This is a genomic window from Microbispora sp. NPDC049633 (genome assembly GCF_040675265.1).
GTDB lineage: Bacteria > Actinomycetota > Actinomycetes > Streptosporangiales > Streptosporangiaceae > Microbispora > Microbispora maris.
The window spans coordinates 1-42,809 of record NZ_JBFAOO010000054.1 but is presented as its reverse complement, the minus strand read 5'-3'; the positions used below and the strand labels follow the sequence as shown (position 1 = coordinate 42,809).

The 42,809-nt window shown below is 71.9% G+C and carries 35 protein-coding genes, 1 tRNA gene and 3 pseudogenes; 13 read left to right on the top strand and 26 right to left on the bottom strand.

The window, feature by feature from the left end:
* A pseudogene (locus tag AB0J39_RS16805) lies at nt 1-888 on the top strand (pectate lyase); the annotation flags it as partial.
* 79 nt (nt 889-967) lie between these two features.
* Here the strand turns inward: AB0J39_RS16805 and AB0J39_RS16800 are convergent.
* From AB0J39_RS16800 to adh, 3 genes are all read right to left on the bottom strand, one after another.
* On the bottom strand, nt 968-1,198 hold the full coding sequence (locus AB0J39_RS16800; protein WP_363465207.1) for a hypothetical protein: 231 nt from the start codon (nt 1,196-1,198) through the stop codon (nt 968-970).
* Between the two features lie 139 nt (nt 1,199-1,337).
* Nucleotides 1,338-1,718: a DUF779 domain-containing protein gene (locus AB0J39_RS16795; protein ID WP_363465206.1), complete on the bottom strand. Its 381-nt coding sequence runs from the start codon at nt 1,716-1,718 to the stop codon at nt 1,338-1,340.
* On the bottom strand, nt 1,718-3,241 hold the full coding sequence (gene adh, locus AB0J39_RS16790; protein WP_363465205.1) for an aldehyde dehydrogenase: 1,524 nt from the start codon (nt 3,239-3,241) through the stop codon (nt 1,718-1,720). The genes AB0J39_RS16795 and adh overlap by 1 nt, the downstream gene beginning before the upstream one ends.
* Before the next feature lie 154 nt (nt 3,242-3,395).
* Here adh and AB0J39_RS16785 point away from each other — a divergent pair, with 154 nt between their 5' ends.
* Both AB0J39_RS16785 and AB0J39_RS16780 read left to right on the top strand, forming a co-directional pair.
* Nucleotides 3,396-4,661 carry a serine hydrolase domain-containing protein gene (locus AB0J39_RS16785; protein WP_363465202.1) on the top strand — a complete coding sequence of 422 codons (1,266 nt, stop codon included), beginning with the start codon at nt 3,396-3,398 and terminating at the stop codon, nt 4,659-4,661.
* Between the two features lie 2 nt (nt 4,662-4,663).
* Nucleotides 4,664-5,821, top strand: coding sequence for a geranylgeranyl reductase family protein (locus AB0J39_RS16780; protein ID WP_363465199.1), 1,158 nt, complete (start codon nt 4,664-4,666; stop codon nt 5,819-5,821).
* Nucleotides 5,822-5,858: 37 nt separating this feature from the next.
* Here AB0J39_RS16780 and AB0J39_RS16775 read toward each other — a convergent pair whose 3' ends face one another.
* The 5 genes from AB0J39_RS16775 to AB0J39_RS16755 form a co-directional block, all read right to left on the bottom strand.
* Entirely contained in the window at nt 5,859-7,121 is a 1,263-nt protein-coding gene (locus tag AB0J39_RS16775) for a GAF domain-containing protein (protein WP_363465196.1), read from the bottom strand.
* A gap of 67 nt (nt 7,122-7,188) precedes the next feature.
* Nucleotides 7,189-8,013 (bottom strand): SDR family oxidoreductase, encoded by an 825-nt coding sequence (locus AB0J39_RS16770; protein ID WP_363465193.1) that lies wholly within the window; start codon nt 8,011-8,013, stop codon nt 7,189-7,191.
* Between the two features lie 28 nt (nt 8,014-8,041).
* Nucleotides 8,042-9,325: a nucleotide disphospho-sugar-binding domain-containing protein gene (locus AB0J39_RS16765; RefSeq protein ID WP_363465192.1), complete on the bottom strand. Its 1,284-nt coding sequence runs from the start codon at nt 9,323-9,325 to the stop codon at nt 8,042-8,044.
* A gap of 5 nt (nt 9,326-9,330) precedes the next feature.
* Nucleotides 9,331-11,391 (bottom strand): HAD-IIIC family phosphatase, encoded by a 2,061-nt coding sequence (locus tag AB0J39_RS16760; protein WP_363465189.1) that lies wholly within the window; start codon nt 11,389-11,391, stop codon nt 9,331-9,333.
* 25 nt (nt 11,392-11,416) lie between these two features.
* The gene (locus AB0J39_RS16755; RefSeq protein ID WP_363465186.1) at nt 11,417-12,343 is read right to left on the bottom strand and encodes a TauD/TfdA family dioxygenase; all 927 of its coding nucleotides are present in this window, start codon (nt 12,341-12,343) and stop codon (nt 11,417-11,419) included.
* Between the two features lie 506 nt (nt 12,344-12,849).
* On the opposite strand from AB0J39_RS16755, the gene AB0J39_RS16750 reads away from it, so the two are divergent.
* Together AB0J39_RS16750 and AB0J39_RS16745 are read left to right on the top strand one after the other, a co-directional pair.
* A complete protein-coding gene (locus tag AB0J39_RS16750) occupies nt 12,850-18,351 on the top strand; it encodes an amino acid adenylation domain-containing protein (RefSeq protein WP_363465183.1) in 5,502 nt (1,833 codons plus the stop codon).
* 41 nt (nt 18,352-18,392) lie between these two features.
* Nucleotides 18,393-18,704 carry a hypothetical protein gene (locus AB0J39_RS16745; RefSeq protein ID WP_363465181.1) on the top strand — a complete coding sequence of 104 codons (312 nt, stop codon included), beginning with the start codon at nt 18,393-18,395 and terminating at the stop codon, nt 18,702-18,704.
* Nucleotides 18,705-18,720: 16 nt separating this feature from the next.
* Here AB0J39_RS16745 and AB0J39_RS16740 read toward each other — a convergent pair whose 3' ends face one another.
* From AB0J39_RS16740 to AB0J39_RS16720, 5 genes are all read right to left on the bottom strand, one after another.
* Nucleotides 18,721-18,996: a Fe-S cluster assembly protein HesB gene (locus AB0J39_RS16740; RefSeq protein ID WP_363465179.1), complete on the bottom strand. Its 276-nt coding sequence runs from the start codon at nt 18,994-18,996 to the stop codon at nt 18,721-18,723.
* A gap of 32 nt (nt 18,997-19,028) precedes the next feature.
* Nucleotides 19,029-19,394, bottom strand: a complete 366-nt coding sequence (locus tag AB0J39_RS16735) for a hypothetical protein (RefSeq protein WP_363465176.1) — start codon at nt 19,392-19,394, stop codon at nt 19,029-19,031.
* A gap of 40 nt (nt 19,395-19,434) precedes the next feature.
* Nucleotides 19,435-20,175, bottom strand: a complete 741-nt coding sequence (locus tag AB0J39_RS16730; RefSeq protein WP_363465173.1) for a methyltransferase domain-containing protein — start codon at nt 20,173-20,175, stop codon at nt 19,435-19,437.
* A gap of 32 nt (nt 20,176-20,207) precedes the next feature.
* The gene (locus tag AB0J39_RS16725) at nt 20,208-21,164 is read right to left on the bottom strand and encodes a DUF2332 domain-containing protein (protein WP_363465171.1); all 957 of its coding nucleotides are present in this window, start codon (nt 21,162-21,164) and stop codon (nt 20,208-20,210) included.
* 221 nt (nt 21,165-21,385) lie between these two features.
* Complete coding sequence (locus tag AB0J39_RS16720) at nt 21,386-21,847, bottom strand: hypothetical protein (RefSeq protein WP_363465168.1); 462 nt, start codon at nt 21,845-21,847, stop codon at nt 21,386-21,388.
* On the opposite strand from AB0J39_RS16720, the gene AB0J39_RS16715 reads away from it, so the two are divergent.
* Nucleotides 21,759-22,193 carry a hypothetical protein gene (locus AB0J39_RS16715; RefSeq protein WP_363465210.1) on the top strand — a complete coding sequence of 145 codons (435 nt, stop codon included), beginning with the start codon at nt 21,759-21,761 and terminating at the stop codon, nt 22,191-22,193. The two genes, AB0J39_RS16720 and AB0J39_RS16715, sit on opposite strands and share 89 nt — an antisense overlap.
* A 40-nt stretch (nt 22,194-22,233) precedes the next feature.
* Here the strand turns inward: AB0J39_RS16715 and AB0J39_RS16710 are convergent, their stop codons facing one another.
* The 9 genes from AB0J39_RS16710 to AB0J39_RS16670 form a co-directional block, all read right to left on the bottom strand.
* Nucleotides 22,234-22,761, bottom strand: coding sequence for a GNAT family N-acetyltransferase (locus tag AB0J39_RS16710; protein ID WP_363465165.1), 528 nt, complete (start codon nt 22,759-22,761; stop codon nt 22,234-22,236).
* A 386-nt stretch (nt 22,762-23,147) separates the two neighbouring features.
* On the bottom strand, nt 23,148-24,242 hold the full coding sequence (locus AB0J39_RS16705) for a LacI family DNA-binding transcriptional regulator (RefSeq protein WP_363465163.1): 1,095 nt from the start codon (nt 24,240-24,242) through the stop codon (nt 23,148-23,150).
* A gap of 94 nt (nt 24,243-24,336) precedes the next feature.
* Nucleotides 24,337-26,037 (bottom strand): hydantoinase B/oxoprolinase family protein, encoded by a 1,701-nt coding sequence (locus AB0J39_RS16700; RefSeq protein WP_363465161.1) that lies wholly within the window; start codon nt 26,035-26,037, stop codon nt 24,337-24,339.
* Nucleotides 26,034-28,088: a hydantoinase/oxoprolinase family protein gene (locus tag AB0J39_RS16695; RefSeq protein ID WP_363465160.1), complete on the bottom strand. Its 2,055-nt coding sequence runs from the start codon at nt 28,086-28,088 to the stop codon at nt 26,034-26,036. Before AB0J39_RS16695 ends, AB0J39_RS16700 begins: the two co-directional genes overlap by 4 nt.
* Nucleotides 28,085-29,068 (bottom strand): substrate-binding domain-containing protein, encoded by a 984-nt coding sequence (locus tag AB0J39_RS16690; RefSeq protein ID WP_363465157.1) that lies wholly within the window; start codon nt 29,066-29,068, stop codon nt 28,085-28,087. Before AB0J39_RS16690 ends, AB0J39_RS16695 begins: the two co-directional genes overlap by 4 nt.
* Nucleotides 29,069-29,123: 55 nt before the next feature.
* Nucleotides 29,124-30,191: an ABC transporter permease gene (locus AB0J39_RS16685; protein ID WP_363465154.1), complete on the bottom strand. Its 1,068-nt coding sequence runs from the start codon at nt 30,189-30,191 to the stop codon at nt 29,124-29,126.
* Nucleotides 30,188-30,985, bottom strand: coding sequence for an ATP-binding cassette domain-containing protein (locus AB0J39_RS16680; protein ID WP_363465151.1), 798 nt, complete (start codon nt 30,983-30,985; stop codon nt 30,188-30,190). The genes AB0J39_RS16685 and AB0J39_RS16680 overlap by 4 nt, the downstream gene beginning before the upstream one ends.
* Nucleotides 30,982-31,806, bottom strand: coding sequence for a PfkB family carbohydrate kinase (locus tag AB0J39_RS16675; protein WP_363465149.1), 825 nt, complete (start codon nt 31,804-31,806; stop codon nt 30,982-30,984). The genes AB0J39_RS16680 and AB0J39_RS16675 overlap by 4 nt, the downstream gene beginning before the upstream one ends.
* Before the next feature lies 1 nt (nt 31,807).
* Nucleotides 31,808-32,836: an SIS domain-containing protein gene (locus AB0J39_RS16670; protein WP_363465146.1), complete on the bottom strand. Its 1,029-nt coding sequence runs from the start codon at nt 32,834-32,836 to the stop codon at nt 31,808-31,810.
* Between the two features lie 249 nt (nt 32,837-33,085).
* Here AB0J39_RS16670 and AB0J39_RS16665 point away from each other — a divergent pair, with 249 nt between their 5' ends.
* The 4 genes and pseudogenes from AB0J39_RS16665 to AB0J39_RS16650 all read left to right on the top strand — a co-directional run bounded on the left by AB0J39_RS16665 (nt 33,086) and on the right by AB0J39_RS16650 (nt 37,035).
* A complete protein-coding gene (locus AB0J39_RS16665) occupies nt 33,086-34,999 on the top strand; it encodes a Xaa-Pro dipeptidyl-peptidase (RefSeq protein WP_363465144.1) in 1,914 nt (637 codons plus the stop codon).
* Between the two features lie 42 nt (nt 35,000-35,041).
* Nucleotides 35,042-35,293, top strand: a pseudogene (locus tag AB0J39_RS16660) (DUF4429 domain-containing protein); the annotation flags it as partial.
* 205 nt (nt 35,294-35,498) lie between these two features.
* Nucleotides 35,499-35,687 (top strand): SHOCT domain-containing protein, encoded by a 189-nt coding sequence (locus tag AB0J39_RS16655; RefSeq protein ID WP_363465141.1) that lies wholly within the window; start codon nt 35,499-35,501, stop codon nt 35,685-35,687.
* A gap of 73 nt (nt 35,688-35,760) precedes the next feature.
* Nucleotides 35,761-37,035 (top strand): endonuclease Q family protein, encoded by a 1,275-nt coding sequence (locus AB0J39_RS16650; RefSeq protein WP_363465139.1) that lies wholly within the window; start codon nt 35,761-35,763, stop codon nt 37,033-37,035.
* Here AB0J39_RS16650 and AB0J39_RS16645 read toward each other — a convergent pair.
* Nucleotides 37,022-37,942 (bottom strand): oxidoreductase, encoded by a 921-nt coding sequence (locus AB0J39_RS16645; RefSeq protein WP_363465137.1) that lies wholly within the window; start codon nt 37,940-37,942, stop codon nt 37,022-37,024. The genes AB0J39_RS16650 and AB0J39_RS16645 overlap by 14 nt on opposite strands.
* A 101-nt stretch (nt 37,943-38,043) precedes the next feature.
* On the opposite strand from AB0J39_RS16645, the gene AB0J39_RS16640 reads away from it, so the two are divergent.
* A complete protein-coding gene (locus tag AB0J39_RS16640) occupies nt 38,044-38,973 on the top strand; it encodes a helix-turn-helix transcriptional regulator (RefSeq protein ID WP_363465135.1) in 930 nt (309 codons plus the stop codon).
* 42 nt (nt 38,974-39,015) lie between these two features.
* Here the strand turns inward: AB0J39_RS16640 and AB0J39_RS16635 are convergent, their stop codons facing one another.
* From AB0J39_RS16635 to AB0J39_RS16625, 3 genes are all read right to left on the bottom strand, one after another.
* Nucleotides 39,016-40,320, bottom strand: a complete 1,305-nt coding sequence (locus AB0J39_RS16635; RefSeq protein WP_363465132.1) for an alpha/beta hydrolase — start codon at nt 40,318-40,320, stop codon at nt 39,016-39,018.
* A 100-nt stretch (nt 40,321-40,420) separates the two neighbouring features.
* A complete protein-coding gene (locus AB0J39_RS16630) occupies nt 40,421-40,807 on the bottom strand; it encodes a hypothetical protein (RefSeq protein ID WP_363465130.1) in 387 nt (128 codons plus the stop codon).
* 202 nt (nt 40,808-41,009) lie between these two features.
* Nucleotides 41,010-41,086: transfer RNA gene (locus AB0J39_RS16625), tRNA-Lys, on the bottom strand.
* Between the two features lie 89 nt (nt 41,087-41,175).
* Between AB0J39_RS16625 and AB0J39_RS16620 the strand changes: the two genes are divergently transcribed.
* Both AB0J39_RS16620 and AB0J39_RS16615 read left to right on the top strand, forming a co-directional pair.
* On the top strand, nt 41,176-42,021 hold the full coding sequence (locus AB0J39_RS16620; RefSeq protein WP_363465127.1) for a MoxR family ATPase: 846 nt from the start codon (nt 41,176-41,178) through the stop codon (nt 42,019-42,021).
* A 10-nt stretch (nt 42,022-42,031) separates the two neighbouring features.
* Nucleotides 42,032-42,809 (top strand): annotated as a pseudogene (locus AB0J39_RS16615) (hypothetical protein); the annotation flags it as partial.

Sequence of the window (42,809 nt, the reverse complement as noted above, 5' to 3'; positions counted from 1 at the left end):
GGCTGGGCGACCCAGGGCGGCGGCACGAGCGGCGGCGCGGGCGGCGCCACGACGACGGTCACCTCCCTGACCGCGCTCACCACCGCCGTGAAGGGCGACGCCGCGAAGATCGTCCAGGTGAACGGCAACTTCACCTGCTCGGAGGACGTGCGGGTGGGCGGCAACACCACCATCGTCGGCGTCGGCGCCAACTCCGGGCTGACCGGCTGCGGCCTGAACATCCGTGACGTCGACAACGTGATCGTGCGCAACATGAAGATCTCGAAGGTCCGGGCCGGCAACGGCAACGGCGACGCGATCCACCTCGACAACGCCAAGCGCGTGTGGCTCGACCACAACGACCTGTCGAGCGACACCAGCCACGGCACGGACTACTACGACGGCCTGCTGGACGTCACGCACGGCTCCGACTACGTCACCGTCTCCTGGAACAAGCTCCACGACCACGTCAAGTGCTCGCTCGTCGGCCACAGCGACAACAACAGCTCCGAGGACACCGGGCACCTGCGCGTGACGTACCACCACAACGCGTTCCAGACCTGCGCACAGCGCAACCCCCGGGTGCGCTTCGGCAACCCGGTCCACGTGTTCAACAACTACTACTACAAGGACTCGTCCTACACCGACTACAGCTACGGCATCGCCTCCACCTGCGGCGCCGGGGTGCTCGTCGAGGGCAACTACTTCGAGAACGTCGCCGAGCCCACCCACACCTCCGAAGGCTCGTCGCCCGGCGGGTCGATCGTCGCCCGCGACAACCACTTCGTGAACTCGGGCACGCCGCAGACCTCCGGCAGCGTCGCCTCCATCCCGTACTCGTACACGGTGGACAACCCCAGCGGGGTCAAGGCGAACGTCCTCGCCAACGCGGGCACCGGCAAGATCTGAGCTCCCGGCGCACAGGTACCGGCACGTCCCTGTGAAGTCCCGGAGGCCGCGGCACCCCCGCCGCGGCCTCCGCCGCGTCTCAACCGCGCACCGCCGGTCGCCGGTGCTTCGAGACTCGATACGCCTCGACGGACTTGCGTGAGGACCTCCAGATCCCATCGGACCCCTGGACGGCTTTGAGACGGCCACGCTGAGCAGCCTGCCGGAGAGCCGCGAGGCCGAAGTCCTCGTCGACGAGCGCCGCCAGTGGGACCAGCCGGGCAGGCCCGGCGATATTCGGGACGATGAAGCGATTGAGGTTGTCCTCCATCGCACGTGCGATCAATTCACCCAGCGCACCATAGTCCCCGTTGTCCGCTCTCCGCGTCATCGAGAGCTGATTGAACTTATCAAGTTGCCACTCAGCGCGAGGGAGGCACTGCGAAGCGTGAGGCGATGCGGATCGATCGTCAGCTGTCGAGGGCGGCGCGTTCGGCGTCGGTGAGCAGGCGGGAGCGGATCAGGAAACGGACACCCTCGGGCGCCTCCAGGGAGAAGCCGCTGCCACGGCCCGGTACGACGTCCACGGTGAGATGGGTGTGCCGCCAGCGCTCGAACTGGCTCGCCGACATCCAGAACGTGACCGGCTCGTCCACGCCCTCCACGGTCAGCGAGGCGAGCAGCACGTCCGAGGAACCGGTGCGGAACTCGCCCTCCAGGTAGCACATCGGGGCGCTGCCGTCGCAGCAGCCGCCGGACTGGTGGAACATCAGCGGGCCGTGGTCCGCCCGCAGCCGCCGGATGAGATCGGCGGCCGCGGGGGTGAGGTCCACGCGGGACACCTCGGGCATCAGAAGAAGCCGAGCTTCGAGGGCGAGTAGCTGACCAGCAGGTTCTTGGTCTGCTGGTAGTGGTCGAGCATCATCTTGTGCGTCTCCCTGCCGATGCCCGACTGCTTGTAGCCGCCGAAGGCGGCGTGGGCGGGATAGGCGTGGTAGCAGTTCGTCCAGACCCGCCCGGCCTGGATGGCGCGGCCGGCCCGGTACGCCTTGTTGACGTCCCGGGTCCACACGCCCGCCCCCAGGCCGTACAACGTGTCGTTGGCGATCTTGATGGCGTCGTCGAAGTCGGTGAACGAGGTCACCGAGACGACCGGCCCGAAGATCTCCTCCTGGAACACCCGCATGTGGTTGGCGCCCTCGAAGATCGTCGGCTCGACGTAGTAGCCGCCCGACAGCTCGCCGCCGAGATCGGCGCGGTGCCCGCCGGTGAGCACCTTGGCGCCCTCCTGCCGTCCGATGTCGAGGTACGACAGGATCTTCTCCAGCTGGTCGTTGGACGCCTGGGCGCCGACCATCGTGGCCAGGTCCAGCGGGTGGCCGCGGACGATCTTCTCGGTCCGTTCGACCGCGGCCTCCAGGAACCGCCGGTAGTGGCCCTGCTGGACGAGCGCCCGGGAGGGACAGGTGCACACCTCTCCCTGGTTGAGGGCGAACATCGTGAAGCCCTCCAGCGCCTTGTCGAAGAACTCGTCGTCGGCGGAGGACACGTCGTCGAAGAAGATGTTGGGGCTCTTGCCGCCGAGCTCCAGCGTGACCGGCTTGATGTTCTCGCTGGCGTACTGCATGATCAGCCGCCCGGTGGTGGTCTCCCCGGTGAAGGCCACCTTCGCGACCCGCGCGCTGGAGGCCAGCGGCTTGCCGGCCTCGACGCCGAACCCGTTGACGATGTTGAGGACGCCCGGCGGGAGGAGATCGGCCACCAGGCTCATCCAGTAATGGATCGACGCCGGGGTCTGCTCGGCCGGCTTCAGGACCACGGCGTTGCCGGCGGCCAGCGCCGGCGCGAGCTTCCAGGTGGCCATCAGGATCGGGAAGTTCCACGGGATGATCTGGGCGACGACGCCGAGCGGCTCCTGGAAGTGGTAGGCGACGGTGTCCGCGTCGATCTCCGACAGGCTGCCCTCCTGGGCCCTGATCGCCCCGGCGAAGTAACGGAAGTGGTCGATCGCCAGCGGGATGTCCGCGGCCAGCGTCTCCCTGATCGGCTTGCCGTTCTCCCAGGTCTCCGCGACGGCGAGCCGCTCCAGGTTCTGCTCCATGCGGTCGGCGATCCGGTTGAGGATGTTCGCCCGCTCGGCCGTGGACGTACGGCCCCAGGCGGGTGCGGCGCCGTGTGCGGCGTCCAGGGCGCGCTCGACGTCCTCGGCGGTGCCCCGCGCGATCTCCGTGAACGTCTGGCCGTTGACCGGGGTGGGGTTCTCGAAGTACCGCCCCCGCTGCGGCGCGACGTACTCGCCGCCGATCCAGTGGTCGTAACGCTGCTCGTACGCCATGAGGGCGTCCGGCTGTCCCGGCGCGGCGTAACGGGTCATGAGAGAGACCTCCCGGACAGGGTGTGGGACCGACGCCCCGGACGTTAGTCGCGGGCACGTTGCCGAGACGTTGCGTCCTTCCGCACACAGCCTCCGGTCCACCTAGTCAGAAATGCTGTTATGGACGGTCAAATCTCCCCTAAGATCACGCGTCATGATTCCGGAAACGTTTTCCGTCTCCCGCAGGGACGCCCTGCGCCTGCTGGCGAGCGGCACCGCGGCGGGGCTCGCCGCCGGGCTGCCCGCGTCTCCGGCGAGCGCGGCGGCCCGCGCGTGGAGCGTCACCGGCCGCAGCACGACGTCGCTGAAGCCCTTCGACGACGCGCTGAAGCGCTTCATGCAGGCACGGACGATTCCGCACGCGTCCCTTGCCGTGGTCCGCAAGGGCAAGCTGATGCTCGCCCGGGGCTACAACTGGACGGCGGACACCTCGTTCGCCGCCGGGCCCACGTCACTGTTCCGCGTCGCGAGCCTGAGCAAGCCGGTCACCGCCGCAGCGGTGCTGAAGCTGGCGCAGGACGGCAAGCTCAGCCTCACGGCCAAGGTCGCGCCGCTGCTCGGGCTGAGCACGACCGCCGACCCGCGCCTCGCCTCCGTCACCGTGACCCACCTGCTGCAGCATCTGGGCGGCTGGGACCTCGACGTGTCGGGCGACCCGATGTTCGGCGACAGGGCTGTCGCGGCCGCGCTCGGCGTCCCGCTGCCCGTCACCCAGGCGCACATCATCGAATACACCACCCGCCGCAAGCTCGACCATGCCCCCGGGACGACGTACGCGTACTCGAACTACGGATACCTCCTCCTGCAGAAGATCATCGAGAAGGCGAGCGGGGTCTCGTACGCGAGCTACGTCCAGGGCAAGATCCTGACGCCGCTCAAGATCAAGCGGATGGTGCTCGGCAGAACGGCGAAGAGTCTCCGCAAAGCGGGCGAGGCGCCGTACTTCTCGCAGTACACCGGCAAGAGTGTGATCGACACCTCGAACTCCGTGATGCCCTTCCCGTACGGCGGGTTCAACCTCGAGAACATGGCCGCGCACGGCGGCTGGCTCGCCACGGCCGTCGACCTGGCCAAGTTCGCCACCCTCTTCGACGCGGCGGGCGTGCTGACCTCGGCGTCGATCTCCAAGGCGTTCGCCAAGCCGTCGATCGGCGTCAACTCCGACGGCTGGTACTACGGCCTCGGCTGGCAGGTGCGCCCGGTCACCGGCGGCCGCAACACCTGGCACACGGGATCGCTGGCCGGCACCTCCACGCTCATGGTCCGGCGCTACGACGGGCTGAGCTGGGTGGCGCTGTTCGACCAGCGTGACGACGCCTCGGGGCTGAACTACGGAGACATCGACGCCCAACTGCACACCGCCGCGAACTCCGTGAAGTCGTGGCCCACCACCAACCTCTTCGCCACGTACGGTCTGTGAGTGTGGACGACGTCTGGGACCTCGTGGTGGTCGGCGCCGGGCCGGCGGGCTCGGCCGCCGCGCTGCGGGCCAGGCAGCTCGACCCCGGCTGCCGGGTGCTGCTGCTCGACCGGGCGGCCTTCCCGCGTGACAAGGCCTGCGGTGACGGCATCGCGGCGCACGCACGGCAGGAGCTCGCGCTGCTCGGGCTGCCCGATGTGCTCGACGACCACCGGCCGACGCCGCGCCTGTCGGTGACGTCGCCCGGTGGAGCCCGGGTCTCGGCCGTCGTCGCACGGCCCAACCACGTGGTGCCCCGCCGGGTCTTCGACGCCCGGCTGGTCGAGGCGGCGCGGGCGCGCGGCGTGGAGGTGCGCCGCCACCGGGTCCGTACGCTGACCGCCCTCGGCGAGCACGTCGTGCTCGACGGCCACCTGGTCGCCCGGGCGGTCGTCGCCGCCGACGGCGCCAACTCGGCCGTACGGCGGCTGATCGGCGTCCCGCCGAGCCCGGACCGGCACACCGCCATCGCGGTGCGCGGCTACGCCGACGTGCCGCCGGACGACGACGTCCAGGTCATCGTCATGCAGAGCGAGGCGTGGCCGGCCTACGCCTGGTCGTTCCCGGTGGGCGACGGCACGGCCAACGTCGGCTACGGCCTGCTGCTGCCGGCCCTGAGACGGACCGGGCTGCCGGGCCGCGAGGTGCTGCACGGACGGCTGGCGCGGCTGCTCCCCGCGCTGATGGAGCACCCGCCCGGACAGGTGCGCGACCTGCGCGCCCACCACCTGCCGCTGTCGAGCGGGCGGCCGGCGCCCGGGGCGGGCCGGGTGCTGCTGGCGGGCGACGCGGCGAACCTCGTCAACCCGCTGACCGGCGAGGGCATCTACTACGCGCTGCTGTCGGGGCGGCTCGCCGCCGAGGCCGCGATCGGTTCGCCGGGCGACCCGCTGCGCGCCTACCGGCGCGGTCTGCGCCGGACCCTCGGGCGGCACCTGCGCACCACCGACGTGCTCGCCCTCGCCGCCCGCTCCCCCGGCTTCATCGACGCGGCGATCGCCGTCGCCGCCCGCCGCACCGAGGTGTTCGACCTGCTCGTGGACGTCGGGCTCGGCGCGGGCACCGTGCCGCCCCGCCTCGCGGCGGCGGTCGCCCTCCGCTGGCTGCGCGACCTCACCTGAGCAGTCCTCACCTGAGCAGTCCTCACCTGAGCAGTCCTCACCCGAACGGCAGGCCGTACTCCGCGTCGAGGTCCCGCACCCGCCGGGCGGCCCGGGCCCGGGCCGGGGACCCGGCGGGCAGCGCGGCCAGCAGCGCCTGCCAGGCGACGAGGTCGTCCCTCCCCCACGGCGCGCGCGTCCACCGTTCGAGCAGCGCGGGGTCGCGGCGGGCCACCAGCAGCTCGCGTACGCCGTCGTCCAGCAGGCGGCGCTGCCACACCACGCCGGGCGCCTCCGAGCCGGGCAGGAGCGGCCCCCGGTAGGCGCGCAGCGCGGCGTCCGCGTCGGCGGCGGCCAAGTGCTCGGCGAGCGCCTGGAAGTCGGCCCGCACGGGCACCCGCAACCGGTACGGACGGGAGTCGAGCAGCGGCCCGAGCCGGTGGCGCAGCCGGGACAGCTCCGCGCGCAGCGTGACGGGGTTCAGCATGCGGTCGCCGTACAGCTCCGCGCTGAGCTGGTCGCTGCTCAGCCCCTCCGGATGGCAGGCCAGCAGGACGACGATCTCACTGTGCCGGGGTCCGAGCCTGATGCGGCGCGCCCCCTCGGCGAGGACGGCGTCGTCCCGGCCCAGCGCGGTGAGCGTCACCGCGGGTGCGACATCCGGCGCGGGAAGAGCGGCCAGATGAGCTTGCGCGGCACTGGCCGCCGCCTGCACGAGGGCCAGGCTGTACGGGCTGGCCAGGTTGTCGCCGCCGCTGACGTCGACCGCGCCGAGCAGGCGACCGGTGTGCGGGTCGTGGATCGGCGCGGCGGCGCAGGTCCACGGCTGCACCGGTACGGCGAAGTGCTCGGCCGCGAAGATCTGCACCGGATGGCCGACCGTGAGCGCGACGCCGGGGGCGTTGGTGCCGGCGTGGGCCTCGTCCCACCGGGCCCCGGCGACGAAATTCATCCGCTCTGCTCTCGCCCGCGCCCCGCGATGGCCCTCGACCCACAGCAGCCGCCCGGCCGCGTCGCACACCGCGAGCAGGTGCCGCCCGTCGTCGGCGATGCCGCCCAGCAGGTCGCGGAACAGCGGCAGCACCCGGGCCAGCGGGTGCGCGTCGCGGTACTCCTCCAGCTCGTCGTCGGTGAGCTCCAGCGGCGCCAGCGCGTCCGGGTCCACCGCCCGCGCCGAGCGCCGCCACGAGTCCGCCACCACCGCGCGTACGGGACCGTCGACCGCGCCGGCCGACAGGAAGCGTTCGTGAGCCCGGCGCAGCTCACCGGTGCGCTCGGCCGCGTCGGCCCCGGACTCAAGCGCGAGCCATGGATTGGTCACGGCGCCCTCACCTTCCGCGTCTTCAGGCGCCATCGTCACCCAGGCCCGGCCGCCGGGCAACACCCGGTCAGCCGGAGGACCAGATGTCCTTGTCGATGTCCCCGGCCGCCTGCGGGCCCATCAGGCCGAGCCCGCCGTCCACGAACAGCGACGCGCCGGTGACGTACGACGAGGCCGGCCCGGCCAGGAAGGCGATGACGGCTGCGACCTCGCGGGCGTCCCCGGGACGGCCCAGGGGGTAGCCGGGCCGGGTGCCGGGCTTCGGCGGCTCGTCCTCCTGGCCGGTCATCGGGGTCGCGATCTCTCCCGGCGCGATCGTGTTGACCGTGATGCCGTGCCTGGCCAGCTCCAGGGCGAGCGTGCGGCTGAGCATGCGCAGGCCGCCCTTCGCCGCGCAGTACGGCCCGGCCCCGAGGCGGGGATAGTCCTCGTGGACACTGGTCACGTTGATGATCCGCCCGCCCGCGCCGCGTTCGATCATCCGGCGCGCGGCGCGCTGCGAGCACAGGAACGGCCCGTCGAGGTCGACCGCGAGGACCGACCGCCACCGGTCGTAACCGATCTCCAGGAGCGGCTCGGCCGTGCCGGTGCCGGCGTTGTTCACCAGCACGCCGAGGCCGCCCAGCTCGTCGGCGAGCTCGTCGACGACGGCCGCCGCGGTCACCGGGTCGGTCAGGTCGTGCCACCGCACGGCCGCGCGGCGGCCCTGCTCCACGACCTGGCCGGCCGTCTCCCGCGCGCCCTTCTCGTCCCGGTGATAGGTGACCCCGACGTCGAAGCCCTGCGCGGCGAGCGTCACCGCCGTCGCCCGCCCGATGCCCGAGTCGGCTCCGGTGACGATCGCCACCTTGTCGTAGTCGAAGCGCGAGATCGGCGCCGTCGTGTCCGCCATGCGCCCGGCGTACCCGGAAGATCCCCCTCTACACGCTCCGCCGGGCGCGGGCCAGGACGGCCAGACGTTCCCGTTGCCGGGGCGTGAGCCGCGCCAGCCGCTCACGCGGATCCGGCCGCTTCATGATCGCGTCGGTGCCGATCAGCGCCTCCGCGTGATCGGCCGCGAGCCGCACGGCGTCCTGCGACGCGGCGTCCGCCGCGAGCGGCGCGATCCGCTCCCGGTATCCGTCGTCGGCAGCGGAGTCCAGCGCCCGCGCCAGCAGCCGGGCCGTCCGCTCCTCGTCCCAGCGGGACACGGGAAGCCACCGCGCGACGCCCGCGCGGTCGAGCCGCTCGGCGTTGTCCGGCCGGTCCACGCCGTGCGCCAGCAGCACCTGCGGGGTCGACGCCGACAGCGCCCGGGCGAGCGTGCCGATCCCCCCGTGATGGACGACCGCGGCGACCCGCGGCATGAACGAGGCGAACGGCGCCGAGGGCACCCACTCGATCCCGTCGGGCAGCGACTCCGGCTGGAACGCCGGGTGCCGGTTCACCAGCAGGGCCCGCCTCCCGATCCGCCGGCACGCCCGCGCCGCGACGTCGTAGAACCGGTCGTGCAGCACCTGCCCGGTGCCGCCGGTGATCAGCACGGGCGGCTCGGTCCAGTCCGGGACCGGCCCCTCCGCCGTGTCGCCGAGCACGAACCCGCAGCGGACGACGCCCTCCGGCGCCGGCTGGCCCGCGGCGTCGAACCATTCCGGCCACAGCGCCAGCTGGGTCCGGGCGCTCGTCAGATAGGCGGCCCAGTCGCGGACGGGACGCAGGCCGAACGACTGGAAGACCTCGTCGTACCCCTGCCCGAGCACGCGCCGGAAGAGGTTCCCGAGCACCGGCAACGAGACGTACTGATGGGGCGTGACGGACACCAGCGCCACCGGGACCCCGCGGAGCTCGGCGGCCATCAGCCCGGCGATGCCCGAGGTGTGCCGGGCGACCACCACGGTGTCGCCCGGCCGGTAGTGCGCCTCGATCATGCGGACCTCGTCGGCGAGCAGCTCGAACAGGCCGTTGCGCCGGTAGAGCGCGAGCACGCCTTCGGGGTCCTTCAGGGGATCGAGCATGTACCGCCGGGCGTCGTCCAGGTGCCGGTCGTAGCCCTCCGCCGTGTCGATGGGCAGGTGCCGCAGGCCCGCGGCGGCGATCCGGTCGGCGAACCAGGAGTGCGTCATGACGATGACGTCGTGGCCGCGCTCGGCCAGCTCGCGCCCGATCCGTACGAACGGGAGCACGTCGCCGTTGGTGCCGTGGGTGCTCAGCAGCATCGTCGCCATGCGGATCAGCCGTTCCCGGAGTCGAGCAGGGCGTCGATCTCCTCGTCCGACAGGCCCGCGAGCTCGTCGAGCAGTCCGGCCAGCTCCTCGTCGTCGGTGTCGGCGAGCTGCCGCTCCTCGATCACCTTGGCGACCTCGGCGACGGTGAACGAGGTGGTGTAGAGCGTGTCGAAGGGAAGCTCGACGCCGAACTCGGCGCGGACTCGCGCCATGAACTGCACCAGCCGCAGCGAGTGGCCGCCCAGCTCGAAGAAGCCGTCGTCCACCGAGGCCGGCGCCGTGTCGAGCAGCTCGGCCCACAAGCGCATGACGGTCGCCTCGACGGGGCTCGCCCCGGCCACCTCCGTGACGGGGCGGGCGGCCCGCATGGCGTCGAGGATCGCGTCGGCGCCGGTCAGCCGGGTCGCGATCCGTTCGACGGCCGCCCAGCCGGCGGGAGCGGCCGGTTCGACGGTCCGGACGGGCCCCGCTGCCCTCTCCTCAGCAGGGCCCGGCGTGTGGACGACGGCCGCCGCGTCGCCCGCGTCGAGGACGTACCAGGCCGTTCCCTCGCCGTCCGGCTCCACCGTCGCCGGCAGGGCGGCGAGGAAGTCCCCGGCCGGCCGGTTGCGCTCGGTGGCCCGGAAGGCCAGGGCCACCCGGGCCAGCCCGCGCTCCCGCGCGAGCGCCCCCAGGTGCGCGAGCATGCGGTGCTCCACCCCGCGCCCGAGCGCGCGGCAGCTCAGCAGGAACGCGCCGGCGCGCAGCGTGTCCCCCTCCGTCCGCACGTCGGTGAGGCCGACGACGCCGTAGTCGCCGAAGCGGTCCCGCACGTCCACGACGAACCTCTCCTCGCCGTCCAGGCGGCGCGTCCCGGAGAGGTTGAACTGGTTGGTCCGCTCGGCGAGCTGCGCGGCCCGGGCCTCGTGCTCGGGACCGGCCGGGGTGATGGTCACCCGCAGGTCGAGCGTGGCGAAGAAGTCGGCGAGGGACATCTCGCCCCTGGCCTGGTCGCGCCGCCGTTCCTCCTGGTAGCGCCGGGTGCGCTCGCGGTCGGCCGCGGTCACCGACGTCACGTCGAGCGGCCAGCAGTGCCGCAGGAAGGCCGCGGCCCCGGCGGCGTCGGCCGGAAGCCGGAGCGTCAGCACCTCGGGGCAGCCGACCCGGACCTCGGCGCACTCGACCGGGCTGTCGTCGAGGAAGACGAAGGAGTCGAGCCCGAGGTCGAGCTCGGCGGCGAGCGAGCGCAGCGCGTCCGACTTGGCCTCCCAGCCGACGCGCATCGCGGTGATGTCGTCCAGCCCGACCGGCAGCTCCGGATGCCGGGCGAACACCTCGCGGACGTCCTTCTCCTCGTTCTTGCTGCACAGGCACAGCAGCCTGCCCGCCGCGACCTGGCGGGCCAGCTCCCGCCAGATCTCCAGCCGCTGCGGGCCGATGACCACGCCGTCGGGGCCGTCCTCGCCGACCACGCCGTCCCAGAGCGTGCCGTCGCAGTCCGCGACGACGACCTTGGGACGCGGGGTGGTCAGGGCGTGCAGGCGGCGGGCGACCGCGGCGGCCAGCGCGGCGAAGTAGCGGTCGGTGTAGGGGACGTTGCCGGTCCGGTCGGCGAACGCGTCGTGGACGTCCTCCGGCTCCGGCTCGTACGGCTCGGCGGAGGTGAGCACGGACACGACCCGGTCGCCCTCGAACTCCCGGACCAGCCCGGCCGCGAAGCGCGCGTGGGCCTCGGGCGAGCCGTGCCCGGGCGAGGGAGGGCAGACGACGAGCACGTGGGGCGCGCCGGACGCGCGCGCCGAGGCCCGCAGCGCGGCGGCGAGGTCGGTGGCCACGGCGTCCAGTTCGCCGGTCCCGTCCTGCCCGGCCACCAGATCCTCCGCTCGGACCAGCACGACGGCGGCGCCGGCCCGGCCGAGCACGCTGCCCGGGTCGAGGAGCGAGGGGAAGACCTGGTCGTACGGAGCGAAGGCGACGTCCCCCTCGGCGTCCCCCCCGCCGTCGAGTTCGGCGAGCCAGAACCGCAGGGCGTCCCCGAGCGGCTCGGCGGTGAAGGTCGCGGCGACCCCCAGCCCGATCTTGTCCACAGCGGTTTCCCTTTCGAGAGCGTGATCAGTCGGACATGGCGACGAGGATGCGGCGGGAGCCGGCGAAGGGCCTGCGACCGTGCCCGACCAGCACGTTGTCGATCAGCAGCAGGTCGCCCTCCCGCCAGTCGACGTCCACCGCGTTGTCCAGGCCGCGGTCGCGGGCCTGGATGACGTACTCGCCGGGGATCGGGGCGCCATCGGGGAACGTCACCGACTGCGGCAGCTCCTCCGGCGGCATGAGCTCGGCGAGCATGGCGGCGGTCTCGTCGCCCAGTGAGGCGGGATGCCACTGGTCGGCCTGGTTGAACCACACCTCGGCACCGGTCACGGGGTGCCGGGTGGTGGCGGGCCTGACCTGCGAGACCCGCACGCCGCCGTCGGGACGCCACTGCCAGTCCGCCCCGATGCGGTCGAGGAACTCGGCCACCTCGTCGCGGTCCTCGGTCTCGAACGTCTCCTGCCAGCTCTTGCCGAGCCCACGGCCGGCGTGCAGGTTCTGGGTGTAGCGCACCCCCTTGGCGAACGCCTCCCTGACCTCGTCGTCGAGCGACTCCAGCCAGCGCACGCCGTCCACGACGGGAGTCGCCCCGCCGCTCTCGGCCGCCTTCTCGCAGTAGAACAGCAGCCGGGAGGGCCAGGTGGCGGAGTACGACAGCTCGTTGTGCATGGAGATCGTGTACTCGGGCGGGTACTCGGTCGAGGTGTAGACGTTGCCGCCCACCTTGGTGCGGGGCGAGTTGCCGTGGACGTACGCCAGCCGGTTGGGCAGCAACATGTCCATGACGGCGTCGAGGGTCTCGGGTGTGACGCCGAACCCCCGGAAGACGAGCGCCTTCTCGCGGACCAGCAGGTCGCCCACGTTCGTTTCGCGCAGCCGTTCCACCAGCCCCTCGGGCGTGGCGGCGTAGCCGTCGGGGGTTATTTCCAGGGGCTTCCAGAAGTCGTCCATGCGTCCTCCTCCTGCACGGGATCCGGCCACGGCCGAGCACGGGGAAAAGTCGAATTAAGGAGGCAGGCGGGCCCTCGAATAGGCGGCGCCCCTGCGGCAATAGATTCCGGCGGCCAACATAGAACCCGAGTCGGGTTACGCGCAAGAAACATGTTTAATCCCGTCCCCTCGACGCCTGAAGTCAAATTATTCGACACGATCATGTGTCCGCCGGCAATGCCGACGAGCGCTCATGTTTCGCTGCCCGCAATCGATGACGGAAGGTCGATTTCCCCTTACTCTTCGCGCCTGATCGCAGGTCGAAGTGAGGCTTGCGTTACCAGACTCGCATCCCGTATCGTGAAATAATCCTCTTCGTGGGAGCGCTCCCACGCATCTCGGCCCGAACGCGGCGAGATACGCGGCGAGGTCCTGCGAAATCGACGATCAAAGCGTTTTCTGGTTCAACCACTTTTCTGCGTGGTCAGCTGGTCCTGCGCATTTCTGCGCAGAGAGGAGAACGCTCGGTGACGATATCGCCGACGACTGACAACGAGCATCTAATAGCGTCGCTTTCCCCACGCAGGCAGGAGGCGCTGCGCCGGCTGCTCGCCGCCAGAGCCGCCAGGGCCGCCGCCGCGAGCGTGATCGCTCCCCGTGGAGAGGGACCCGCCCCCTGCTCCTACGAGCAGACCCAGATGTGGCTCGGCGCCCGCTTCGCGGAGGGCGCCCCGGCGCCGAACGCCACCATCGGCCTGCGGCTGACCGGCCCGCTCGACGTCCGGGCCCTGACCGTCGCCTTGGACAGCCTGGTCGAACGCCACGAGATCCTGCGTACGGTCTACGAGGGCGACGGACACGAGCCCCGTCAGATCGTCCTCGACCCCGGGCCGGCGCCGCTCGACGTCGTCGACCTGCGCGATCTGCCGGAGGCCGAGCGGGAGGGCCGGGCCCGGGAGATCACGAGCCGGGCCGCCGTCGAGCGCTTCGACCTGGAGACCGGGCCGGTCCACCGTACGACGCTGGTCCGGCTGGGCGACGAGGACCACGTGCTGATGTTCGTCTGCCACCACATCGCGTGCGACGGGTGGTCGGTCGGCATCATCGTGGACGAGCTGACCAGCGTGTACGCGTCGGTCCACGAGGGCCGTCCCGCCGGAGTGGTTCCGCCCCCGCTCCAGTACGCCGACTACGCGGCCTGGTCGCGGCGTGAGCTGAGCGGCGAGCAGCGCGAGCGGCGCCTGGCGTACTGGCGCGACCGGCTGGACGGCGCGAGCGCGCTGGAGCTTCCCATCGCGCGGGACGGCCAGACCGTCGCCGAGGGAAACCGGAGCGACTGTCATCTGTTCACGCTTCCGGACGAGGTCCTGCGGGCGCTGCGCGAGGCCGGCGGCCCCGGAACCACCCCGTTCGTGGCCCTGCTCACGGTCTTCTCGATGCTGCTGGCGCGCTACACCGGACAGGGCGACCTGACGATCGCCACGGTGGACGGCGGCCGGCGCCGGGTGGAGCTGGAGCCCGTGCTGGGCTGCTTCGTCAACGCCCTGCCGCTGCGCGCCGACCTGTCGGGCGATCCGTCGTTCCGCGAGGCCGCCGCCGGAGTGCGGCGCAGGCTCGGCGAGGCGCTCGCCAACCACCTGCCGTTCTCCGAGCTGGCCGGGGCGCTGAGCGACCGGGACGCCCGCAACTTCTCGCTGTCGACCGTCGGCTTCTCGCTGCGCGTGTTCCGCGACCAGCGGGGCCGCTGGCCCGGGCTGGAGGCGTCGGTCTGGGAGCACGAGGTCGACGACTTCACCTACGACCTCGCGCTGCTGGTGCACCTGAACGGCGCGGGCGACCCCGAGCTCTACCTGACCTACCAGAAGGACCGCTTCGACGCGGACTCCATCACCCGGATGGCCGGGCACTACCGGGCGCTGGCCGAGCGGATCGCCGCCGCGCCGGACACCCCGCTGGCCGGGCTCGACCTGGTCACCGACGCCGAGCGCGACCTCGTCCTCGGGACGTGGAACGACTCGGCGCGGCCGTACCCGGACGTGGCCCTGCCCGAGCTGCTGGAGCGCCACGCGGACTCGGACGCGGTGGCGGTCTCCTTCGAGGGCCGCACGACCACCTACGCCGAGCTGCACGCCCGCGCCAACCAGGTGGCCCATCTGCTGCGCGAGCGCGGCGTCGGCCCGGAGGACACGGTGGGCGTGCTGCTCGACCGGAGCCCGGAGCTGATCGCCTGCCTGCTGGGCGTGTGGAAGGCGGGCGCGGCCTATCTGCCGATGGATCCCAAGTTCCCCGCGCAGCGCGTCCGCGACATGCTGTCGATCGCCGCGACCCCGCTGGTCCTGACCTCGGCGGGGCACGCGCACCTGTTCGACGGCGTCGAGGTCGTGGACGTGGAGAGCGGGGTGCTCGACGACCGGCCGCGCGAGCCGGCGGGCGTGCCGTACGACATCGACCGCCTGGCCTATGTGATCTTCACGTCGGGGTCCACGGGCAAGCCGAAGGGCGTGCAGGTCACCCACCGCGGGCTGGTGAACCACGTGTGGTGGGCCGTGGAGGACCTGGCCTCCCAGGGCGACGGCGGCGCCCCGCTTTTCGGCTCGGTGGCGTTCGACCTCGTCGTGCCCAACCTGTGGGCGCCGCTCGTCACCGGTCAGCGGGTCACCGTGCTGCCGCAGGACTTCGACATGGGCGAGCTGGGCGCGCTGCTGGCGGCGGGCGGGCCGTACAGCTTCATCAAGTGCACCCCCGGCCACCTGGAGGTGCTCGGTCACCAGATCGACGCCCGGCAGGCCGCCGCGCTCGCCGGGAAGATCGTCGTGGCGGGCGAGGCGCTGCCCGGTTCCATGGCCAACCGGTGGCTGGAGATGCTCGGTCCCGGCCGGTTGGTGAACGAGTACGGCCCCACCGAGGCGTCGGTCGGCACCTGTATCTATCCCGTGCGGGACGCCCAGCTCGTGGAGGTCGTGCCGATCGGCCGCCCGCTGCCCAACATGCGGATGTACGTGCTGGACGCCGACCGGAGGCTGCAGCCGGTCGGCGTGCCGGGCGAGCTGTACGTCGGCGGCGTCGGCGTGACCCGCGGCTACATGAACCGGCCGGACCTCACCGAGGAGCGGTTCCTCCCCGACCCCTTCGAGCCCGGCGGGCGGATGTACCGCACCGGCGACCGGGTGGCCTGGACCCGCGACGGCGACGTGTCCTTCCTCGGCCGGTTCGACGACCAGGTGAAGATCCGCGGCTACCGCATCGAGCTGGACGAGGTCAGGGCCGCCGTCCTCGACCATCCCGGCGTCCGGGACGCGGTCGTCGCCGTGCACGCGTTCACGCCCGAGGACAAGAGGCTGGTCGCCTACTACGTGCCCGAGGCGCGGGAGCCCGCGGATCTGGCGGACCACTGCGCGGAGCGGCTGCCGGAGTACATGGTCCCGTCGGTGTTCGTGCCGCTGGAGACCATCCCGCTCAACGCCAACGGAAAGGTGGACCGCAAGGCGCTGCCCGATCCGGTCGTCCGGGTCGGCGAGGACCTGGCCGAGCCGGAGACCGAGACCGAGATCGCGGTGGCCGGGGTCTGGCGGGAGGTCCTCGGCATCGACGCGATCTCCATCGACAGCGACTTCAACGCGCTCGGCGGCCACTCGCTGCTGCTCATCCGCATGGTCGCCAAGCTCAGGCAGGTGCTGCCCGCCGGCGGCTACCAGGTGACCGTCCTCGACGCGATCGCCAACCGCACGGTGCGGGAGCTGGCCGCGCTGGTCGACGCCGCCAACGGGGCGCCGGAGGGCGCCGCCGAGGAGGGCCCGCGCGGCCTGCTCGTCGAGCTGACCCGCCCGGTGAAGACGCCCACGCTGTCCCTCGTCTGCATCCCGTACGGCGGGGCCAGCGCGATGGTCTACCAGCCGCTGGCCGACGCGCTGCCGGACGGCCACTCGCTGTTCTCGGTCGCCCTGCCCGGCCACGAGCTGGGCGTCGAGGAGAGCACGATTCCGTTCCACGAGGCCGCCCAGCGAGTTTGCGACGAGGTCATGGAGCGCGTGCGCGGCCCTGTCGCCTTGTACGGCCACTGCGTCGGCAGCGCGCTGACCGCCGAGATCGCGCGGCGGCTGGAGGCGGCCGGGCGGCGCGTCGAGGCCGTCTACACGGGCGGCAGCTTCCCGTTCGCCACCCCCAGCAAGGGCCTCAACGGCCTGCTCGGCCGGATCTTCCGCAGCAAGGCGCTGGACAACGCCAACGCGCACGCCAACTGGCTGCGCGCGATGGGCGCCGACCTGCAGGACCTCGACCCCGAGCAGGTCGACCACATCATCCGCACGATGCGGGTGGACGCGCGCGCCGGTGAGGACTACTTCAGCGAGCTCGTGGAGCAGCAGAGCCCGCAGCTGCGCGCCCCGGTGATCTCGATCGTCGGCGACCGCGACGCGCTGACCGACTTCTACCAGGAGCGCTACCGCGACTGGCACTGCGTCTCCGAGACCACCGCGCTGGTCGTCATGGCCGAGGCCGGCCACTACTTCCTCCGGTACCGCACCGAGGAACTGGCCGCCATCGTCACGACCGCGCACACCACCGTGGACCGTCCCGAGGAATGGCACGTCCCGGCGCCCGGCGACACGGCCACTTGGTGGCGGGAGCGCGTGTCCACCGACCGGAAGGCCGACGTGGACGGGCCGCAGCCCAGTCTCGGCCGGTTCTTCACGGTGGCGACGGGTCAGATCGTCTCGATGATCGGCGCCGTGATGACCGAGTTCGCCGTGCCGATCTGGGCGTACCTGAAGAGCGGTTCGCTGGTGCAGTTCGGCCTGTTCGCCATCATCGCCCTGGTGCCCGGGCTCGTGCTCGCGCCGCTGATCGGCGCGCTCGTCGACCGGTACGACCGTAAACGGGCGATGCTGGCCGCCGACGGCATGTCCCTGGCCGTGCAGGCCGCGCTGCTCGCGCTGATGGCCGGCGATGTGCTGAGCATGCCCCTGCTGTACGGCCTGCTGGTGCTGCTGTCGATATCGGTGACCCTGCAACGGGTGGCCTGGCAGTCGGCGGGGCCGCAGCTCGCGCCCAAGGCCTACCTGCACCACGTCGGCGGCGTCGTCCAGCTCGGCAACGCCGTGGCCCAGCTCATGGTGCCGCTGTTCTCCGTCGCCGTGCTCGCGCTGATCGGCATCGAGGGCATCCTGACCGCCAACGTGATCTGCTACGCGATCGCGTTCGGCGTGACCCTGCTGGTCCGCTTCCCAGCCACAATGGCCTGGCGGCGCCGCGAGACGGTCTCGGCCGAGATCCGCAACGGCTTCCGCTACCTGCTGCGGCGGCGGGGCCTGCGGGCCATGGCCTTCACGATGTTCATCGTGAACTTCTTCCTGTTCACCGGGTTCATCATGATCTCGCCGCTGGTGCTGTCGGTCGGCGAGCTGGCCGACACCGGGCGGGTGGCGCTGCTCGCCGGGATCGGGGCGGTCTGCGGCGGTCTGATCATCACCCTGTGGGGCGGCCCGCGCGAGCGCCGGATGTTCGGCATGCTGGCGGCCGCCGGCGTGCTCGGGATCTTCTGCGCGATCGCCGGTCTGCGCCCGTCGCTCATCCTGATCACGGTCGGCGCCTTCGGCATGTCGCTGATGATGACGATCAGCGACGGCATCTGGCTGACGATCATCCACTCGAAGGTGCCCCAGCGCTACCACGCCCGGGTCATCTCGATCAACCGGATGCTCGCACTGTCGACCCAGCCGGTCGGCCTGGCCGTACAGGCCTGGCTGGTGGGGCTGGTCTTCGAACCGCTGATGCGGCCTGACGGCCCGCTGGCCGACACGGTCGGGAAGGTCATCGGCACGGGAGACGGCCGCGGCATCGGCCTGCTGTACATCGTGTGCGGCCTGGCCATCGCGATCACGATCACGCTGGCCCTGCGGCACCCGGCCCTGGCGAGGTTCGATCAGGAGACCCCGGACGCCGAGCCGGACGACCTGGTCGGCCTGGAGGCGCTGCGCAGCCGGCAGGAGCGGCGGCACGTCCCGCCGCAGCGGGTTCCGTCCGAGCTGTGAGGATGTGAATGGCATGCGGGCCGCCGGGTACGGCGGCCCGTATGGACGAGAAGAAGATGAACCCGAAGCAGCTCGCCGAGGAGCTGGCGACGAACGCGCAGGACGACCCGCGGTTCAAGAACCGGACGCCCGGCATCCGCGCCACGCGGCAGGGATCGGTGGAGCAGGCGGACCTCGACGCGGCCGGCATCGTCGGCGGCAAGGGAATCTCGGGCGGCGGCGCCTCCGGTGGAGGGACGCTCGGGCAGCCGCCGACCGGACGACTCGACGACGACCAGCTCGCCGACACGGTGGCCGGCACCGGCCTGCCGCCCGATGACGAGGAGGACGAGGAGGACGAGGGCGACCAGTGATCGCCCGGGACACGACCTAGGCCAGGCGGAAGGTCGGGCGGCCGCCGGGACCGGTCTCGGCGTCCAGGGTCTTGCCGCCGACGGCCTGCGCGACCTCCGGTTCGAGGAAGACGCGCACGTCCGCTCTCTCGATCACCTCGTCGCCCGAGAAGGGCGTGCTGACCAGCGACAGCTCCAGCGAGGCGGGCTCGCCCGGCTTGGCCGCGATGCGCAGGCCCGCCTCCTCGGGGAGATACTCCCCCACCATCAGATCGCGGATCGCCTGAACGGCGTGATCGGTGACTGTCAGCACGACGCGCCTCCCGTGTGTCTGCTCACGCGTCCTCACTCGCCCGGCTCCCGGAACCGCGGCGCGTCCGGCGGCGGGCCGGTGTTGTCCTGGGTCAGCGCACCCAGCGTGGTGTCGTCGGCGATGGCGTGCTCGGCCTCGGCCGTGTCCTCCAGCGCGGCGATCTGCTCCGGTGGCCGCGCCCTCCGCTCCGCCTCGTCCCGGTCCCGTACGGCTCCTTCGATGGCCTCCAGCATCTCCCCGCGGTCGTAGGAGCCCTCGGGGATCTCGTTCAGAAGGGCCAGGGTCTCGGCCGGCACGTGGATGTCCGCGGCGGCGGCCGAGTAGAGGTCGCGTCGCATGACGTGGGGACGGTCGTGGAAGATCTCGTCCACGACCTGGCGCAGCCGCTCCGTGTCCACAGGGTGTCCTTACCCTCCGGTGCGCGGATCCCACGCCCCCTCACAGGTCGGCGACGAGCAGCCGGTATCCGACGTCGTACTCCTCCAGGCCGAGCAGGTCGCGGTGGCGCTCGTGCCAGCGGCCCGACTCCAGGTCGGCGGCGAGCCGGTCCAGGGCCGGCCGTACGACCGACTGGTCGAGCTGGGCCAGCACCGACATGCCGGACCTGACCACGGGATCGAGGTAGCCCTCGGGCCTGCGCCAGTAGGCGGCGCCGAATCCGTCGGTGCAGTCGTGCGGAATGGGCACGGCCTCGACCCGCGCGCCGCCGAGCAGCCGGACGAGGTCGTCGATCGAGGCGGCGCGGGCGTCGTCCAGCGCCGCGCCCTCGGGCAGATACTCCCTGAGGAACCAGTAGTCACGGGTGAGCTCCTGATCCCAAGTGAGGATCACCACGCGGCGCCGCGCGACCCGGCGCAACTCGGCGATCCCGGCCGCGAGGTCCGTCCAGTGATGCACGGTCAGGAGGGCCATGGCGGCGTCGGCCACGCCGTCGGCGAGAGGGAGGGCCTCGGCCCGGGCGCGCAGCACGGGAGCCGACCCCGGCGGCCGCTGGCCGATCATCACCGTGCTGGGCTCGACCGCGAGCAGGGTCGCCGGGGGTTCGTACGACCCCGTGCCCGCCCCCACGTTGACGACCGTCGCGGCGTCCCCGAGCGCGGCGGCGATCCGGGCAGCCAGTCGCGGGTCGGGCCTGCGCGCGGCGCTGTAGGTCGTGCCGATCTCGTCGTAGACGGTCATGATCCTCAGTATCCGCCACCCCGTGTGGGTTTTCAGGCGAGCCAGTCGAGCCACTCGCCGTGCGGCCCGGCCATCGCGAGCGGCTCCCCGTCGAGCGCGGGCAGGAACGCCAGCCGCCTGTCCGGCAGGCCGGCCGTCAGCTTCGCGGCCAGTTCGGGCAGCCGGGGCGAGCCCTCGTTGGAGATCCACCGCACCGGCAGGGTCCGTACGAGCGCCACGAAGCGGTCCCGCGCCGCGGCGTCCAGGTAGGGCATGACCGCGCTGTGGAAGACGACGACCGTCGCCCCGGCCGGCGCGGCGGCGACGAGGCCGGGCAGGGCCGCCTCGGCGTCCCCGCGCACCAGGCGCGGCGGGTCCCGTCTCGCCATCCGCACCGCCCCGCGCAACCGCGCCAGCCGGTCCTCCTGCTCCGGCCACACCAGGCACTCCAGCCAGCGCACCGCCTCGTCGTCGCGTACGTCGACCGGGTCGAGATCCAGTCCGGCCCGCCACACCACGTCGGGAAGGCGCCGCGGCACCGGCACCTTCCCGTTCGTCCGGCAGGTGAGCAGGACGGGGCTGTCGGCCGGTCCGATCTCGGGCCCGTCGTCGTACCGGTAGCGGTACCGGTCCGGGTACAGGCACAGCCCCGCCGACGCGCCCACCTCCACCAGGGCCAGCGGCCGCGGCAGCGCCGCCAGCACCGGCAGCAGGCTCGCGCACCGGCCCGCCTCGTTGGTCTGCGTGCGCCGGGCGAGCACCGTCTCCCGCACCTCGGCCCAGTGACTCACGGTCCACTCCCGGAACCGGCCGAACTCCTCGTACGGCCCGCCGAGGAAGCGCACGGCGGCCAGCAGCAGGTTCGGCTGTCTCTTCGGCTCCGGCAGGCCGTCGATCAGTTCGACCAGCCCGGGATCGGCGGCGATCCCGTGAGCGAGCGCCTCGTAGACCGGGCTGTGCCCCCTGACCTCCCGCTCCGCGAAGTACCTGTACCACTCCGCCGTCTCCATGCCCGCCTCCCGTGGTGACGTCGACGCTCCATCACATCAGGAGGAAACGAGCGTTGCCCAACATGCCCAGATCACTGCCCATGCGAGGGGGCGCTGTCCGGTGCCCGCGAGGGGGCCTCGGCCGTCTGGCCGTCGGCTGCCGGCACCGTGCCCCGGCCGGCCGCCATCGCGACGATCACCTGACCGGCCGCCGCGACGCACATCAGCGTGATCGATGCCTGTCAGCCGGAACTGATGGTGTGCAGCAGCCCGAAAATCACCGGTCCCGCTGCGGCCAGCAGGTAACCGATCGACTGCGCCATCGCCGACAACGCGCCCGCCACGGTCGCGTCCTCGGCGCGCAGGCTGAGGAAGGCCAATGCGAGCACCAGGCAAGCTCCGCCGCCCAGCCCGAGGACGACGCTCCACAGCAGTGCCCATCCCGGCGCCGTCAGAAGTCCGAGGTAGCCGACGAGCAGGACCACCGAGCCCACTGTCGCCACCGCGCGCTGGTCACGCGCCCACCGCAGCACGGCGGGCACCGCCAGGCTGGTCGACACCGCGACCGCCTGGAACACGAACAGCAGCCATCCCGCCGCTGCGGCGCCTACTCCGCTGTCCCCGACCAGGGAGGCCCTGATCGAGGCCATCGCCGAGCACCGGGCCGCCGACATCGTCGCCGCCGCACGGCAGCTAGCCGACACCGACGATCCGGCTCAGGGCCTGGCCCGTTTCCTGCACCATGTGGGGGAGGTGCTGGCGGACGATCGCGGCATGTCAGAGGTCATCGAGAAGACCATGGGCTCGAACGAGCCGCAGGGGCAGACCCGCGAAGCGCTGCTCGCCGTCGCAGCGGAGTTGCTCGACCGGGCGCAGGAGCACGGCACGGTCGGGCAGGAGGTGACAATCGGGGACGTCAACATGGTCATCTGCGGCCTGGCGGCGGTCATCCGCAACGCCGCGGGCGGTTGGCGGCGGTACGTCGAGGTCGCACTCGACGGTCTCCGTTCCCGCCGGTCGGGTGATCACTCGTCCGGGGCGGGGAAGTAGGCCGGTTCCGTCCGTACCGGCCGGTGGGAGGCCGGTGCCTTCAGGCTCCGGCCTCCCACTGTGTATCGTCCTGCCGTTCCCAGGTCCACAGGCGTTCGCCGTCCTCGATGCGATCGGTGGGCAGCAGGCCGATCCGACCGGCCACCTTCATGGACGCCTGGTGATCGGGGTGGATGTGCGCCTCGATGCGGGTGACTCCCCTGCCGCGGAGCCATCCGGCCAGCGCGGTGGCGGCCTGCGTCGCATACCCCCGGCCCTGCCACGCGGTCCCCACGACCCACGCGATCTCGGCCCGTCGCCCCTCGTCCATCACCGTCGCCTGGACGTAGCCGACCGCCCGGCCGTCGACGTCGCGGCGAATGATCCAGTTGAGCCACTCCTGCCGTCCGTCCGGGGATCGGCGGGCCTCGAGCGCCTCGTACCGGGCGCGTAGCTCGGCCAGGGTGGGCGCCGTTCCGCCGATGAAGGAGTACAGCTCCTCCCCCGCCAGCACTTCCGTCATCTCGTCCGCGTCCCCGGCCGTCAGCGGCCGAAGCGTGACAGGGCCCGCCGCGATGGTGTCATGCATGCCCGAAGTCTTCCCGGCCGCGAGCCCGTACGCCCAGCGGTTTTCCACCCGCGGATAACCGATCGATTCCCGGCGGATCTCGCGTACTTCATGGCGGGCATGAAGCACCGCAAGGGTTCCGAGCGTTCCCGCCGGCAGGCGCTGGCCGAGCTGCACGGCTCGCTGGACCGTCGCTACCGCCCGGAGGACGTCGCCGAGCTGATCCTCCAGGCGCTCGCGGGGCGGCTGACCGGCCGCGAGCGCAACGTCCTCGCCCGCGCCGCGCGGCACTCCTCGGAGCTTTTGCTGCTGACCGGCCCCGACCTGCACGAGTGCACGTTTCCGACCGATTCCGAGGACGAGAACAGCACGATGACGGTCGAGGACCTGAAGGACGTGCGGCTGGATCAGGTCGGGATCGGGGCGACGGACTCGCGTTCGACCAGGGTGACGTCCATGAACAGCGTGCCGGGCGGCGCCGGCTCCGGGTCCCGCAGGCGCCGGATCAGGCGCCGGGCCGCTTCCGCGCCCATCTCGTAGACCGGCTGCGCGATGACGCTCAGGGCCGGGGAGACCAGCACGGTCCAGTCGAGGTCGTCGAAGGCCACCACCGAGAGCCGGTCGGGCACCGCGATGCCGAGGTCGCGGATCGCGCGGTAGGCGCCGACCGTCATCAGGTTGTCCACCGTGAAAACCGCCGTGGGCGGGTTCTTCAGCGCGAGGACGCGCTTGGTCTGCTGATAGGCGGCCTCGGCGGCGTAGGTGCCGGTGCGCCGCACGAGTTCGCGGCGCACCGGCACTCCGGCGTCCCAGTGGGCCCGCAGGTAACCGAGCAGCCGGGCCTCGCTCGGGCTGAGCTGGCCCAGCGACACCTCGGCCTGCGGGGTGAGGAACCTGACCCAGTCCTGCTCCCGCGGCTGGCGCAACTCCGCGATGATCGCGACGCGCCGGTGGCCGAGGTCGAGCAGCCGCCGTACGGCCTGGTAGGCGGCCTTCATGCCGTCCACGACGACGGCGTCGGCCTCCAGGTGGTCGCTGACGCGGTCGAACAGGACCACGGGCGTGCCGCCGGTCTGCGCCTGCGCCAGATGGTCGACCTGGGTCACGTCGGCGGGCGCGCAGATGATCCCGTCCACCTGCTTGTGCAGGAGCAGCTGGACCGCCTCACGCTCGCTGGCGAGGTCCTCGTCGCTGTTGGTTACGAGGGTGCTGAAGCCGTGCTCGTGAGCGACATCGGAGATCCCCCGTAGCGCGCGGGCGAAGAAGGGACTCTCGATGTCGGCGCACACCACTCCGATGGTGTCGGTCCGGCCCGTGCGGACGCTGGCGGCGAGGCGGTTGGCGCGGTAGTTGAGCTGCCGCGCCGCCTCCGCCACCCGCCGCCGTACGTCCTCGCTGACGCTTCCGTAACCCCCCAGCGCGCGCCCAGCGGCTGCCGTGGAGACGCCGGCCAGCGCCGCCACGTCCGGGAGCGTCGCCCGGCGCGGCCTGGATGCGGTCACGGATCCTCCCTTTCCCGGTATCGGTCGCCGCCGGCGGGCTCCCGGCCGTCATCGCGTTCGCGGGTACGCCCGGGAGGCGCCGGCGGCTCGCCCATCAGCGATCCGCCGCAGCGAGATTGTAGTGATCCCGGGCGGCGCGGGCGGTGATCCGCCCGGTGCGCAGGTCGGCCTCCACGGCCTCCCTCGGGCGCAGCGCCGGGTCGCCGTATCCGGCTCCGCCGCCGGCGCGCAGGCTCACCACCTCGCCCGGGGCGGCGACGTGCTGCCCCTTCGCCGGGAGCGGGGTCTCCTCGCCGTCCTGCCGGATGAGGACGATCGAGGCGGACGTGCCGGGCAGGCCGCCGTCGAGCCCCTGGGGAGCGTGACCGGGGTTGCTCTGCTCGGCCTCGGAGAGGAACTGCATGGGTTCGTCGGAGATGTTCCGGTAGTCGGCGCGGATGCCCAGGCCGCCCCGCGTGCGTCCCGCACCGCCGCTGTCGGGCACCAGCTCGTAGCGCTCGACACGCAACCGGTAGCTCGACTCGATGATCTCCGCCGGAATGATCGCGCAGTTGGCCATGTGGACGTCGACCGCGTCGGCGCCGTCGTGCGCCGCGGTGGCGCCCGCGCCGCCGGCGACGTTGGCGAGCAGCACGACACCGTCCCCGGTCTTCGGCGAGGCCGACTCGCAGATCAGCACCGGCCAGCCCACGAACCATTCGGACGACGCGCGGTGCGGCGCCGCCGGGGCGAGCGCCCGGGTCATGACGGACGCCAGCCGCTGGGAGGCCAGGTGCCGGTCGCCGACCGCGGCGGGGAAGATCGGGTTGACCGCCGAGCCCTCGGGGGCGTGGATGGTCACCGGCTCCATCGACCCCTCGTTGAACGGCACGTCGCCGGGCAGCAGGCATTTGATCGCGTAGTGCACGACCGACCGCGTCGTGGACGTGGGGATGTTCATGCCGCCGGGCATCTGCGGGTCACAGCCGGAGAAGTCGACGTGCGCGCCGTCGCCCTCGATGGTGACCGTGACGGCGAGGCGGACCGCCGCGCCGGGGTTGATCCCGTCGTCGTCCAGCCACCCCTCGGCCTGGTACGTCCCGTCGGGCAGCGCCGCCAGCTCGGCCCGGGTGCGCTCGGCCGTGTAGCCGATCAGGTCGTCGATCGCCGTCACCAGCGTGTCGGTGCCGTACCGCTCCGCGAGCCGGGCGAAGCGGCGCGCGCCCGAGCGGGCGGAGGCGACCTGGGCGCGCAGGTCGCCGTGGTTCTGCTTGGGGTGGCGGGTGTTGGCCGTGATGATGTCGCGGACGTTCGGCTCGGGGACGCCGCGCACCTCCAGCTTCACCGCCGGCAACATGACGCCCTCGTAGAACGCGCTGCGACTGGTGGCGGCCGCCGTGCCGGGCACGACCCCGCCCCAGTCGGCGTGGTGCGCGATGGCGCCGGTGAAGCCGATCAGCCGCTCGTCCTCGTCGAAGACCGGGACGAACAGGTTGAGGTCGTTGGTCTGGCAGGCCCCCAGGTAGGGGTGGTTGCTGAGGAGGACGTCACCGGGGTGGATGTCGTCGCCCCACTTGTCGAGGCAGGCCCGCAGCGCGGGGGACATCGAGGCGAGCAGCGTCGGGATGTCCAGCGCGGCGGCGAGCAGCCGGCCGGACCGGTCGAAGACCGCGCAGCTGTAGTCGCGCATGTCCTTGACCACCACGCTGAGCGCGGTGCGGCGCAGCGCGGTGCCCATCTCCTCCGCGATGGTCTCCAGGGCGTGCCGGATCACCTCGGTGGTGATCGGGTCGGTTCGTCGCGTGCCGGGGCTCATGCGGAGGTTCCCTTCACAGTCAGGATCAGGTTGCCGTCGCCGTCCACCCGCACCCGCGCGCCGGGCGGCACGACCGTGGTCGCCTCGCGCTCCTCGACGATCGCCGGACCGGCGAACGCCGCGCCGGGCGCGAGGTCCGCCCGCTCGTACACGTCGGTGTCGACCCAGCCGGTCCCGCGGAAGCAGACCCGCCGTACGGAGGCCGGGGTGGGAGTGGAGGACCCCGCCTCCGCGGTGGGGGCGGCCGTGCGCGGCAGCACGCCGTGCACCTCGACGCCGACGGCGACGAGTTCGACGCGGGCCTCCTTGTCGCTGTGCCCGAACTCGAACTCGTGCTGGGCGTGGAAGCGGTCGAGCGCCTCGGCCAGGCTCTGCTCGTCCACCGGGTCCGGCCGCAGCAGGACCTCCACGTCGTTGTCCTGCCAGGCGTAGCGGAAGCGGGCCAGCCGGTTCTCGACGCGGCCCGTGGTGAGCGACTCGACCCGGGACAGGCGGTCGCGGGCCCGGTCGAGCAGGCCGGTGAACAGCTCCTCGATCCGCCCGGGGGTCAGCGTGTCCACGGGGGCGTCCACGGTCAGCGAGAAGTCGTACTTCAGGTCTGAGGTGGCCAGGCCGAGCGCCGAGAACGTGCCGGGGTGGCGCGGCACCAGGACGGTCCTGATGTCGACCATCTCGGCGACCGACAGGGCGTGCATCGGACCGGCCCCGCCGAAGGGCAGCAGCACGAAGTCGCGCGGATCGTAGCCGCGGTTGACGCTGACCACCCGGACGCCCCGGGCCATGATGGCGTCGGCGACGTCGAGGATGCCCAGCGCGGCCTCCTCCAGGCCGATCCCGAGCGGCTCGGCGACGTGCGTCGCGACCGCCCGCCTGGCGGCCTCCACGTCGAGGGTCATCTCCCCGCCGAGGAAGCGCCCGGGATCGACCCGGCCGAGCACGACCTGGGCGTCGGTCGTCGTGGGCCGGGTGCCGCCGCGCCCGTAGCAGGCGGGGCCGGGGACGGCGCCCGCGCTCTCCGGTCCCACGCGCAGCAGCCCGGCGGCGTCCACCCGGGCCAGCGATCCGCCGCCGGACCCGATGGTGTGGATGTCGAACTGGGCGACCTGCAGGGGCCGCCCCTCGAACTGCGACGACCGGTCCAGGCGCGGCCGGCCCTCGTGAATGAGGCAGATGTCGGTGGACGTGCCGCCCATGTCGAAGGTGATCTGGTTGGCGTACGCCGGGTTCTCCGCCACCCGGGCGGCGGCGAGCACCCCCGCCGCGGGACCGGACAGCACCATCTTGTGCGCGGCGGCCGAGGCCTCCGCCGCCGACATGACGCCGCCCGAGGACTGCATCACGAAGAACGGGCAGGTGACCTTCTCCCGCTCCAGGCCGTCCTCGACCGCCGACAGGTAGCGCGCCACCAGCGGCTGCAGCGCGGCGCTGATCGCGGTGGTCGACGCCCGGGGGTATTCCTTGATCTCCGGCGCGACCTCGGAGGAGACGGCCACGTGCAGGCCGGGCACCGCGGCGGCGAGCCGCTCGGCCAGCCGGCGCTCATGGCTGGGGTTGCGGAAGGAGAACAGCAGCGTGACCGCGCACGCCTCGGCGCCGCTCGCCGCGACCTGGGCCACGACGCGGTCGATCTCCTCGTCGGTGAGCGGCGTGACGACCTCGCCGAGCCGGTCGACCCGCTCGTCGATCTCGAAGACCATCTCGCGCGGGATCACCGGCTCCGGCCTGACGACCCCGAGGTCGAACAGCGCGGGGCGCAGCTGCGTACCGATCTCCAGGACGTCCCGGAAGCCGCGGGTCACGATCAGCGCGGTGGGCGGGAGCTTGAACTCCAGGAGGGCGTTGGTGGCGACGGTGGACCCGTGCGCGAACATGCGCAGGGCACCGGTGTCGACGCCGCGCGTGCCGCGCGCGGCGCGGACGCCGTCGAGCACGCCGCCCGCCTGGTTCTCCGGAGTGCTGGGGACCTTCTCGACGAGGACGCGTCCGTCGTCGCCGATGACCACGACGTCGGTGAAGGTCCCGCCGACGTCGATTCCGAGGCGTTGACTCACTGCTTTCCTGCCTTGTAGAAGTACGCGCTGACGGCCGGGTCGTTCATGTTCTCCTTGGTCGCGACGACCGCGTCGAGGCTGACCGACTGCGGCTTGGTCCCGTCCTTGAGGTAGGCGGCCAGGTCGGAGACCGCCCTGACGCCCATGTCGCCGGGCTTCTGGATGATCAGCGCGGAGACCAGGCCGCGCTTGAGCAGGCTCACCTCGTCGGGCGAGGCGTCGAAGCCGACGATCTTGACCTGGTCGCTCTTGCCCGCGGCCTGTACGGCCTGGGCGGCGCCGAGGGTGGGGTTGGTCCAGTTGGTGAAGATGCCGGCGAGGTCGGGGTACCGCTTGAGCACCGCGCTGACGGTGCCGGCGATGGTGGTGAGGTCGGTGGCGTCGTAGCGCTCGGCGACGTACTCGAGGCCGGTCTGCTTCAACCCCTCCTGCCATCCCTTGAGGCGGGCGTCGGTGCTGGAGGTGCCCGGGGTGTAGCCCTCGAAGGCGACCTTGCCCTTGCCGCCGAGCAGCTTGTCCATCGTCTCCGCGGCCAGACGGCCGGCGGCCTCGCCGTCGGAGGTGACGGTGGCGAGACGCGCCGACTGGTCGGCGACGTCGGCGTCCACCGTGATGATCGGGATGCCCTGCGCCATGACCTGCTTCATCGGCGCGATCATCGCCTTGGCGTCCAGGGCGGACATGATGATCCCGTCCGGCTTGCGGGCGGCCACGGACTGCAGGAGCTGGGTCTGCGAGGCCACGTCGAGGGTGGACGGCGCCTGCCAGCTGAAGTCGAAGCCCTGCTTCTTCGCCTCGGCCTCGGCTCCGGCGACCAGCGTGAGGTAGTAGGGGTCGAACTGGTCGTTCAGCAGCATGACGATCTTCTTGCCCGCGGCGCTCGTGCCGCCGCCGGTGTCGTCGGACGAGGACGTGCCGCAACCGGCGAGCAGGCCGACCGCCAGCGCGCTCGCGGCCAGGACGGAAATGGTTCGCTTCATCGGGTTCCTTCGGGGTGGGGAGCGAGGGCGAGGGCTGTGGAGCGAGGGGGAAAGGTCATGTGCGTTCCTGGGCGCGGATCTTGACCTGGTCCACGTAGACGGCCACGAGCAGGACGACGCCGACGGCGACGTTCTGCCAGAACGGCTGGACGTCCATGATCACGAAGCCGCTCTGCAGGACCGCCGGGATGAGCGCACCCACCACGGTCCCGGAGATGCGGCCCCGTCCCCCGAACAGGCTCGTCCCGCCGATGACGACGGCGGCGATGGCCGACAGCGCGTCCCCGGAGTGGCTGGTGATCGACGCCGTGCCGAAGCGCGCGACGTCGAGGACGGCCACGATCCCGCACAGGGCGCCGGTGCCGACGTAGAGCAGGATCATGTGCCGCTTGACGTTCACGCCTGAGCGCCGGGCCGCCTCCAGGTTGGCGCCCATCGCGTACGTGTGCAGGCCGAAGCGGGTCTTCGACAGCACGACCCAGAAGACCGCGGTGACCACGGCCGCGATCACGATGGACCACGGGATGACCCCGAACAGCTTGCCCAGGCCGAACGACGACTGGAAGGGCAGCGGCACGTTCTGCACGTTCTGGCCGTTGGTCCAGACGCTCGCCAGGCCGAGCACGATGCCGCCGGTCGCGAGCGTGGCGATGAACGGGGGGATGCGCAGCTTGACGGCGAGCACCCCGTTGACGGCCCCCCAGCCGACGCCGACGAGCAGGCCGCAGACGATGGCCACGGTGATCGCGATGCCGAGGTTGGGGTAGTGGAAGTCGGCCGCCTGCGCCGCCGTCCCGGCGAGCGCCCCCATCACCTTGGCCACGACGACGGCGGAGAAGATCGTGATCGAGCCGATGGACAGGTCGAGCCCGCCGGCGATGAGCAGGAACGTGATGCCGCACGAGAGGATGAGCAGCTGCGACGCCGTGAGCAGGATGGACTCGGCGTTGCTGAGCGACAGGAACGTCCCCGCCGGGGTGACGATCGAGAAGACCGCCACGATGGCGATCAGCAGGAGCAGGATGGTCGCGTCGGACAGCCGCTGGGTGCGCGGCAGAGCCCTCCTGCGCGCCCTGGCCGGCGGCGTCGCCGGCGGCTTGGTCGGGGAAGCGAGATCGGTCATCGGGGTTCTGCCGCCCTTTCCTCGGTCGGGCTGAGCGTGTCGGCGCCCGTCATCGCCCTGATCAGGTCGGTCGAGGTGACGTCGGACATGGGCGCGGTCAGGACTCGCCTGCCGAGCCGCAGGACCGTGCAGCGGTCCGCGACGCGGAAGACGTCGGGCAGGTTGTGGGAGATGAGCAGCACCGGTAGGCCCTTCTCGTCCCGGATCCGCCGGATGAGCTCGAGGACCGATTCGGTCTGCGCCACGCCGAGCGCCGCGGTCGGCTCGTCCATCATGATCAGGGCCGAGCCCCACATCGCCGCCCTGGCGACCGCGACGGCCTGCTTCTGCCCGCCCGACATGGAGCCGACCTCGGCGCCCAGATCCTGGATCTTCGAGTTGAGCCGGCGCAGGTGCGTGGCGGCCTCGGCCCGCATGGTCTTGCGGTCGACGAACCCCAGCCGGCCCAGCAGCCCGGGGCGGGCGGGCTCGCGCCCGAGGAAGAGGTTGGCGTCCGGCGGCAGCGTCGGCGCGAGCGCCAGGTCCTGGTAGACCGTCTCGATACCGGCCGCCTGGGCGTCCCTCGGCCCGGTGAACCGGTGCGGCACGCCGTTGATCTCGACGGTGCCCTCGTCGGGCGTCACCGCTCCCGCGAGCACCTTCACCAGCGTCGACTTACCGGCGCCGTTGTCGCCGAGCAGGGCGTGGATCTCCCCGGGTGCGATGTCCAGGTCGACGCCGCGCAGCGCCTCGACGTGGCCGTACCGCTTGCGCACGCCGCGTACCCGCACAGCGAGGTCGGCGCTGTCCTTCATGAGGTCTCCTCCGGTGGATAGAGGGCGTCGATATCGGCGGGGTAGCCGTAACCGCCGTGGTGGCGGCAGACGGAGGCGGCGTAGGCCGCGGCCCGCGCCATGGCGACCTCGGCCGGGGCCACGGGCAGCGCGACCAGCAGCTGCGCCGCGAAGGCGTCGCCGGCGCCGAGCGTGTCCACCGCCTCGGTGGGAACCGCCGGCTGCCACACTGTACGGTCCGCCGAGGCCAGCAACGCACCCTGATCTCCGCAGGTCACGACCACGACGCGGGGTCCGAGAGCGAGGACGGACGCGGCGAACCCGGCGCACTCGCGCCGGTCGAGCCGGGCCCGGGAGAAGAAGGCGATGGCGACCGAGGGCAGCAGGTCCCGCGCGTACTCCATGTCCTTGTAGGAGAAGTCGAAGGAGACCTCGGTGACGCGGGCGATGTCGGGCAGCTGGTCCTCGACCAGGCTGGTGTGTCCCGTGTGGACGAGGTCGAACGACGCCAGGTAGTCCACGTCCGCCGGGCTCAGCCGGAGGTCCTCGGTGGGCGGGACGTAGTCGACGAAGGTCCGGTTCCCGTCGGCGTCGAGCTTGACGTCGGCCCGGGGCGTGGGGTGGCCCCCGTACCGGGACCAGCGGGCCTCGACGCCCTCGGCGGCCAGGCTGTGCCGTACGAGGTCGCCCGCGGGGTCGGACCCGATCGAACCGACGTAGGCGGCCTCCGCGCCGAGGCGCCGGGCGTGGACCGCGACGTTGCAGGCGCTGCCGCCGGGGAAGACGAGGCCGAGGTCGAGATATCTGTCGACGACGTTGTCGCCGACGCCGCACAACCTCATCTCAGTACGCCATCTTGTGCATGTAGCGCCGCTCGTCGAGCGAGTGGCCGGTGACGGACTCGTAGTGGTCGGCGAGCCGGGTGGCGAGGTTGGCCAGCACCGGGGCCGACAGCTCGGGCCGCGCCGCGGCGGGCACGCCGGGCAGTTCGAGGGCGGCCGAGTCGAGCGTGTAGACCCGGGAGGTCACCTTGGGGGCGAAGGCGGCGACCCGGTCGGCCATCGCCTGGGTGCGGTCCTCGCCACGCAGGAGGATGAGCGGCGCGTCGCCGACCACCATCTCGAACGCGCCGTGGAAGAAGTCGCCGGACGCCACGCAGACCGACTTCTTCCACTGCATCTCCATCAGGTAGCAGACCGAGAGCAGGAAGGCGACGCCGTACGCGTTGCCGCCGCCGACCACGAAGGTCAGGTCGGCGTCGGCGGTCTCCCGCGCGATCGTCGCCGACAGTTCCTCGTGCGCCTCGGTGGCGACGGCGAGCGCGTCGGGCAGCGCCTCGTAGCCACGCCGGAGGGTCTCGTGGTCGAGGTCGGCGCCGTCGATCCGCAGCAGCTCATGCACGAGCTGTCCCAGCAGGACGTGCTTGGCCGCCGTGATCGTCTTCTCACTGTGGTAGGTGAACGCGGCGTCCCCCAGCTCGCCGAGCGGGTTGTCGTCGTCGGTCGCCACCGCCACGACGTACGCACCCGCCTCCTTGGCCAGGCGCGCCGCGGCCACCGTCTCGGGGGTCGCACCGGAGTGGGAGGAGGCCACCACCAGTGAGCGCTCCGACAGCCGGGGGGAGGGGGACGCCAGGAACTCGGCGGCGTTGATGTTGTGGCTGACCAGCCCGGTCGCCGAGGCGGACAGGGTGGCGTGCGCCGGCACCGAGGAGGCCCAGGAACCGCCGCAGCCGAGGAAGAACACGTCCGTCACTCCGGCGGAGGCCGCCTGCGCCGCCACCTTCGCGGCGAGGCCGCGCTGGTCGACCGCTCCCCCGATGACCTCCCTGAGCTGGGGATCGATGGGCCGCAGGCCGGTTTTCGAAGTCATTGGCACTCCGCATGTAGAACGTTCTCACTGACCGGCGAGCAAACGCGTAGAACGTTCTCACCGGGATGATGAGAAGGTTCTCAACCTCGCCGGGGAGCAGTCAAGAGGCAACGGGGATTTTGACTCAGCTGACCGACTTCTTGTCACGCGGCAGGACCAAGGTGATGTCGATCACGTTAAGGAATCTTGCCGACATACCGGCCCGCATGGAGATTTACGGGGACTTCCGCACCCCCCAGGAGGCTCTCCGTGCTGTTACGAGCAGCCCTCGCCGCCGTCGCCGTGACCGCGATCGGCGCGGTACCGGTCCATGCGGCCACCGGACCCGCGATCACCGTCGCACAGGGACGGACCCAGCCGGTCTTCTCCTACGCCGACGCGATCCGTGAGCACGTCTACGTCGAGTCGAGCGTCGACAGCGACTCCGACGGCCGCCTCGACCGGGTCAGGGTGGACATCATCAGGCCCAGGGAGTCGGGGCTCGGTCTCACGGTGCCGTCGATCATCGACGAGAGCCCCTACTACGACAACTCCGGGCGCGGCAACGAGTCCGAGCGCAAGGTCTACGACGCGGCCGGCGAGCTCGCCAAGTTCCCGCTGTTCTACGACAACTACTTCGTGCCGCGCGGGTACGCCGTCCTCAACGTCGACATGGCCGGAACCACCAAGTCCGACGGCTGTCCCGACGTGGGCGGCAGAGCCGACGTGCTGGGCGGCAAGGCGGTCGTCGACTGGCTGAACGGCCGCGCCCCCGCCTACCACGACGACGGCACCCCGGCGGTGGCCGACTGGAGCACCGGCAAGGCCGGCATGATCGGCAAGTCGTACGACGGCACGCTGGCCAACGCGGTCGCGGCGACCGGGGTCGAGGGCCTGGAGACGATCGTCCCGATCTCCGCCATCAGCTCCTGGTACAAGTACCAGCGGTCCAACGGCGTCGTCTACAACTACAACTACATGTCGTACCTGTCCCGGGCCGTCGACACCGACCCGGCCGCCAAGTGCGCGGCCGTACGGGCCCGGCTGGACGCCGACGCCGACGACGCGACGGGCGACTACAACGGCTTCTGGGCCGAGCGCGACTACGTCGCCGGATCGCTCGGCGACGCCTCGAAGGTGCGCGCGAGCGTCTTCGTCGTGCACACGGTCAACGACCTGAACGTCAAGCCCGACAACTTCTCGGTGTGGTGGCAGGCGCTGGCCGACCGGAACGTGCCGCGCAAGATCTGGGTCGGCCAGTATCAGCACGTGGACCCCTTCGACTTCGAGGGGCGCCGCGGCCTGTGGGTCGACACGCTGCACCGCTGGTTCGACCGCTGGCTGCTCGGCGTGGACAACGGGATCATGCGGGAGCCGCGCGCCGACGTGCAGATCGGCCCGGCCGAGTGGGTCACGCAGCGCGACTGGCCCGCGCCGCTCGCCCGGAAGGTGCCCCTCCGGCCGTCCGCCGACGGCTCGCTCGGCCTGCTCCCCGCCAGGAAGGGGAAGACGGCCGCCTTCACCGACACCCGCCAGTCGGAGGACGCGATGGTCGCCGACGTCGGCACGGCGGCGCCGGGCAGGGTCGCCTTCACCACCGGCGCGCTGCCGTTGAACCTGCGCTTGTCCGGCACGCCCGAGGTGGACCTGCGGATCTCCCTCGACAGGCCGGCCGCGAACCTGACCGCGCTCCTGGTCGACTTCGGCGAGGACACCCGGGTCGACTGGCGTCTCGGGCAGGGCATCACCACCCTCGCCGAGGAGGACTGCCACGGCGACGGCACCACCGCCGACGACGCCTGTTACAAGAAGGTCGCCACCAACCTGGCCACCAGGCCCCTGGAGGTCGTGGCCCGCGGCTGGATCGACGCGCAGAACCGCGATTCGCTCACCGAGTCGTCCCCGCTGACCCCCGGGACGTACGCACAGGTGAAGTGGAAGACCCTGCCGCAGGAGTACACGTTCAAGAAGGGCCACAGGATCGGCCTGGTGATCGCCGGGACCGACTCCACCTACAGCCGTGAGCAGGCCACCGGCGCCAACGTCACCGTCGACCTCAGGAAGAGCAGCGTCTCGCTCCCGCTGGATCTGGCCGGCGCGCTGACCGGCCTGCCGAAGGGCCGTGGGAACTGGCACGGCCCGGAGCAGGTGCGGCTGCCGGTGCCGGAGATCAAGCTCTACTGATCCCCCGGCCGCCCTCGGGCGCCTTCGTCGTGGTGTGATCGCATGACCGAGATCGTCGTGGAAGACGGCGCATGGACGGTCGATGTCGAGGCGGTACGGATCACCCCCGGCAGCGGCCGCGACGTCCACGAGGTGCGCAAGGCCCTCGGGGACCTGGTGGTGCCGTTGGAGGCCGTGGCGGGCGCCGTGTTCGAGCCCTCCCGCAAAGGCGGGCACCTGCGGCTGCGGCTGCGCCCCGGGGCGGACCCGCTGACCGAGGTCGGCGCCGGGCTGCTGGCCGCCCCCGCCGACCCCTACCGGCTGGCCGTCCCCAAGGAGCGCAAGGCGGCGGCGGAGTACATGGCCGGCGAGATCCGCAATCTGGTGCAGCTGGCCCAGGTGCCGGAGGAGCCCTGTCCCGATTTCCTGCTGCCCGGCCCGGCCGTGCCGATCAGCGCCACGGCCGGTGACGGCACCGTGAGCTTCGACGGCGTCCGGCAGCGTCCTCGTCGCGGCCGCCGTGCTGGCGCGGCTGGCCCGCCACGCGCCGGAACCGCCCGCCGCCCTGCCGCCCCCCGCCGCGGACGGGCGCGACCTGCTGATCCGGCGGCTCGCCGACCTGGGCGAACTGCACCGGAGCGGAGTGCTGACCGACGAGGAGTTCAGCACGGCGAAGAAGGCGCTGCTGGACCGCATCGCCGAACTGTAGAGGGGCGGGCGTTTCGATCTCTTCTGATCGGCAAGCTGGTGAATCCGGGATCACGCCGACGGGAGAGGTCACCGTGCGTTTCCACGCCGACCTGCACATGCACTCCAGGTACGCGTACGCGTGCAGCAAGAACAGCGACCTGGAGCAGCTGACCTGGTGGGCCCGCCGCAAGGGCGTCACGCTCATGGGCACGGGAGACTTCACCCACCCGGCCTGGCTGGAGCGGCTGCGCACGGCTCTCGTGCCGGCCGAGCCGGGGCTGTTCCGGCTGCGCGACGACCTCGACCGCGAGGTCGCCGCGACGCTGCCGGACAGCGTGGCGGACGCCCCCGTGCGGTACATGCTGTCGGTGGAGATCTCCACCGTCTACTCCCAGGCCGGCCGCTCCCGGAAGATCCACCACCTCGTCTACCTACCCGGATTCGACCAGGTCGAGGAGTTCAACCGCGGCCTGGCCAAGATCGCCGATCTCGGTGTGGACGGCCGGCCCACCGTACGCATGAGCAGCCGGGAGCTGCTCGAGGCCGTCCTGTCCTGCGGCGAGGGCGCCTACCTGGTGCCGGCGCACGTCTGGACGCCGTGGTTCGGCGTGCTCGGTTCGAAATCGGGGTTCGACAGCCTGGAGGAGTGCTTCGGCGACCTCACCGAGCACGTCTTCGCGCTGGAGACCGGGCTGTCCGCCGATCCCGCGATGATGTGGCAGGTCTCCGGCCTCGACGGGTATCGGCTGGTCAGCTACTCGGACGCCCACTCGCCGCCCATCGTCGGCCGCGAGACCACGGTCTTCGAGACCGATCTGGACTACTTCGCGATCGAGCGCGTCCTGCGCACCGGCGCCGGTCTGCGCGGCACGACCGAGTTCTTCCCCGAGGCGGGCAAATACCACGTCGACGGCCATCGCAAGTGCGGCGTGCGCCTCGACCCGGAGGAGACCCGCAAGCTCGGCGGCCTGTGCCCGGTGTGCGGCGGGAAACTCACGGTCGGCGTGCTCAGCAGGGTCGAGGATCTGGCCGACCGCCCCGCCGGCAGGACCCCGCCCGGCGCGGCGGACTTCCGCAACCTCGTCCCGCTCCCGGATCTCGTGGCCGAAATCCTGGGGGTCGGCCCGAAGAGCAAGAAGGTGAGCGCCGAGACCGACAGGCTCGTGGCCGCGCTCGGGCCGGAGCTCGCGATCCTCGGCGACCTCCCGCTCGACGACATCGCCGCCCAATCGCCGCCGCTCGCCGAGGCGATCGGCCGCCTGCGGAACGGCGAGGTGACCAAGGACCCCGGCTACGACGGCGAGTTCGGCCTGATCCGCACCCTCGGCCCAGCGGCTTCTTCGTCGGGCCGGGTCAGAGGTAGGTGACGCCGGTCAGGGCCTCGGCTGCGGTCCACAGGCGGCGCCCGACGCTCGGGTCGGCCGCCTCCGTGCTGGGGCGGACCTCCACGACCCGGCCGCGCGTCTCGAAGAGGCCGGACGGCCCGAAGAACTGACCGCCGCGCACATCGGGCGCGGTCGCGGCGAAGAGCTGGGGCAGCGCCCCCCGCTCGGCCGGCTGTGTCACCAGCAGCCCGCCCCGGGCGAAGATCCGCCCCATCCGGCCGCGATGCTCCCAGGCCCGGGGGGTGAGGTTGCTCCTGGACAGCCCGGGGTGGGCGAGGACGCTGACGACCGGTGAGCCCGCGGCGCGCAGACGGCGGTCGAGTTCGAGGCCGAAGACGGTGGTGGCGAGCTTGGAGCGGCCGTACGCGCGACTGGCGTTGAAGTCGCGCCGCGACATCAGGTCGTCGAAGTCGAGGTGGGCGTTCTTGTGGGTGATCGAGCTGAGGCTGACCACCCGCGCGGCGTCCGCCCGGCCGAGGCTGTCGAGCAGCAGGCCGGTGAGGGCGAAGTGGCCCAGCATGTTGGTGCCGAATTGGAGCTCGAACCCGTCGGCCGTCGTGCGGGCGGGGCCGAGGATGACCACGCCGGCGTTGTTGACCAGCAGGTCGACCGCCGGGAAGTCGGCGGTCAGCTCCTTGGCGAACGCGTGCACCGACGCGAGCGAGGCCAGGTCGAGCTTCCGCACCTCGATCTCGGCCCGTGGCGCCGAACGCCGGATCGCCTCGGCCTCCCGCTCACCGGCGGCGATGTCGCGTACGGCCATCACGACGTGTGCGCCATTCCGGGCGAGCTCGGTCGCGGTGACCAGTCCGAGCCCGGAGTTCGCGCCGGTGACGACGGCGACCCGGCCGTGCTGATCGGGGATGTGACTGGCGTTCCATTCGGTCATGGCGACGACGCTAGGACGGGGTCGCCGGGATTCGGTCGTACGCGTTTGCCTGGGAACGCCAGACCTACCTTCGGCGCGGGCCGCACCGGCAGACTGAGGTCATGGCTGTCGACCACCCGTACGCCCGTGAGCTCGGCGATTTCCTGCGTGCCCGGCGCGGCCGGCTGCGCCCGCAGGACGTCGGCCTGGAGCCGGGGCCCCGGCGCAAGGTGGCCGGTCTGCGGCGCGAGGAGGTCGCGCTGCTGGCCGGGCTGAGCACCGACTACTACCAGCGCATGGAACAGGGCCGTGAGGTGCGGCCCTCCGACCAGGTGCTCGACGCCATCGCCTCCGCGCTCGACCTCGACGACGAGGAACGGCGGCACCTGTTCACCCTCGCCCGGGCGGCACGGCGGCCGGCGGCCGCCCGTACGCGCCGCGCCCCGGAGCGCGTGCCGGACAGCACGAGGCGCCTGCTGCACGTCATGGGAACCCCCGCGGTCGTGCTCGGCCGGCACCTGGACGTGCTCGCGTGGAACACCCTCGCCGAGGCGCTGCTCGGCGATCCGGCCCCCCTGCCGCCGGGGCGGCGGAACATGCTCATGGTGCTGTTCGAGGATCCCGGGAGCCGTTCGCGCTGCCCCGACTGGGAGACCACCGCCCTGCAGTACATCGGCATGTTGCGGGCCGCCGTCGCGACCGATCCCACCCATCCGCGCGCCACGACGATCATCGGCGAGCTGAGCATCCGCAGCGCGGACTTCCGCCGGCTCTGGGCCCGGCACGACGTGCGTGAGACGGTCCACGGGACCAAGCTGTTCCGGCATCCCCAGGTGGGCGAGATCACCCTCGATTGGGACGTCTATCCCCTGCCCGGCAATCCCGGGCCGGTCCTGCTCGTCCACACGGCAGAGCCCGGCAGCGCGGACGCGGAACGCCTCCAGCTGCTCGCGTCCCTGCACGCCACCAGGGAAACGGGGAAAGCCCGGACCGAACGGCCCGGGCTTTCCGAAGCGGTGCGCCGCCGGGGACTCGACCCCCGGACCCGCTGATCAAGAGTCTTTCAGCCCCCGTAACCCAGCCGTCGAACCTCTCTATCCGCAGGTCTTCGTTTCCGGCGAGCAGAACGCGACCTCGGGGTAGCGCACCGACGGCCTGTCCAGCAGGGGCTGTGGCTTATCGCCCAGGTGCAGGTCGAGGAAGGCTCGGACGTACCTGCGGGTGATGGCCACGGAGCGGCTTCCAGGAAGCCCACTGCCGAGGTCGACGCCGATCTGCTGGGCCAGCAGATCGTAGTCGCCGAAGGACGGGTGTACCGCTCCGGCCACCACGAGCCAGCGCCTCCACCCGGTCAGGTGTTCCCAGTCGCGGTCCCATGTGGCGTCCATGCCGCCCGGACTGTGCGAAGGCTGGCCCAGGAGCAGGAACGGGCGTGCCACCCCGCTCGCGGGGATGGGGGCGAACATGAGGCCGTCCATGTTGATACCGCCGCGTACCCGGGAGTCCCTCAGCATCGTCCCGGCGACGCTCGCGCCTCCGAGGGACGTGCCCGCCATCGCGATCCGGGACGCGTCGATCAGCGAAGCGCCCGTCCACTTGGCATGTGGACCGGTCAGCTGATCGATCACGAACGAGACGTCGACCGCCCGGTTCTCCACCGCCTTCTTCCCGAAGTCGTCGACGCCTTCGAGTTCGCACGCGGCGCAGGTGGTCAGCCGCCCGTCGGGGAACGTGGTGGCGAAGGTCTCGTACGTGTGGTCGACGCCGGCCACCACGTAGCCTCTGCTCGCCAGTTCCTCGGCCAAGGCGGTGAGCGAGCTTCGGGGGTCGGTGAAGCCGGGAGAGAGCACGACAAGGGGCAGAGTGTGTCCACGTCCCGCCGGTTCGGCGCCGCTGAACGCGTGGGTCCGCGTTCTGCTCAGCACGTCGGACGGCACGCCCGTCACCCCCTTGCCCTTCAGGATGAGCTCCGACTCCTTGGGCGTCACATAGGGCGCACGCCGGCCGTTACGGGACTTCGCCGGGTACCAGAGGGAGACCATGAGCTCTCTCGACCCGGCCTCGGGGACCCAGGGGTCAGGGCGCGAGGTGTCCTCCAGACGCAGGGACGTCGTGCCGACCGGATGGGGACCGGTCGGCTCGGGCAAATACGGCGCGCCGCTCGTCGTGACCGGAGAACCGATGGAGGCGTACGCGGAAGAGGCGGACGCCGGCGTCCGGGAGGCGGGGACCGGCAGGGTGAGCAGTCCTGCGACCACGGCCAGGCCGGCCCGCAGGATCGGAGTCCGGAACGCCGGCTTTCCGCTGCTCCGACGACGGCCGGTCAGAGCCGGACGTGCCTCGTCATGCCTGGTGGGGCCCTCGGCTCTCAGCGCCGCATGCGGATCTTTGGATGGCATGGCCTGATCCTGCGAGGCCAGGGCCTGGCACGGTATCAGCCGAAAGTGCGATCGGTGCCGTTCGAATAGCACTTAAGACCGGTTCAGGCCCTTCCCGGCGTCAGGCGGCTGCGACCACCACGGCGACGATCAGCACCAGCAGGAGTGCCACCCCGACGCCCGCGATCACCAGGGACGTGATCGCACAGCCCATTCCGTTCCACGGCTGAGGGGCGGGGCCGAGGGCGCCTCTGGAGTAGGTCCACATGGGAGCGCGGTATTCGAGTTCGAGCGCCATACCGGGCTGGAGCCAGATCGTCAGATCCGCCGGGCCGATCCGCGCGGGGAGGAGATAGGGCAGGTGGACGTGGAGATGGTACTGACCGGGAGGAAGCGGGATCGTGTTGCGTCCCCACCGGCCCAGCATCTGACGGCCGTTGATGACGATCTTCGGCGTGATCATGGCCAGCATGAAGCTCAGCCAGTGCCGCTTCACGTCGATGGTCACCTGCGCCCCCGGAGGAGCGGGTGGGGGCGGCTGGCTCCATGAGGTGGGGGGCACCGGCGGATGCATGGCGCCCATGCTACTGCCGTCCTGATCTTCCGGGATCTGTCCGGACACCCATGACGCCACGGCGGGCACGGGGCATCGCCGAGGCGATCACCGAATGAAAAACCCCAGGCCGGTGATACCGGCCTGGGGTTTCAATTGGTGCGCCGCCAGGGACTCGAACCCCGGACCCGCTGATTAAGAGTCAGCTGCTCTAACCAACTGAGCTAGCGGCGCAGAGCTCTTAGAGGTTATCGCACACCTCAGAGCGGTCAAAATCGGGCTAGAGTAGAACAACATTCGGTTATCGGCGGTTTGGAGCGCACATGTGGTTCGCCTCGCCTGACGAGGTCCGCGGGCGGCTGACGGCCGTCGACTACCTTGCCGACGACGGCATCGCGACATCGGTGTTCCTGGCCGGGGCGCTGGGCAAGCCGCTGCTGGCGGAGGGGCCCGCGGGAGTGGGCAAGACCCAGCTCGCCAAGGCCGTCGCCGCGGCCACCGGCGCCCGGCTCATCCGCCTGCAGTGCTACGAGGGCCTGGACGAGGCGCGGGCGCTGTACGAGTGGAACTACAAGAAGCAGCTGCTGCGCATCCAGGCCGACGACGGCGCCTGGGACGACATCTTCTCCGAGGAGTTCCTGCTGGAGCGTCCCCTCCTGAAGGCGATCAGGAGCGAGGAGCCCACCGTGCTGCTCATCGACGAGACCGACAAGGCCGACGTCGAGGTCGAGGGTCTGCTGCTGGAGATCCTGTCCGACTACCAGGTCACGATTCCCGAGCTGGGCACGATCACCGCCGCGCGCCGGCCGTACGTCGTGCTGACCTCGAACGCGACCCGCGAGCTGTCGGAGGCGCTCAAGCGGCGCTGCCTGTACCTCCACCTCGACTACCCCACTCCGGAGCGGGAGCGCGACATCCTGCTCGCGCAGGTGCCCGGGCTGCCCGCGGGCATCGCCGAGCAGATCGCCCGTACGGTGGCCACGCTGCGCGGGCTGGAGCTGAAGAAGTCGCCGTCCATCGCCGAGACCGTCGACTGGGCGCACACCCTGCTCGCGCTGGGCCGTACGGAGCTGGACGAGGCGCTGATCGGCGAGACGCTGGGCGTGGTGCTCAAGCACAACTCCGACCAGGTGCGGGCCGCCAAGGAGCTCGGCCTGCCCGCCCGGTGACGACCCGGTGATGACAACGCCTCGGGCATCCCTCGTGGACCGGCACGTGGGGTTCGTGCACGCCCTGCGGGCGGCCGGGCTGCCGGTCTCCCCCGCCGAGGGACTGGACGCGGCCCACGCGCTCATGGTCGTCGACCTGGCCGACCGGGAGACACTGCGCGAGGCGTACGCCGCGACGCTGGTGAAGCGGCCCGCCCACCGGCCGGGCTTCGACACGCTCTTCGACCTGTGGTTCCCGCCGGTGATCAGCGGCGCCGACGGCACCGCCGTCGGCGAAGAAGCCCAGGACGCCGAGCAGCCCGAGCTGCCCGAGCTGCGGGAGCGGCTGGCGGAGCTGCTGATGGGCGATCCGGCCGATCCCGCGTTCCGGGAGTTCGCCCGGGCCATGGTCGGGAGATTCGGGCAGGTCCAGGCGGCCCCCGGCAGGCAGTCGTGGTTCTCCTTCCCCGTGCTGCGCGCGCTGTCGCCGGAGACGCTGGTGGCCCGGATGCTCGCCGCCATGCTCGACGAGCGCGGCGGCCTGCCGGAGAAGGTCGCCAGGCGGCACATCGCACGGACCACGGAGGCGTTCACCGAGGCCGTCGCCACCGACGTACGCCGCAGGATCGCCGAGGAGTCGGGGATCGAGAAGATCGCCAGGTCGGCTGTCCGGCCGCCGATCGACCAGGTCGACTTCCTGCGCGCGACCAAGGAGGAACTGGCCCGGCTCCGCCGGGAGGTCCATCCCCTGGCCCGCCGCCTGGCCACCCGGCTGGCGATCCGGCACAGGCGCGGGCGGCGCGGGCGGC

Coding starts and splice junctions, on each gene's coding strand:
- AB0J39_RS16765 (WP_363465192.1), bottom strand. CDS start 9,325: ATGGCGACGATGCTGCTGAGCACCCACGGCACCAACGGCGACGTGCTC.
- AB0J39_RS16700 (WP_363465161.1), bottom strand. CDS start 26,037: ATGAGCCCCGGCACGCGACGAACCGACCCGATCACCACCGAGGTGATC.
- AB0J39_RS16675 (WP_363465149.1), bottom strand. CDS start 31,806: ATGAGGTTGTGCGGCGTCGGCGACAACGTCGTCGACAGATATCTCGAC.
- AB0J39_RS16800 (WP_363465207.1), bottom strand. CDS start 1,198: ATGGAGGACAACCTCAATCGCTTCATCGTCCCGAATATCGCCGGGCCT.
- AB0J39_RS16680 (WP_363465151.1), bottom strand. CDS start 30,985: ATGAAGGACAGCGCCGACCTCGCTGTGCGGGTACGCGGCGTGCGCAAG.
- AB0J39_RS16785 (WP_363465202.1), top strand. CDS start 3,396: ATGATTCCGGAAACGTTTTCCGTCTCCCGCAGGGACGCCCTGCGCCTG.
- AB0J39_RS16645 (WP_363465137.1), bottom strand. CDS start 37,942: ATGACCGAATGGAACGCCAGTCACATCCCCGATCAGCACGGCCGGGTC.
- AB0J39_RS16730 (WP_363465173.1), bottom strand. CDS start 20,175: ATGACCGTCTACGACGAGATCGGCACGACCTACAGCGCCGCGCGCAGG.
- AB0J39_RS16710 (WP_363465165.1), bottom strand. CDS start 22,761: ATGCATGACACCATCGCGGCGGGCCCTGTCACGCTTCGGCCGCTGACG.
- AB0J39_RS16795 (WP_363465206.1), bottom strand. CDS start 1,718: ATGCCCGAGGTGTCCCGCGTGGACCTCACCCCCGCGGCCGCCGATCTC.
- AB0J39_RS16755 (WP_363465186.1), bottom strand. CDS start 12,343: ATGGACGACTTCTGGAAGCCCCTGGAAATAACCCCCGACGGCTACGCC.
- AB0J39_RS16770 (WP_363465193.1), bottom strand. CDS start 8,013: ATGGCGGACACGACGGCGCCGATCTCGCGCTTCGACTACGACAAGGTG.
- AB0J39_RS16620 (WP_363465127.1), top strand. CDS start 41,176: ATGTGGTTCGCCTCGCCTGACGAGGTCCGCGGGCGGCTGACGGCCGTC.
- AB0J39_RS16745 (WP_363465181.1), top strand. CDS start 18,393: ATGGACGAGAAGAAGATGAACCCGAAGCAGCTCGCCGAGGAGCTGGCG.
- AB0J39_RS16690 (WP_363465157.1), bottom strand. CDS start 29,068: ATGAAGCGAACCATTTCCGTCCTGGCCGCGAGCGCGCTGGCGGTCGGC.
- AB0J39_RS16725 (WP_363465171.1), bottom strand. CDS start 21,164: ATGGAGACGGCGGAGTGGTACAGGTACTTCGCGGAGCGGGAGGTCAGG.
- AB0J39_RS16640 (WP_363465135.1), top strand. CDS start 38,044: ATGGCTGTCGACCACCCGTACGCCCGTGAGCTCGGCGATTTCCTGCGT.
- AB0J39_RS16635 (WP_363465132.1), bottom strand. CDS start 40,320: ATGCCATCCAAAGATCCGCATGCGGCGCTGAGAGCCGAGGGCCCCACC.
- AB0J39_RS16670 (WP_363465146.1), bottom strand. CDS start 32,836: ATGACTTCGAAAACCGGCCTGCGGCCCATCGATCCCCAGCTCAGGGAG.
- adh (WP_363465205.1), bottom strand. CDS start 3,241: ATGACCCGTTACGCCGCGCCGGGACAGCCGGACGCCCTCATGGCGTAC.
- AB0J39_RS16685 (WP_363465154.1), bottom strand. CDS start 30,191: ATGACCGATCTCGCTTCCCCGACCAAGCCGCCGGCGACGCCGCCGGCC.